Origin of the sequence: Vibrio sp. A8-1, from assembly GCF_013048685.1 — a bacterium.
Lineage (GTDB): Bacteria > Pseudomonadota > Gammaproteobacteria > Enterobacterales > Vibrionaceae > Vibrio > Vibrio metschnikovii.
Genome location: NZ_VHTC01000003.1, coordinates 1 through 57671, shown reverse-complemented (window position 1 = coordinate 57671; position 57671 = coordinate 1). Strand labels below are relative to the sequence as shown.

Here is a 57671-nt window from a genome sequence, read left to right as displayed (position 1 = left end):
GCGATTTGTGAAGCAACGGAAGCGGCGGCCATCGGACGCTCGGGACGAATACCATTTTTTAATGCGACATCGCCAATGATCGGCATAATCGAGTAAACCGCATGACCCGTTCCAAGCAGAAAAGTCATGGTGTAGGTCACTAAAGGAGCAATCATAGTGACTTGTTTTGGGTTACGGCGTAACAATTTCTCAGCAACTTGCAGCATGTATTTTAAGCCACCCGCCGCTTCTAAGATCGACGCACAAGTGACCACGGCTAAAATGATCAACATGACCGTTACCGGAGGGGAGGTCGGCGGCATTTTAAAAATAAAGACTTCCACCACCAAGCCAATACCTGAGACAACACCAAGGCCTATCCCACCATAACGGGAACCAATGTATAACACTATTAATAGGAATAAGAATTCCAAATACAACATACTAACCTGACCTTATCATTAAAATTGGGTATCCCAATTCACTCGGATAGCGTGTCTAGAAATGCTCGGTATTTCATCTCTATCTTGCTGTTTAAGTGAGTCGGGTGAATATTCTGTGACTGAGACGATTCACTGCTCAATAAGTTGAATATCTTGGCGTAATTAACGGATTAACCAGCGTATTTTCTGATTTCATCCACAAAAAGTATGAAGTGAAGTTCACACATATTTACATTTTAAAAATGGAAGTGACTTATTGTGATCTTTGTCCCATTAAAATCCGAAAGAGTTAATTTTTTAAGGTGTTAATGTAGCCAAAGTGTAGTTTTTAACGCTGAAAGCAAGAAAAAGCCGAGCGGATGCTCGGCTGTTTTTAGGCAACGGAAGGCGAATCCGAATCATGCACCACGCTGGTTACAATGATTCGTCATAAATGGTTGGGATCGGCTGTCGTTTATGTTGAGTGACTTGATAGATATGAATCAAACGTTCAGCCACATAGCTAGGGACTGGTTTACCTTCTAAAAAATCATCAATTTGTTGATAAGTGAGATTAAGCGCGTCTTCATCGGCTTTTTGTGGAGCTAGCTCTTCTAAATCAGCCGTAGGGACTTTGTTAACTAAGACTTCAGGTGCGCCCAGTGTGGCGGCCAGTAAGCGCACTTGGCGCTTATTGAGACCAAATAGCGGCGCTAAATCACAGGCACCATCACCATATTTGGTGTAAAAGCCAGTAATATTTTCCGCAGAATGGTCGGTACCCAGTACCAAGCCACCAACATAGCCAGCGATTTCATATTGAGCAATCATACGTGCCCGCGCTTTGACATTGCCTTTGACAAAATCGACTTTGGCTTGATCATTAGGCAATAAGCCAGTGTTGGCGAGTGCTTGATGCGAAGCTGCATGTAAACCATCGACGCCCGCTTTAATGTTGACCGAGACCGCATGAGTGGGTTGAATAAACGATAAAGCTAACTGAGCTTCTTGCTCATCTTTTTGTTCACCATAAGGTAGGCGAACGGCAATAAATTGGTAAGCTTGCGTTTGTTGTTCTTGATTGAGTTGATCAACGGCGAGCTGTGCAAGGCGGCCACACGTGGTTGAATCGACACCGCCACTGATCCCAAGGACTAACGATTGACAGCCAGACGTTAAAAGTTTGCGTTTAATAAACGTGACGCGTCGTTCAATTTCAAAGTGAGGATCAATGCTAGGTTGTACGCGCATTTCTTGTCGAATGATGTGTTCCATAAGATTTCCTTTCTGGCTTGCTAAACCGAGGTGGCTAAGGCTCGCATAATGAGGTGACTTAGGTATATCATACCGCAAACATGAAATTAGAAAACCGTGAATACGGGCTGAGTCTTGAATTGAGGAAACGATGCAAAAAGTGGCCGTCTTTGGTAGTGCGTTTAATCCACCGTCACTAGGGCATAAACATGTCCTTGAGTCGTTGAGCCATTTTGATCGCGTATTATTAATCCCCAGCATTAGCCATGCTTGGGGTAAAACCATGCTGGATTACACATTACGCTGTCGTTTAGTCGACGCTTTTATTAAAGACTTGGCTACCAGCCATATCGAGTTGTTGGCGATAGAGCAAGCGTTGTGGCAACCAGATCAGAGTGTGACAACTTATGCTCTGTTGACGCATTTACAGAGCCAATTGCCTGATGCTGAACTGACATTTGTGATTGGTCCAGATAACTTCTTTCGTTTCCACGAGTTTTATCGAGCAGAAGAGATTGTGCGGCATTGGTCGGTGATGGTCTGCCCAGAAAAAGTGAACATTCGTAGTACCGATATTCGTCAGGCTATCGCCGCGAAGGAAAATATCCAAGGCCTAACCACTCCGAGTGTTGCCGCTCTTCTTGAACAACTTCAGGTTTATCGCTAATCCTATGCAAAATGCCCAAAGAGTCATCGCCAAATGATGCAGCCAGTAGTGTGGGGATGGTTGATGTTATCCAGCTCGGTAATGGACTGTTCGCCTTACGATGGCGTTGAGCAATCTTTGTCAATCCGTTCGGTTATTTTTAGCCATCAAACGGTGTGTGATGAATGGCGAGAAGCTAATTATACTGGGCTGACTTTGTCGGTGAATCGATTAGAGAAACCGGATGACTACTGGACGGGATGGCTTGCAAGTAGTGTTATCAAGGCCGATCCGATGGTCAGTTCTAATTATCAGCAAGGTTATTTTGGCGTCAGTGTCTGGATGCCTGACGAGCTTGCTGAGCAAGAAGCGGAAATGACTTTAGAGGAGTGGCTAAAAAATCACGGTGTCGCGCTTAGCTTGGCTTATGGCGATAAGAGAAACGGTTTACCTCGTTTACGCCTCGACTATCGTTGGCATGAAATGTCGCAAACCGATTGGTTTTTACAGCTTGAAATCCCTTTTTAATCCTGAAAAATTAATCACAAAGCAGCAGGGGCGTATTGATTACGCCCCTGGTTTGTTTGAGGTTATACTCAAACAACCTCAAATCGAAAGAACATGGTCATATCAAATTGGTAGTGGCATTGACTGTGATGGGTCTTGCGGCTTGTAGACTCGCTTTAAACCCAGTATCGCCAGCATGGACATCAATAACATAATGATCCCCAGAGGAAGCTGGTTAGTCGTAGGAAACAAAGAGGCGGTTAGCGTGGCTAAGCCCGCGCCTAAGTTTTGCATTCCGCCTAATATCGCACCACCAGTACCAGCATGGTAAGGCAGCGGATTGAGCGCTCCGGTTGTCGCCGCTGGGAACAAAATGCCCGCACCGAGAAAATACACCGTTGCGCCACCAATGAGTGTTAATGCGGTCGTTTGGTCAAATAGACCAGGGATAAGGACAATCATTGAGCCACAAAAAATCGCCATTAGACCGACACGCAACGCTTGTTTTTCACTGTATTTTTGCGCGACGACGCTAGATAACCAAGCACCAGCTAAGTAACCCGGAATGGGCGTGACAAACAATAAGCTAACGGTCGTCGCTGGCAGAGCTAAGACGCCACCCAATAATACGCCTGCAGCCGCTTCAAAGACCGCTAAACCAGCGAAGGTCGCGACTAAGCAGATTAAGTAACCTTGAAAGCGGTGATCCGACATCACAAACTGATAACTGCGCATCACAGGTTCTTTTCTGCGGTTCGCTTTCGGTAAGGTCTCGACTAGGCTAGTCAGCATTGTAATCAGCACTGCAATTGCAAATAGCGATAAAAACAGATAGCTAGATCGCCAGCCAAACGCTTCGGTTAAGTAGCCACCCAATACTGGCGCAATCAGTGGTGAGAAAATCAAACACATACTGATCAAGCTGTTGGCTTGATGAAGTTTACTGCCGGTAAAACAGTCACGGGTGAGTGTACGGCACATCGCGCCACCACAGCCAATACCAAGACCTTGAATAAAGCTACCAGCTAAAAACCAGTGGTACTGATGAGCGAATAATGCCATCAAAGTCCCGAAAATATAAATAATCAATCCGACAATGATGATCGGTTTTCGGCCTAAGCGGTCAGACAGTGGCCCATAAGCAAACTGTGATAGACCATAGGGAATCAAATAACACGCCATCACGGCTTGTAGCGCTGATGGAGAAACTAAAAACTCTCCAGCCATATGACCAATAGATGGGACATACATGGTTTGTGTCATTTGACCTACTGCTGCTAAAATTGCGATCAAGAAAGTCAATTTGACTAATGGAAATGTTGCCGACATTACGTTCTCCACCTAACAACATTAAAGCGTGAGGATTGATATCAAGGATGAATAAAAACAACCAGCAAACCAGTGTTTACGGCGCGTGATATTAGTCATCAGTATACGGTTAATCAATCAAAAAGTGATGAAGCTAGCACGATATAATTCTATACTTATGATTAGATAAACTAATCCGAATTGATGGTGCTAACTTAACCTATTATTGGATGATATGAATTAATGCCACGTTAATGATAAGGTTTTTTTAGGCTGGCTATTGCTTTCGGTCTTTGGAGTCTCTACATTGTTTAAATGAGAATCAATATCATATGTGGTGTTTATGTTAGCGTGGTTAGCAACGGTGGTTTTTTTAGTTGGGATGGGGATGAAAGTGGCGGTTTCGTCACGTTGGCTCATTAGTGTGATTGGCGTGGTCACCTTATTATCGTGGTCTGCATGGTTCGATATACGTTTGGTTTGTCTCGGGCTATTTATTTCAGCCCCTTTTATTGTTCGTTTCACCCGCCAGCATACGGCGAAGTTATGTTTTTTACTGTGTGTATTGGGATCGACGCTTGCTAGCCTACTCATCACCTTATTGACTCTTCGTCCAGTATAACTGCGGTTGATTTTCTCAATCGATTGATAGAGCGTTTTAATTGTCTTTTATCATCAATAATATGAATGGCAGACGATAGTCAATATTGTGGTTAAAGGATTTTAGCGTTCAATCTTAACCAAATCGGACGATGGCTATTGCGAGGGAAAACAGAACTGGTTATAGTTCTCGACACTAATGCGAATGCTTATCAAAATATATCGCAGTCATTTTCGCCAGTAAGGAATCGTATGAAATCAATAATCAGTTGGGCAGCGTTGGGCTTGCTCACTTCAATGTCAGTCCATGCCGCCAATGTGACCATTGAGCATCAAATGGGTAAAACCACCTTACCGCAAAATCCTCAACGTGTGGTGGTCATTGGTGTTGGCCCATTAGACGCTGTTGATTATTTTGGAATTAATCCTGTCGCCGTCTCAAAAGTCGCCGAATTGCCGGATTATTTAGCCAAATACCGAGGAGACGATTACGCTCCTGCAGGTTCGTTATTTGAGCCTGATTTTGAGCGTATTTTTATGCAAAAACCGGATCTGATCATTACTGGTCCGCGCGCTGCACGAACGGCTTATGATGAATTGAATAAAATTGCGCCAACCGTAGTATTTGCGGTGGATGATAACCAACCGTATTGGCAGAGCACTCAAGCTCAGTGGCGCAATTTAGGTAAAATTTTTGCTATTGAAGATAAAGTTGAAGAAAAAATTGCCCAGTTAGATCAAAAATTCGCTGAAGTTAACGCTTACAATCAACAGTATCACGCACAAGCGATGACGGTGATGAGTTCTGGTGGCAATATTACCACCTTTGGCGCTAATTCCCGCTTTGCTGCGATTTATAAAGATTTTGGATTCAGTGAGGCAGCACAGGTTAAGCAAACGGCTAACCATGGTAACTTGGTCTCTTACGAATATATCCGTCAAAATAATCCTCAAACGTTGTTTATTATCGACCGCGATAAGTTGGTCAATAAAGGACAAAGCCATACGCGTGATGAATTTGAAAATCCATTGATTAAAGCGACCGATGCCTATAAGCAAGATCGGATGGTATTTTTAGATTTGAATGCTTGGTATTTATCGATTGCCGGTGTGACGGCGACCGAGCAGATGTTAAGTGATATGCAAGTTAGCCTCCATTAATCCTATCGGTTTTCTGTGTGAGACTGCTGTCTTGTTAATGCTCAATAATCGTCATTAGCCAGCGGTTTCACATGGTTTACATTAGGTCACTAACAGACTTGGTTGATGCTCTGAGTCTGTTAGCGCTCTTAGATAACTATCATCAACCAATCGTTATTGAAGCTTGTGGATTAACGAAACTGGTTTTCTCTAATCATCATAAGATTGATGCTCTAGGCTTTGCTTACCTTCTTGCTAGATTTGATTTCATTTTTGTCGTTATTTGAGGTTAACTTTGAAAAAGTTATTACTCGTGCTCCTAATACTGAGTTTAGTTTCCTTGTTCGTTGGTGTGGGACAACTGTCTTTTTCTGCGTTGATGCAAGGGGATGAAGTGGCTTGGCAATTGTTGTTGACGAGCCGTATACCGCGTTTATTGGCAGTACTTTTAGCCGGTGGTGGATTGAGCATTGCTGGTCTTATCATGCAGCAAATTAGTCAAAACCGTTTTGCTGCGCCTTCAACGTCCGGCACGATCGAATGTGCGATGCTTGGCTACGTGCTGAGCTTGGTGATTTTTGGTCATGGCGAGAGCTTATTGCTGATTTTCTCGACGGCGATGATCGGTACCTTGATGTTTGTGCAACTGATCCAACGTATTCAATTTAAGAATGTGGTGTTTGTTCCGCTGATTGGGATTATTTTTGGCAGTGTTGTTCAATCTGCCGCGACCTTCATCGCTTATCGTTATGACGCTTTACAAAACTTATCGGGTTGGGCGGTGGCTAATTTTGCCAACTTACTGAGTGGTGATTTCGAACTGCTGTATATTGCGATTCCGGTCGCTATGTTGAGCTATTTATACGCTGCAAGAATATCCGCTGTCGGGATGGGTAAAGATTTTGCGATTAATCTCGGTCTTAATTATCAACAGGTGCTCACTCTCGGTGTTTGTTTGGTTTCCATTATGGCGGCATCGGTGGTGATGATCGTTGGACAATTGCCCTTTTTAGGACTGATCGTCCCTAATGTAGTCAGTTATTTTTATGGCGATAACCTGCGTAAAAATATTCCACGTACTGCGCTGTTTGGCGCTTCCCTCGTTCTACTCTGCGACATTATCAGTCGTGTGCTGATTTTTCCTTATGAAATACCGATTTCGATGATCATCAGTATTATTGGCGGCATTGCGTTTATCGTGTTGATTTTGAGAGGTCCTCAGCATGCAAGATAAACATAAAACGATATTGATGATGGTACTGGCGTTATTATTTGCCGTTCTGTTTATTAGCGTTGGCCTTAACGCCGATAACTATCAGTATTTTTTGTCTCGTCGGATCCCCAAAGTGTTAGCGATTGTGGTAGCTGCTATTGCTATTGCTCAATCCTCTTTAGCTTTTCAAACCATTACTCACAATAGAATTTTGACGCCGAGTATCATGGGGTTTGACGCCTTGTACCTTTTGGTGCAAGTGTTAGTGGTGGTTTTATTTGGCAGCTTCAGCGTGATTATGCTCAATAGCTATTTAAATTTTGCGTTATCGGTTGCTGCTATGCTGGTTTTTTCGAGCTTGCTTTTCACTTTCTATTTTCGCCGTCAGCGCAATAACATTATTGTTCTTTTGTTGTTGGGGGTTATTTTAGGTCAGCTATTTTCGAACTTTTCCTCATTTTTCATTATGTTGATGGATCCAAATGACTTTGCGGCGATACAAGCCAAAATGTTTGCCAGCTTCAATAATGTTAACGTGAAATTGGTTTATGCCGTATCACCGCTATTACTTGTGGTGAGTTATTTACTGTTCCGTATGCATCGTACGCTCGATGTTTTTTGGCTCGATAATGATAATGCGATCAGCCTCGGCGTTGATGTCAAGCGCACCACGCGTGATGTGATGTTGCTGAGTGCCGTGTTGGTTTCTATTTCGACGGCTTTAGTGGGGCCGGTAATGTTTTTCGGTTTGCTGGTGACCAATTTAACTCGTGAATGGTTACGCTCTTATCAGCATCGTGTGCTGCTGATCGCCTGCTCTGCTATGTCGGTCGTCGCCCTTCTAGGCGGTCAATGGATAGTAGAAAACGTATTCTCATTCGGGACTACCTTGAGCGTGATCATTAACTTCATTGGTGGGATTTATTTCCTCTCTCTTCTCTTGCGTAATAAAGTGGTGTAGCCCGTTATGATTCAATTAGACAAACTGACCAAGTATTTCGGCTCTCAAGCTGTGGTTCATCAAGCGAGCGCGCAATTTTCGAAAGGCCAGGTGACCTCAATTATTGGTCCGAATGGGGCAGGCAAGAGCACTTTGTTATCAATGGCAAGCCGCTTAATGTCACGTGATGAAGGTAAAGTTTGGATTGAAAGCCGTGAATTGGTGGATTGGGATACCAAAAGCCTCGCCAAAAAATTGTCCGTTTTACGTCAAGCCAACAACCTGACCATGCGCTTTACTGTGCGTGAGTTGGTTGCTTTTGGACGTTTTCCACATTCTCAAGGTAAGCTCACGGTAGAGGATAACGCGATCATTGATCAAGCGATTGCCTATCTTGATATTAAAAGCATGGAGCATAAATACCTTGATGAATTGAGCGGTGGTCAACGCCAGCTGGCGTTTATCGCGATGGTCATGGCTCAAGATACCGATTGTGTCTTTTTGGATGAACCGCTGAATAACTTAGATATCAAACACTCACTGCAGATTATGGAAACGATCCGCCGTCTGGCGCATGATTTAAACAAAGCGGTCGTAGTGGTCATTCACGATATCAATTTTGCTTCCTGTTATTCCGACCGGATTATTGCCCTAAAAAAGGGAATGGTAGTAGCCAGTGGGTCGGTGGAAGAGGTGATCCAAGCTTCGGTACTAGAAGACATTTACGAAACGCCTTTTCGAGTCTTAGAGCTGGAAGGGAAAAGAATGTGTCTTTATCACACCGCTTAAGATGAGGCTTTTATCGAGGCGGATAAGGGCAGAGAAATATTTCTCGCTAGAAAAGAATAGATTATTTGTTACAGATCAATAAAAGAAGCGGCTTAACTGAGCAAAACAACAAAACAAAAGTTGAAAGATTCAAAAATTATTGAATAATGGGTGGCACGAAAAAAGAGAAGCGCAGGCTTCAAACTCATAGTCGAATACAGGATACTCCCCATGTCGAACTCGTATGTGTTGGTTATTAACTCTGGTAGCTCATCACTGAAATTTGCGGTTATTGATTCTAATACGGGTGATGCCGTATTGAGTGGTCTCGGTGAATGCTTTGGGCTGGATGATGCTCGAATGAGCTGGAAATGTAACGGAGAAAAAGCCAGTTGCACCATTCAAGGTGAAAATAACCACCATCAGTTAGCGGTAGAAAAACTGGTTGAGTTAGTCAAAACTTACGGTCTTATCGATGAGGTGGTGGCGATAGGACACCGCGTCGTTCATGGCGGTGAAAAGTTCACAAAAACCGTTAAGTTAGATGAAAAAATTGTACAAGAAGTCGAAGCGTTGAGTGATTTAGCTCCGCTGCATAACAAAGCTCATGCGATTGGTATGCGTGCAGCGATGCATGCTTTTCCTGAGCTGCCACAGTTTGCGGTTTTTGATACCGCCTTCCACCAAACGATGCCACCGAAGGCTTACACCGGTGGTATTGCTAAATCGCTCTATACCGAATTTGGCATTCGCCGATATGGTTTTCATGGTACCAGTCATTACTTCGTCAGCCGTGAAGCGGCCAAAATGCTCAATAAGCCCATTGAACAAAGCAGTTTTATCTCGGTGCATTTAGGTAATGGTGCATCCGTTTGTGCGATTAAAGATGGTCAAAGTGTCGATACCAGTATGGGCTTTACCCCCTTATCTGGTTTGATGATGGGCACTCGATGCGGTGACCTTGACCCTGGGATCATCGAATTCTTGTTGAAAAAAGGGTGGACGCAAGAGCAGGTATTTAACTCATTAAATAAAGCGTCTGGTTTCCTTGGTGTGTCCGGTTTAACCAGTGATGCGCGTGGTATCCTTGAAGCCATGGATCAAGGCCACGAAGGTGCGACGTTAGCCTTCCAAGTGTTTACTTACCGCGTGGCTAAATACATCGCTTCTTATCTTGCTGCCCTAGATTCTTTAGATGGGATTATTTTTACCGGTGGTATTGGTGAAAATGCCCTGCCTATCCGCCGTGAAATCTTACGTAATTTAAAAATTCTTGGTTTTGTGGAAGATGAGCAAGGTAATGAGCAGGCTCGTTTTGGTAATGCAGGGATCATCGCCAGATCAGAACCATTAGGTGCAGTAGCCCTTGTTGTACCTACTAATGAAGAATTTGTAATTGCTCAGCAGTCGATTGAATTACTGTAATTAATAGTAAAAAGCGAGCTTCGTGCTCGCTTTTTTTGATTCTGCTGTTGGATAGACCATCGCTAAGCACGCGAAGATAATCGATTGGTTTGTGTTAAGACTACTATCAGCAAAGCAATTACGATCACCGCCACAGATAGATGAGTGCTACCGCTGTTAACCAAATCAGTTTCTCTAACAGTCACATTGCTTTCATGTACTCGTTGTAGTTTACTTTTTATCACTCAAACTAAAATACATCAGCCAGTAGGTTGAATTTCCTCAGTCTTGACTATTTTGATTCCGCCTTTTTCATTAGCTTGAATGCCATAGTTAGGAGGCGACTAACGTAGTTTTTACTTGTTCTCACTGACATTATGGCGAACATGATTCAATTGTGTTTGTCGTTCGAATATGCATTCAATACTCGCCAGAAAATCATAGAATAACAGTAACTTTCTTTGTCTTCCGTCAATTTGAAGTGAAGATAAGTGTTCGAGCAAGGCTTGTCGTTCATTCTCAATCACTTGAGCCAACAATCATTGAGATCTCATTTTTAAAAGTCCACTCAACGTGTTTTCTGGTTTGTGCGGTTCTATAGCGCTATTATGGTTTTTTATGCACTGCAATTAGTTGATTTTTATGGCGTCACAATCAACTGGTTTGGCAATATTTTTTCCGATGTATACCTAAACCACCTGGAGTTGCAGCTAGATGGCAAGTGAGCGAAAAATTTGTCTGGAATAAATTTGAACAGCCCTAGGCTTACCTGTGGTGAGAGCCAAGGATGGCTCTCATAATACCTATGAGCATAGGCAAGCGATGTGATTAGAGTGAACGAACGTAGTCAACACCCCAGCAGCTTCAAGTAAAATGGTATAAGCCCAATTGAGTTTTATATGGCCCATCCCGATAGTGATAAATGAATTAATTTTAGCGCAAAGGATATGTTAATGAGTAACTACTTTGGACATTCAGGTAATAAAGAAGATAAGTCTGACTGGCAACCATTACAAGATCATTTGTGTCGAGTGGCTTTGTGCGCAGAACTAAACTCAAAATATTTTAAAGCAGCTAAACTATCTTATCTTGCAGGTCTTTTACATGATCTGGGAAAATATACTCCAGAATTTCAAGCAAGGCTTGAAGGTGCCTCAAGCAAGGTAGATCATGCTACGGCTGGCGCTAAAATCGCGGCTGAAATTTTGCCAGACGAAAAATTTAACAATTTTCCATTTTATAAATTTGTTGCTTATGCCATAGCAGGTCACCATGCAGGATTATCTAATGGAACTGGTGAAGGAGATGGACGTCGAGCGCTTAAAGACAGACTGGAGCTACAATTTGGCAAAGACTTACCTGTGCTAGATAGTGAGACTTGGCAGTCTGAACTTGTCTTGCCATCAATCGAATCTCTTATTCCAGAGATATCACCAAACCCTGATGCCGATTTGCAAGGTTTCCAATACGCGTTTTTGATTCGGATGATTTTTTCGTGTTTGGTTGATGCGGATTTTATTGATACTGATGAGTTCTATAAACGGCTTGAAGGTAAGCCCTTATTGCGTGGAGATTATCCTCAATTATCAGAGTTAAAAATACAGTTTGATCAAAAATTAGCTGACAAGATCAAAAGTACTGACCAAACGAAAACCGTTAATCAACTTCGTAAAGAGATTCTTGATACAGCCCGTCTCAAAGCAAAACTTACTCCAGGATTATTCACTTTAACTGTGCCGACCGGAGGAGGAAAAACCCTTAGCTCTATGGCTTTTGCATTAGAGCACGCTCTGGCGCATAACATGCGTAGAGTAATTTATGTCATTCCGTTTACCAGTATTATTGAGCAGAATGCTCAAGTATTTCGTGACGCATTTGGCGAGCTGGGGGAGGCCTCTGTTTTAGAGCATCACAGTAATTTTGATGATCGCAAAATAAAAGATAAAGAAGGTGCTGAAGAAACCCGTGACAAATTAAAACTAGCAATGGAAAACTGGGATATGCCAGTGGTTGTCACGACGGCAGTACAGTTTTTTGAGTCTTTGTTTGCTGACCGTCCCTCCCGTTGCCGCAAACTGCATAATATTTCTGGCAGTGTGATTATTCTGGACGAAGCACAAACTCTGCCGCTTAAATTTCTCCGCCCTGTGATGGCGGTAATCGATGAGTTGGCGCGCAACTATGGCTGTTCTATCGTACTCTGCACCGCGACTCAACCAGCATTGTGTGAACCTGATTTTACTAACGGATTCACAAATGTGCGCGAGATTGCCCCTGAACCTAAGAGACTTTTTGACGAACTCAGTTTGGTGAGTGTCTCTCATTTGGGCGAACTTAGTGATGATGAGTTAGTCTCGCGTATTCAAGCGAATAATCAAATTCTTACGATAGTTAATAATCGCCGCCATGCCCAATCGCTGTTCCGAACACTAAATACGCAGCAAACAGTAGGGGTGTTTCATTTAACAACCTTGATGTGTCCAGCGCACCGAACAGCAACTTTGGATGAGATTCGTAAGCGGTTAGACCCAAAAAAACCTCAGCCATGCCGAGTCATCTCGACATCGCTGATTGAAGCTGGGGTTGATGTTAGCTTTCCTTGTGTGATGCGTGCCGAAGCTGGCTTAGATTCAATTGCGCAAGCGGCAGGGCGCTGTAATCGTGAACGATTGTGGGGAAAAGAAGATAGCCACGTTTGGATTTTTCGATCTCCGGATTGGCCCATCCCACCTGAATTAAAAGGGCTCTCGGCAGATATGCGAGCGGTGCTGCGAAAAGGCCATGACAATTTATTAGACCAACTGGCTATCAAAGAGTATTTCTCGAATGTTTATTGGCGCAAAGGAGAAGAACTCGATCAGAAACAGCTTTTAAAAGCCTGTCGAATTGGTGCTTCGAAGTTAGATTTCCCATTTCAGAGCATTGCCAGTGTTTTCAGAATGATTGACAGCTTTATGTGCCCGGTTTTAATCCCTTATAACGATGAAGCACGCAAGCTATTGAACGAACTTGAAAGCACGGATGATGTGAGTTGTGTTTTAAGAAAGCTACAGCCTTATATAGTACAAATCCCACAAAATGGTTTTGACAGCTTGCGATTGGCAAAAGTGATTCAAACAGTTGCACCGTATCGGTTTGAAGAACAGTTTTGGGAGTTAGTGAACATGGACATATATCATCCAAAATCTGGACTCAGTTGGTCTGATCCTAATTTTATCAAGGCTGAAAACTTAGTTTTTTGTTAATACTAAAAATACAAAGAAGTCATTTTTTGACAGGTGCTTGTCTGCGTACTATTTTCTTTAAGGTACGTTGAGGAGAGTTAAAGTGAATAGTCGATGGTCGATCTATGTTAAGAAAGATGAAAACAACAAACTAGTTTTCAAGTTTGGGGGACAGTTTTCTTTTTCGGTCAAAGTCATTGTCTGGAGCCTAAGCATCGTATTGATGGCCTTGACTGGTCATTTTCTCTTCTAAAAGACTGGTGTCGCGCCTGTTGTTGGTGCGTGGATTGAAACTTTGTCTGTTTTGTATTGGAGATGTCGCCTCTCCCGCAGAGGCGTGGATTAATTTATGAATTAAGAGAAGCCAAAAGGAGAGCATTATGGCTTACGGCATCAAGCTGCATGTTTGGGGTGAATATGCGTGCTTTACTCGACCGGAAATGAAGGTGGAACGCGTTTCTTACGACGTTATCACCCCATCGGCTGCAAGGGGGATTTTGGAAGCTATTCACTGGAAACCGGCCATTATTTGGGTAATCGACCGTATTCATGTATTAAAACCCGTGCGTTTTGAGTCTATTCGGCGCAATGAATTAGGTAATTGCAAAGTGTCCAGTGCCAAAGTCAGTGGTGCAATGAAACGCAAAAGTACCCAAGATTTAAGTTTCCTGATTGATGATGGTGATAATCGTCAACAGAGGGCAACAACCTTGCTTCGTGATGTGAGTTACGTTATTGAAGCGCATTTTGAGTTGAGTGACAAAGCAGGCACAGAGGATTCCATCGGAAAGCATCTCGACATTTTTAACCGTCGTGCTCGCAGGGGACAGTATTTTCATCAGCCTTGTTTAGGAAACCGTGAATTCCCTGCGTATTTTTCTCTAATTGAGCATGAATGGGATTTCCCTAAATCAGAATTGGCAACCGCCAGTAAAGATCTCGGCTGGATGCTGCATGATATTGATTTTGCGAACGGCGCTGAGCCTAGATTTTTTCGAGCAGAATTAAAGGATGGGATGATAGATGTGCCTCCTTTTCGATCTTCGAAGGTGGTGCAATGATTTTATCAGCCTTAAATCAATACTACGATCGCCTTAATAGCGGTAACCAAAGCAAGGTTCCTACATTTGGCTTTAGCGAAGAAAAAATAAGCTATGTTCTAGTACTTTCAGAACAAGGGGAGTTGGTCGATATAGTTTCTAACTTAACGGATGAAAAAAAACCAAAACCGAAATTAATGAATGTCCCTCGTCCTGAGAAAAGAACGTCAGGAATAAAACCAAACTTTCTATGGGACAAAACAGCTTATGTCTTAGGCATTTCTTTGCCTAAGGGCAAAAAAAACGAGGCAATTTTTGACTTTAGCCTACCCACATTCGAAGCCTTTCGAGAATGGCATTTATCTCTGCTAGAGCACTCTGAAGATAAGGGATTAAAAGCATTAGCGATATTCTTACAAAATTGGCAGCCGGAGAACTTTGGAAACTCTATTCTTACTCAAGATGTTTTGGACGCTAATATCGTTTTCCAATTGGATGGAATGCGTCAATACATCCACGAATCAGATGAAGCAAAAACTATTTGGGGTAGTTTGCTGCAATCGGATGATGTCAAGCAAGCCACATGCTTAATTACAGGTAAGAAAGCGCCTATCTCCAGATTACACCCTGCTATTAAAGGCGTTGCAGGTGGGCAAAGCTCTGGTGTTTCCATTGTCTCTTTTAATAAAGAATCGTTTGAATCTTTTGGTAAAGGGCAAGGGGACAATGCTCCTGTATCTGAACAAGCAGCCTTTGCTTACACAACGGCATTAAATTACTTGCTACGTCGAGAGAATGATCAGGTCGTCAATTTAGGCGACACCATTGTGGTGTTTTGGGCATTGGCAGAGAGTGAGCACAAGGCCAAGAGTGCTGAAGCATTTTTTTTAAGGGGCTTTAACCCACCAATGCCAAGCGATGACAGCGAAGTGGCGGCGCTTGGAGCTGAATTAGAAAAGCTGGTAAAAGGGCGACCATTGCCAGAAATATCACCGGATCTAGATCCCAATACGCAATTCTTCATCTTAGGTTTGGCACCTAATGCTGCCCGTCTTTCTATCCGCTTTTGGCTACAAACCGACCTTGGGCATATTCAGCAGAGATTTGCGGAACACTTTCAAGATTTGGCTTTAAATCGACAGCCTTGGAAAACAGCGCCGTCAGTGTGGCGTTTATTGCTGCAATTGGCACCTCATCGAGATGGGCAAAAGCCAAAGATTGATGATGCTCCAGCTCATTTAGCTGGTGAATTGATGCGCGCTATTTTAACCGGACAGCGTTACCCAAGAGCGATATTGGCTCAATTGCTAGCACGGTTCAGGGCTGATGGCGATATTAGTGAGTTGCGGGTTGCGATGGTGAAAGCGGTATTGCAAAGAGAACTCAGATTACTTGGAAAAGAGGAGATTTCTATGAGCTTAGATGAGTCAAATACTAACCCAGCGTATTTGTTGGGAAGGCTATTTGCAGTGTTGGAAAGCATTCAACGAAACGCTTTGGGTGACAAAGTCAATGCGACAATTACAGACAAGTATTATGCCTCAGCATCGACTGTGCCTTACTCAATTTACCCAAGGCTATTATCCGGTAGCAAACACCACCTGTCGAAATTACGCAAGGAAAAACCTGGTCTAGCCGTTACGTTAGAAAAAGAGCTTGGCAACATTATGGGGATGCTATCAACAGAATTTCCACGGCATTTTTCAATTGAGCACCAAGGCCGCTTTTCGATTGGCTATTACCATCAAAAAAATGCACGCTTTTCTCAATCCGAACAAATAAAAACCGATGAATCAATGACAGAAGGGAATGACTAATGACCATCCAAAACCGCTGTGAATTTGTTTACTTTTTTGATGTAACAAATGGTAACCCGAATGGAGATCCTGATGCGGGGAATATGCCGCGTCTTGATCCTGAATCGAGTAAAGGTTTAGTGACCGATGTAAGCCTTAAACGCAAGATAAGAAACTATATTCATCTCACTGAAGAAAACTCACCAGGTTATGACATTTACGTGCAGGAAAAGAGTGTTTTAAATCAACAAAATCAAAAAGCGTATGATGCGCTGGAAATTAAACCTGAGTCAAAAAAATTGCCCAAAGATCAAGCTAAGGCAAAAGAACTAACGGCTTGGATGTGTGCTAACTTCTTTGATGTCCGTGCCTTTGGCGCGGTAATGACCACGGAAGTGAACTCTGGTCAAGTTCGCGGGCCATTACAGTTGGCGTTTGCTAAGTCCATCGATCCGATTATTCCACTGGAAATCTCAATTACACGTATGGCTGTCACCAACGAGAAGGATTTGGAAAAAGAACGTACTATGGGTCGAAAGCACATCGTTCCATATGGACTTTATCGTGTACATGGCTTTGTTTCCGCTAAATTAGCTGAGAAAACGGGCTTCTCTGAAGGAGATTTAGAGAAAGTGTGGAAAGCTTTGGAAATGATGTTTGAGCATGATCACTCCGCAGCCAGAGGAGAAATGGTCGGACGTAGTTTAATTGTGTTTAAGCATGAAAACGCTTTAGGTAATGCCCCTGCACATAAATTGTTTGAACGCGTTACAGTTGAAAGACTCAATGGCGAAGAAGGCACGCCTGCCGCTGCATTTTCTGATTACAAAATCAATTTTAATGCAGAGGGATTGGATGCTTTGGGCGTTGAAGCCAAACAATATTTCTAGGTGGTTAATCAGAGAGTAAGGTCTATGAATCATGGATTTTACTCTTATCTGGAGTGTTCATTTCATGGAAGAGCAGCAGCTAATCAACATCTCCGCTCTACAACACTTTGCTTTTTGTCAGCGCCAATGTGCGCTGATCCACTTAGAGCAAGTGTGGCAAGAAAACTACCTAACGGCACACGGGCGGCAGTTACATGAGCGCGTTGATAACGGCGAGCCAGAAACCCGTAAAGGGGTGCGTTTTGAACGTGGCGTAGTGGTGACTGCGCCACAATTAGGCGTAACAGGCAAATTAGACTTATTAGAGCACCATAAACTCAGCAACCAATTTGTTCCCGTTGAATATAAACGAGGGAAGCCAAAAGCCAGCGATATCGACAAAGTACAGCTGTGCGCGCAAGCTTTATGTATCGAAGAAATGCTATCCGTTGAAGTCACAAATGGTGCACTTTGGTATTGGCAAACACGCAAACGCATTGAAGTTGAGTTCGATAACCCACTGCGAACGAAAACTAACGCCTTGATTACCCAAGTGCAACAGCTGTTTGCAAACGGAAAAACACCTCCGCCAACCAAAGGTAAACACTGTAAGGCATGTTCTTTAATTGAGATCTGTCAGCCAGATTTAACCAATAAAGATGGTTCAAGCGGTTACGTAGCCGGATTGTTTAACACGGAGGCGAAATGAAAAAACTGCAAAACTCACTTTATATCACTAAAGATGGCGTCTATTTACATAAGCAACGCGAAACCTTACTAATTGAACAGAAAGTCGATGGAGAAAAGCAAAAACTGATGCAGCTTCCTATTCATTCTATTGGTAGCATATTTTGTTTTGGTAATATTATGGTTTCGCCGCAGTTACTTGGCTTTTGTGGTGAAAATGGTACACATCTCGCTTTTTTTGATATGCATGGTCGTTTTCTCGCCAATGTGGTTGGCAAACAAACGGGCAACGTATTATTGCGTAGGCAGCAGTTTAGCGTTCAGGAGCAGGCTGCAAACGAACTTGCCAAGCACATTGTCGCCGCAAAAATACGTTCATCTCGTATGTTGCTTTTACGCTTTAGGCGCAATCACAATAGTACGCCACAGTTAGAAAAAGCCATTGATCGTTTAAAACAAATTATTGAGCAACTCAAAGGAGTGACTGTCTACGATACCATTTTAGGGCTAGAGGGAGAGGCCGCATCACATTACTTTTCTGCTTTCGCTGACATGTTTAAAGGCAACGAAAGTAAACAATTATTTGCTAAGCGCACTCGAAGGCCGCCTAAAGATCCCGTTAATGCGGTTATTTCACTGCTTTATTCTGTATTAGGGCAAGAGATCAGTGGGGCATTACAAGGAGTTGGATTAGATCCTCAGGTCGGTTTTTTACACAAGGAGCGTCCGGGCAGAAATAGCCTCGCCCTCGATCTTTTAGAAGAGTTTAGAGCTTATGTTGTCGATAGTATTGCCTTAAAACTCTTTAATAATAAAAGCCTCACCACGAAAGACTTTGAGACAGATTGTCTTGGTGGAGTCAGCATAAAAGACGACGCGCGTAAACTGGTTTTTCAGGCGTACCAAGCTAAAAAACAAGAAGAAGTCATACACCCTTTTTTGCAAGAAAAGGTGCAAATTGGTTTATTACCGCATGTCCAAGCTATGTTATTAGCCCGGCATTTACGTGGTGACTTAGCCTATTATCCGCCATTTGTGATCAAAAAATAAGGAGAGTACGCCATGATGGTATTGGTCACCTACGATGTATCTTTTGTCAGTGATGATGGGCAAAAACGCCTCAGGCAATTAGCAAAAGTCTGCTTAGACTATGGTATGAGAGTGCAATATTCAGTGTTTGAATGTGAAATAGACTCAACACAATGGTTAGAATTTAAAGATAAACTTTTATCTATTTATGATCCTGAAGTCGACAGTTTGCGTTTTTATAAGCTCGGTAAAAACTGGCAAAACAAAGTAGAGCACCATGGTGCGAAAGAAGCGATAGATATATTCAGAGATACCCTGATTTTATAATCGCTAGCCTTGAGTTCTCAGTAAAACACTGGGGATCTAGCGATTACATAAGTTCTTTAAAAATAGAGCAAATATTTGTTTTTATAGATTCACACAAAACAGTTTTCTTCTACCGCGTAAAGTTAGCGGCAAACCATAATATATGCTAGTTTACACGTGCCTTTCACAATAGGCAGTCGCGTCTCCCGCAGGCGCGTGGATTGAAACCGTCTTGCCAATGTCCAGCCATTTTTGGTCAATTGGTCGCGTCTCCCGCAGGCGCGTGGATTGAAACTTTATATCTGGTGCATCTCGTGCCGATTCAGCAGGTCGCGTCTCCCGCAGGCGCGTGGATTGAAACATCATGACGGAAACCCCGTGCTTACGTGGATGAGTCGCGTCTCCCGCAGGCGCGTGGATTGAAACGCGCCCGCAAGAATTCGGTTTGAAAGCCGGCACGTCGCGTCTCCCGCAGGCGCGTGGATTGAAACAAACATGCCGCAAAAGCGGCAGAAACTATCTATTGGTCGCGTCTCCCGCAGGCGCGTGGATTGAAACCCCGCATCCTTGCACCCTAATTCGATTTTTAGCGGTCGCGTCTCCCGCAGGCGCGTGGATTGAAACTGGGCCGAAAAGCTTAACGAACCAATTAATATTTGTCGCGTCTCCCGCAGGCGCGTGGATTGAAACGCTAGCAAAGCGATTCTCTTTCCTAGCATGTACGTCGCGTCTCCCGCAGGCGCGTGGATTGAAACCAATGATTGTTACGCCAGCGCCACCAACAAAAGCAAGTCGCGTCTCCCGCAGGCGCGTGGATTGAAACTCGTCACTGCGACCGCAAGGTTTACTTAAAATAGTCGCGTCTCCCGCAGGCGCGTGGATTGAAACACGTTTATACGCGCTGCATTTATGTTCACTACTAGTCGCGTCTCCCGCAGGCGCGTGGATTGAAACTGCGCCTCTGGATGCTTAGCTAAACCTGTCGCCCGTCGCGTCTCCCGCAGGCGCGTGGATTGAAACGTCATCGATGAAGCTCACATGGTATTACCAACTGTCGCGTCTCCCGCAGGCGCGTGGATTGAAACACATGGACTCTCCAACACCTTCCGATGAGCGTCGGTCGCGTCTCCCGCAGGCGCGTGGATTGAAACAGGAGCGACCTCCGGCAACTGACGTTTGGTGTCCCGTCGCGTCTCCCGCAGGCGCGTGGATTGAAACTGAATCCGCTCATCGTTATCCAGCTTTTTTAGCTCGTCGCGTCTCCCGCAGGCGCGTGGATTGAAACATGATGCCCATTAGTGAGTAAATCGCCCGCTTTTGGTCGCGTCTCCCGCAGGCGCGTGGATTGAAACCAAGTTGAGCCGTCAGAATACCGCACTTCTCAGCGTGTCGCGTCTCCCGCAGGCGCGTGGATTGAAACTACTTGTCGCTCTTGAGCTAGAGTGGTAAAGCGCGTCGCGTCTCCCGCAGGCGCGTGGATTGAAACTCGCAAGCTCTGGATAGCCCAATAAATTGACGGGGTCGCGTCTCCCGCAGGCGCGTGGATTGAAACATCTTCGCCAATCAGGCTTTCGCAATAAAGCTCATGTCGCGTCTCCCGCAGGCGCGTGGATTGAAACAGTTAAAGGCGCTTAGGATTGATTCTAGGCGCTTTGGTCGCGTCTCCCGCAGGCGCGTGGATTGAAACGCTTGCAAAGTCAGACGCTTTAGGATTTAGCGCGTCGCGTCTCCCGCAGGCGCGTGGATTGAAACCGGCTCGTGATGATTCGGCAAGTAGGTTTACAAGTCGCGTCTCCCGCAGGCGCGTGGATTGAAACAGAGAGCGATTACAACCATGCTGCAGTAATGGCGTCGCGTCTCCCGCAGGCGCGTGGATTGAAACATAAACCGCCAGCTCTCGCAAGTGCTCATGCTTAGTCGCGTCTCCCGCAGGCGCGTGGATTGAAACAAGGACAAAAAGAGACCTGTAGAGACTGAAATCTGTCGCGTCTCCCGCAGGCGCGTGGATTGAAACGCGCCATTGATTGGCTCAAATATGCGAAACTCTGTCGCGTCTCCCGCAGGCGCGTGGATTGAAACATTTCCGTCGGCGGCAAGATTCAGACTCATTAAGCGTCGCGTCTCCCGCAGGCGCGTGGATTGAAACTGGCGTGTTGAAGGGAAGCGAGACGACCCCCAAGTCGCGTCTCCCGCAGGCGCGTGGATTGAAACCGTCAGCACTGTCATTAATTTGTCTAGCGCACTGAAGGTCGCGTCTCCCGCAGGCGCGTGGATTGAAACCTTTTATGAACATCAGTGTAGTCATATCTATTTTGTCGCGTCTCCCGCAGGCGCGTGGATTGAAACAAGCATACCAGCGTTTGGGTTTGATGAATAAGCGTCGCGTCTCCCGCAGGCGCGTGGATTGAAACACTGTAGTTACAGCAGCAGGCAAAGTGGCCGTGGTCGCGTCTCCCGCAGGCGCGTGGATTGAAACCGCTACCCGCTAAGCTGTTTGTACACGGACATGCGTCGCGTCTCCCGCAGGCGCGTGGATTGAAACCAGACGGCTTTTACAGCGTGTTTGGCGAAGTTAAGTCGCGTCTCCCGCAGGCGCGTGGATTGAAACCGGGCTGGGTTCCCCAGTGTTCGATGGCAGTAAGGTCGCGTCTCCCGCAGGCGCGTGGATTGAAACCGGCGTATCCAGCGGCTTTCGGCATATTTCCCCGTCGCGTCTCCCGCAGGCGCGTGGATTGAAACCGAGTTTCGCGTTTCTTCGTCACCTTTTAGCCAGGTCGCGTCTCCCGCAGGCGCGTGGATTGAAACATCAAGAAATCAACAAGTCAATCGTTCCGAAAAGTCGCGTCTCCCGCAGGCGCGTGGATTGAAACAGTGGGTAACGAGCAAAGATGAACGCGTCCGTAGTCGCGTCTCCCGCAGGCGCGTGGATTGAAACAGGTGATAGCAGCGTGCGTTATTACTCTGCTTTGTCGCGTCTCCCGCAGGCGCGTGGATTGAAACATGCCAGCCTGACGCAGACGAAAAATAACAATGTGTCGCGTCTCCCGCAGGCGCGTGGATTGAAACCCTAAAAATCTCTTGAAGTTGTCCAGCGTTCATTGTCGCGTCTCCCGCAGGCGCGTGGATTGAAACTGGGTTCAATTCGTAAGTCACAATACGACCTGTGTCGCGTCTCCCGCAGGCGCGTGGATTGAAACCTATTTGATTGCAATCAAAATTGTGATCAAGGTGTCGCGTCTCCCGCAGGCGCGTGGATTGAAACGAGATTGCCGAAACATTGAAAATGTCATCTGGATAGTCGCGTCTCCCGCAGGCGCGTGGATTGAAACAGATATGACGTAAACAAAGCAATCATCTAATCGGTCGCGTCTCCCGCAGGCGCGTGGATTGAAACTTTTTTCTGCAGTTCAATGTGAGTGTGAATATAAGGTCGCGTCTCCCGCAGGCGCGTGGATTGAAACACAGAGCGATATACAATATTATCGATCCGCTTTGTCGCGTCTCCCGCAGGCGCGTGGATTGAAACATGATGACAAAGCGCAGCTTCACAAGTGGCGGCGTCGCGTCTCCCGCAGGCGCGTGGATTGAAACTGATTATTATAACGAACATAAACACATGGCCAAGTCGCGTCTCCCGCAGGCGCGTGGATTGAAACAACATCGAATGGGGTTTTATTTTATTTTGATAATGTCGCGTCTCCCGCAGGCGCGTGGATTGAAACAGATAAAGATGTGATTATGGTCGGCGCTAATAAAGGTCGCGTCTCCCGCAGGCGCGTGGATTGAAACCAGAGTGGTGCAAAATCACGGTGTACAAAATGGGTCGCGTCTCCCGCAGGCGCGTGGATTGAAACCGGTAGTTGTATCGTAAACCACTCGGTTTTTCAGTCGCGTCTCCCGCAGGCGCGTGGATTGAAACTCTATCCGACTTCAATTCAGTTATACGCTCTTGAGTCGCGTCTCCCGCAGGCGCGTGGATTGAAACTTGGTCATGGCCGATACGATCGGATTCTTAAACAGTCGCGTCTCCCGCAGGCGCGTGGATTGAAACCGGTAGCAACAAGCACTGGCAGGGCTTTGGATTTGTCGCGTCTCCCGCAGGCGCGTGGATTGAAACAAGGATAAGGTCAAATCTATTCGCCCTGATTTGGTCGCGTCTCCCGCAGGCGCGTGGATTGAAACAAGCAATGCTTTGGTTAAAACTTTGTTCTGCTTGTCGCGTCTCCCGCAGGCGCGTGGATTGAAACTCACTGATAAAGCCAAGATCTTTCACGAAGCTATGTCGCGTCTCCCGCAGGCGCGTGGATTGAAACGTAAGGCTTGGCCTGAAATTGGTCAGCAAGCTACGTCGCGTCTCCCGCAGGCGCGTGGATTGAAACAAACCTTGCAGTAATGCTGACCAACTCACCCCGGTCGCGTCTCCCGCAGGCGCGTGGATTGAAACAATCAAAGTTGACCCAGTTTTACCATGCAACAGGTCGCGTCTCCCGCAGGCGCGTGGATTGAAACTATGTCGCTCATAATAGTCGTTTGTTGATCGTGGTCGCGTCTCCCGCAGGCGCGTGGATTGAAACTTTGAATAGCTTAGCTGTAAGCCACTTATAAGCCGTCGCGTCTCCCGCAGGCGCGTGGATTGAAACATGGTATTGATTAGTGTGTGCTTTAATCAATACGTCGCGTCTCCCGCAGGCGCGTGGATTGAAACTTGCTGAGGAAATTTAGCCCTTAGCGCAGCAACGTCGCGTCTCCCGCAGGCGCGTGGATTGAAACTAGTATTGCGAATGAGGCGTCGAAACCTCTTGCGTCGCGTCTCCCGCAGGCGCGTGGATTGAAACTGACCAGCCTCAGCAGCCATGTAAGCACGAACCGGTCGCGTCTCCCGCAGGCGCGTGGATTGAAACCGCTATAGACAGCGCAGCGGCGGCGAACGAAGAGGTCGCGTCTCCCGCAGGCGCGTGGATTGAAACTTAGCAGCTTATGGGTTGCGTAAATCCGATAACCGTCGCGTCTCCCGCAGGCGCGTGGATTGAAACTTTCGCAATTTAAATGCGAACGAATGATGCGCTGTCGCGTCTCCCGCAGGCGCGTGGATTGAAACGGCTCAGCTTTCATCAATGTCTTTTGGTTATTTGTCGCGTCTCCCGCAGGCGCGTGGATTGAAACAAATTAACTTCAACTTAGCGTCAATTACAACGCCGTCGCGTCTCCCGCAGGCGCGTGGATTGAAACTGCTTTGTCGATGATGAGATCGAGCAATGCAATTGTCGCGTCTCCCGCAGGCGCGTGGATTGAAACCAGCAAGAACTCGCCGCCATTATGCGCGATGAAGGTCGCGTCTCCCGCAGGCGCGTGGATTGAAACAATCCTACTAGTGCAACAAGCTACGCATATCACGGTCGCGTCTCCCGCAGGCGCGTGGATTGAAACGTTTTATGAACATCAGTGTAGTCATATCTATTTTCGTCGCGTCTCCCGCAGGCGCGTGGATTGAAACTTTTTACTTTATTGCTAATGCCAATCTTGAAAAAGTCGCGTCTCCCGCAGGCGCGTGGATTGAAACAACCGCGAGATGGGGAAACTTTGGAAAAACCAGGTCGCGTCTCCCGCAGGCGCGTGGATTGAAACTGAGTTCGGCTTGATTGTTGAAGATACGCCAGACGTCGCGTCTCCCGCAGGCGCGTGGATTGAAACAAAGATTACGACATGGCAAAAGCAATGCGTGAGCAGTCGCGTCTCCCGCAGGCGCGTGGATTGAAACACGAGGATGCAGGTTCAACAGGTGATGGCGATCGTCGCGTCTCCCGCAGGCGCGTGGATTGAAACACATTTTGAGGTTAACATGACGGATATCGAGACGTCGCGTCTCCCGCAGGCGCGTGGATTGAAACTAACTCCACAAAATAATGTATCATTAAACCGTGGTCGCGTCTCCCGCAGGCGCGTGGATTGAAACTCTAAAAACTGGTTTGATATGTGGGACAACATAAGTCGCGTCTCCCGCAGGCGCGTGGATTGAAACCGCAAAGCAGATGGCACGTTTTTGTCTGAAAAGCGTCGCGTCTCCCGCAGGCGCGTGGATTGAAACACCCAAGCAATAACAAGTTGATTCGCTTTGGCCGGTCGCGTCTCCCGCAGGCGCGTGGATTGAAACTGTGTTCGCTTGCAGTTGTTCAACTTTCTCAGAAGTCGCGTCTCCCGCAGGCGCGTGGATTGAAACATTGTCAATTCTAACTGAGACGCCATTAACAGATGTCGCGTCTCCCGCAGGCGCGTGGATTGAAACAAAAATAGCAAAAGGCAAGACGACGACTAATGAAGTCGCGTCTCCCGCAGGCGCGTGGATTGAAACACATTGACCTAGGACTATCCGCCCTTTTTTTTGGTCGCGTCTCCCGCAGGCGCGTGGATTGAAACCTTACTATCTAGTCCTGATAGCGCCAATGCCTGAGTCGCGTCTCCCGCAGGCGCGTGGATTGAAACGATTAATAATCCAACCAAGTTACCATATGCCACGTCGCGTCTCCCGCAGGCGCGTGGATTGAAACGAAGTAACGTAATCAGCATATCCGGTCAAGTTTGTCGCGTCTCCCGCAGGCGCGTGGATTGAAACCGTTCCCAGCTCTGCTGCCAAACCATCCGCTTTAGTCGCGTCTCCCGCAGGCGCGTGGATTGAAACGTTCAAACGGTGTTGATGCTCAGCCTCAGCAATTGTCGCGTCTCCCGCAGGCGCGTGGATTGAAACTTCCATTAAATCATAAGGGGTAGCTAAGAATGCGTCGCGTCTCCCGCAGGCGCGTGGATTGAAACGATTAAGTATCCACGACAAGTTTGAAGCAGGTCGTCGCGTCTCCCGCAGGCGCGTGGATTGAAACACCATTACTGATAACTCGTATCTTTCTGACAAAAGTCCCACCTCACAAGAACATAGTGAAACTCGACTCGCTTAGGTCGACAGTTTGCTGTTACGGCAGCAAATTACCGGGCTTCACTTAACGCTCAACCATACTTTCTTTAAGCTGTTGCCTTGTATCCGGTTTTAGATAACTCATCATAATAAAACTGAGTAATCCACACAGTAGGGTCGGGACGATGGGATGGATGCCCGCTAAATCAGGTTTTAACCACATTAAACTCGTGTAGGTGGAAAGCCCAACGATCATTGAACTCAATGCGCCTGTCGATGAAGACTTTTTCCAATATAAACCGAGCACCAAAGGCCAGAGAAATACCGCTTGTAAGCCTCCGAGTGCCATTAAGTTAAGCCAGACAATCATCTCCGGTGGATTGGTTGCAGCAAAAAAAACTAACAAAGCAAAAATCATCGTCACCCACAAAGATAAGCGAGTCATCTTACTTTCTGCCTGCGGCTCATCGATGAGTCTGGGATTAATATAGTTAAGATAGAGATCTTTTAATAATGTCGCCGAGGCTTGGATTAGCTGTGAATCAATACTCGACATAATCGCCGCCATGGGGCCGGCGAGGAAAATCCCTGCCAATAAAGGCGGAAGAACGGTGATCATTAAGGTCGGCATGATTTGATCTGGGCTAGTAAGATCCGGCACGATAGCGCGCCCTAATGCTCCCGATAAATGGGTGCCAAACATCAACAAAGCCATCATGATGGTGCTTAAGATTATACCTTTGTGTAACGATTGACTGTCTTTATAAGACATACAACGAACGGCGGCATGGGGTAACCCAATCACACCAAAGCAAACCAGTATCCAAAAGCTCAACATAAATGGCTGACTGAGGAATTGATCGGGGCCGTAGGGGGTAATTAACGCAGGATCAATACGATGCAGTTCCGTGACTAGTGTACCAAGGCTACCGCCAGCGTGGATAACCCCTGCTAACAACACAAAAGTTCCGATTAACATCATGATCCCTTGCACGGTATCGGTCATTACTACCGCACGAAACCCGCCGATTGTTGTATAAAGACCAACAGTAAAAGCAAACAGCATTAAACCATGTTGATAAGAGAGCCCAGTAACCGTTTGTAATAGGCGTGCTCCACCGACAAATTGTACGACCATCGTACCAAAAAATGCCAGTAATAAAGACGTCGATGCTAATATGACCACACTGCGACTTTTGAAGCGAGCGTATAACATATCATTGAGAGTTAAAGCATTATGACGACGAGCTTCAATTGCAAACTTTTTGCCTAATATACCAAGAGTTAACCAGGTTGCTGGTAACTGGATCATCGCTAGCAATACCCAACCTAAGCCAAGCTTGTAAGCGGCACCTGGCCCGCCAATGAAGCTACTAGCGCTGGCATAAGTGGCAGCAAGCGTCATTGCGAGCACAAAGCCCCCCATGCTGCGCCCACCAAGAAAGTATTCATTGAGAAAGCCGCCATCTGTTGTTCTACGCCGGCTAAAAAAAGCAATCGCAAATACGGCTGCTAAATAAATGATGAGAGGCAAGAGAAGTTGATTATTCATCACGGGCCGTCATATCTGGTTCAAGACTAATATCGCGATAAATGAATGCCACCATTAACGCGCAGAGCAGAGTAAATACTATTGGGCCTACCACACAAGACAGCAAAAACCACAACGGCATACCAAAGTAGAGCGCTGGCAATTCAAGATTATCAAAAGGCGCAGAGAAGCCATAAGCCGTGACATACCACCAGATAAAGTAACCTAAGGCGAGGATCAGAGCGGCTAATGCTTCGCGATGAGTTTGTTGAATAATACGCTGTCGGTTATTCATCCGTTTCCTCAGTGATTAGGTATCCCTAGCTACTTGAAGTTAACGTCGGATTATTGGTATCCGTTTGTTCAATAGCAATAATGAACAAGGCTGATGATGACAAGATCGAGTAGCTTGGGAATAGCGAGTTTCTAAGGGGAGGTATGGTATTACAAATATGGCGTTGGAGACAAAAAATATCGTACAGAATGAATGAAACAGCTGGATACAGATGGTTATTGATGAATCAATAATGCTTAACTCGATGATTACATAAAGAGAAAAGTGCTTAAGCGTTGGCCTTTTAGCGTATGACAGCTGCTAAAAGGCAGTCGGCCATCGGTAACTTATCCACCATACTGCTTTTCAAAGGCTCTTTGCTCAAGAATATCTTCAATTTTTTTACGCGTTTGGTGCTGAGTTAACGGCATTTTCTCATTGCTGTCCGCTTGAGGAGCGGCTGTCTTGGTTTTTTTTGGTGCTTTTGCCATGTTGGTATCATCCATTTAAAAAATGATTCCTATTAGTACACTAATGAGGATTAAAGGCCAGCCTAAGAACCGAGTTATTAGATTTGTTGCACAAAAGTGAATGTAATCCGTGCATCATCGTTAACACCTCTATTTCAGTGTTATTTCAACGAGAAATATTGGTCGTGCGGTATCGTAAGTGGCAAGCTTTTCTCAAAGCGGAGAAGGAAGTGATGGATAAAACAATGGCGTGATAAAGTATCACGCCATCAACATTCTATTACAGAACCGTTACTTGTTCTGCTTGAGGGCCTTTTTTGCCCTGCTCAACGTTGAAGCTTACTTTTTGGCCTTCAGCGAGAGTTTTGAATCCTTCAGATGCGATTGAGTTGAAGTGAACAAAAACATCACTTCCACCGTTATCTGGAGTAAGAAAACCGAAACCTTTAGTTTCGTTGAACCATTTTACTGAACCTGTCACTTTACCTGACATAATTACCTCTATATTTTATGATACTAAATTAATGTTGGCTGATAGATAAGCAATTGAATGGTAGATGAAGGTAAACTTGTACAGGCACTAAACGAAGGGTATCGATGGTTTTCTGAGCAAAAACTTACACTTTATGTCACATTAACAACTCTGCTTTAAGAGCCAACTTCACTATACACGTTGCCGAGTAAATAGCGAGACTTATTTATTTCAAGATGATCGCTGCATCGCTTGAACGTTTGGAAACTGCCCCAATATCTTAGTTAATTAACAATGAGTATACCCTCCCTACTTGAAGCTGCAGCGGTGTTGGCTACGTTCGTTCACCCCAATCACATCGTTTGCCTATGCTCATGGGGAATTCTCTCACTTGCCGCCTACCTGCAACTTCAAATCGTTTGGGTATAAACGATGTTTCGGCAAGATTTACTGACAAGATAATAAGCAAGGAGAGTGTTATGACACAAGCATATGTACCCCCTAAGGTTTGGACCATGGAGAGTGAAAATGGCGGACAATGGGCAAGTATTAACCGACCTGATTCTGGTTCTCGTTTCGAACAAGTGTTACCGATAGGTCAACACCCGATCCAACTTTACTCTATGGGGACACCTAATGGGCAAAAAGTCACTATCTTGTTAGAAGAGTTATTAGCATTAGGTATTCACCAAGCCGAGTACGATGCCTTTTTGATAAAAATTGGTGATGGTGAGCAATTCGGATCTGGATTTGTTGAGGTTAATCCTAACTCGAAAATCCCTGCATTGATGGATCGTTCGTTAGCATCGCCGATTCGCGTTTTTGAATCGGGCAATATTTTGCTCTATCTTGCGGAAAAATTTGGTCATTTTTTACCACAAGCTTTGCCCGAACGTACAGAAGTGATGAATTGGTTGTTTTGGTTGCAAGGTTCCGCGCCTTATTTGGGTGGGGGATTTGGTCACTTTTATGCTTATGCTCCAGAAAAGTTTGCTTATCCTATCAATCGATTTGCAATGGAAGCGAAACGTCAACTGGATGTGTTAGACAAACAACTGGCCAAACAGACTTATATTGCGGGTAAAGAATATACGATTGCTGATGTGGCGATTTGGCCTTGGTATGGCAATCTAGTGTTAGGTAATGCTTACAATGCGGCTGAGTTTCTGGATGTGCAATCTTATCAACACGTGCAACGTTGGGCGAAAACCATTGCAGAACGTCCGGCAGTGCAACGTGGTCGAATTGTCAACCGAACATGGGGAGAGGCTTGGGAGCAGTTAGCTGAGCGTCATAACGCACAAGACATTGATCGCGTATTGGCACAGCAACCGAAGTAAGTTGAAATCGTCCAGTGAAGTACGACGCCACCTTAATGTTATTGACGGTGATCGCTACGTTGTTCGGAATGTTGTTCGCGATGTGGTACTTCTTCGAACTCACCTTCAATAACATGTTCACTTTCGTTATTGTGAGCTTGATGAAAAGGGCGGCGTCTTAGCTGCCTTTCTAACCGCTTGCCGCTAATGATGGCTATCAAGGTGAGTGGAATCGCGAGCAGTAAGCCAAAGATTAAGGCGAAAAAACCGCAGATTAATGTCAAGGTGGTTACTAATACTCGATACATAAGCTGTCTCCCAAAATCGATATCAATTTATCATACCTCATCTGTGATGAAGAAAACATGAACGATGCTTACTCAAACCGCATTAATGTTGATGAGAGGTTTCACCGAGGGAGTGTGTGCCGCCCTCCCTATGATGAACGTTGGCTAATGGGGTATTGAGTTGAGTCATCGGTTAGCCAAGCGACTTGTTCAGCAATACTCATCTTAAGATTATGAGGATAGAGTAATGATGGCTGCAACAAGGCATAAAGTTGCTGCTGGTAAGCGTCTAACCATGCATATCGCTCACGGTACATTTTGCGTTTCGGACGCTTTATCTCTCCCATTTCGCGACGCTTAGCAGATAAGGGTAAAGAATAAAACCAACGGTTGTGATCAACGCCATCGTGTTCTTGCCATAATTGGTCATAGTCTAAATTGATGGAATCACTTTTTTTACCATATCGCTTGGCATTATAAATATGGGCTGAATTTTTAACCGCATAGATGGTTTTTATATCTAAATATTGAGCGATAAATTGAACCGCTTCAACCATAAAGGATTTAGGCCTTAAACCATGGATAGCTTTAGTGAATGTTCGGCTGAAACCATTATCGTTAACGGCACCTTGCATGCAGCCAATTAATAATAGGTTGTTTTGAATCGTGAAACCTAAAGTATAATAAGCATAGCCTGTATTATCTTCTAGTGATAACGCCAATTCACCTTCTTTACGTATTCTTCCATCGAAGCTTAAAGTAAGTTGATAATTTTCATCGTCAATATTGATACTGCCTAAATATAATTTATCAGTATGTATTTTAAGAATAGCGGCACGAGAAAAAGTAGCTTCTAGCCATGAATGGTGGTCATTGAGCAACTGTATGACATCACTTTTACTTAAACCAATATGTAGAAATGGAATCATACATTTCATGATATAATTTGGCTGGCGAATAAAAATATGTTGCCGACGCTCATGATGGAATAAGTTTACCATCTTTTGGAAATGACGAGGATAAAGATAAGACCTAATAATAAACTTACTGATATCTCTCAATTTATGCTTTTGGCTTTGGGCATGAGCTGCCGAGGCTAATTTTAAACGCACACGAATTACCACTACTATAATACAGATAATATCCAGCAAGTATTATTACCTACAGCCAAGCAGGCCGCTACAGTGTTTGTGTACTTTTTTGTATGGGATTGTCTTAATCGAGGTGATGTATAGTGCTCACTTATTAATAACGCTGCGCTTTGCTTATCTCTTAATCATAATTCCTGATTTATTGTCTTTTTTCTATCAACGAAAGCCTGAATTGTAGTTATATCAATGTATTGATTGGCCTTGATTAATAACTGTAAATTATATGAGTTAGCCATAACCCGAGAGCAGAGTATCGTTAGTGGATCAAAATAAAAAAGCCGCCTATCGGTCGTGATAAGCGGCAATGGGGGGGATTAATCCATCTGTCCTGAGCATCATTGGCTATCCAACAATATAAAAGCGTCGTAACTCGTTCCGCTGCTTTTCGCTCAGCACATTCGGTTTATTGTTATTATGTTGTGGAGCCAGTTAAGATTATTGAGGATACGTTTTGTAACGCACGCCCATCATTTGTTCCATACAGTGGATCACTTGGCAACTGTAACCAAATTCGTTGTCGTACCAGACATATAAAACGCAGCGATTGTCTTGGGCGATAGTCGCAGCACCATCGACGACGCCAGCATGACGTGAACCGACTAAATCGCTCGAAACGATTTCAGTTGAGTCGGTATAGTCAACCTGCGCGGAAAGAGGGGAGTGGGTTGCAATTTGTCTTAAATAGTGGTTCAACGACTCTTTATCGACGGATTTGGCTAGATTTAAGTTAGCAACCACCATGGACACATTGGGTGTCGGTACGCGAATCGAATTCCCGGTTAATTTTCCTGCTAGCTCGGGTAACGCTTTGGCGACGGCTTTCGCTGCACCTGTGGAGGTCAGCACCATATTCAGAGACGCAGATCGGCCACGACGTTCACCTTTGTGGAAGTTATCAATCAAATTTTGATCGTTGGTATAAGAATGAACGGTTTCAATATGCCCAGATAGGACACCATATTGATCGTGCATTGCTTTAAGAATTGGCGTAATCGCATTCGTTGTACAACTTGCCGCCGAGATAATCGTATCGTCAGCGGTAATCACCGATTCATTCACCCCAAAAACCACATTTTTAATATCGCCTTTACCGGGCGCGGTGAGCAAAACCTTACTCGCACCTGGAGAAGCTAAATGACGGCTCAACCCTTCACTATCGCGCCACACACCGGTGTTATCAACGACAAGCGCATCGTGAATACCATAGTGGCTATAATCGACCTCTTGCGGTGAGTCAGCATAGATCATTTGGATATAGTTGCCATTGGCAATCAGTGCCTTGCGTTCACTATCGATAATAATACTACCGTTGAACTGGCCATGGACGGAATCTCGTCTCAATAGATTGGCGCGTTTTTCTAAATCTCCGTCTTTACCGCCACGAACGACAATCGCACGTAAGCGTAATGGGTAACCCGGACCACTTTTTTCTATTAATAAACGAGCCAATAAACGGCCAATACGTCCAAAACCATAAAGCACAACATCTTTAGGTTGATTCATGGGTTCGCCGTTCACGGCTTCAACAAGTGCCGTATGCAAGTAATCTTGCATAGCATCGGCGTCATCATGATGTTGCCAATAACGATGTGCTAATTGGCCAATATCGATTTTACAAGGCGATAGGGTCATCTCTGCCAGTGAAGTGAGCAAAGGTATGGTTTGTTCAAGAGATAAAGATTCTCCGATATAGCGACTCGCAATTTTATGAGCTTTGATGATGTCAATCGTGGTCGCATTGATCAGCGTTTTACCAAACAATAAGATTTCTACACCTGCTTGTCGGTAAAGTTTGCCAATCAGAGGCGACATAGATTCAGCGATGGTTTGGCTGATTTGCCAATCGAGGCGATGTTTTTCTGGGCTCATGTTGACTTAAGACCTTTCACGTAGGGTTAAACGTGATGTCACCGCAAGCGATAAGCATCACGTGCTCAACCATCACAATTTGTATTGTGTTTAGTATTGAGCTAGCTTGTTATTGGATTGTGTCTGGATTGTAAATCTTGAGCGGTTATTCTGCTAGTAAAATTAATGGCCATATATTAGGCTGTAGTTCTACTGCTTTCTGGTGTTTTAGCGGAGTTTTTAAGGGTTAAATCGGTATTGACAATTTTAATTAATGTCACTTATTTCGTGAGGATATGCATTGAAATCATAGTTGTGTTTGAAAAAGAAAAATGAGTTACTTAATTTTTGTGATTTCAATCGAAAATACCTATTTATTCAGCAGGTTAATCCGTATTAATGAGCGTGATTTAATCCATGTGGTTTGAATGTGTTCGCGATCTGAAAATAATCCTTAATTGATTAGGGTTATTGGCAAGCACAAGGTAGGTTAATTTTTACCTACCTGCTTGTGAATGAACGGTGGTTACTAGACAAGGCACTCTTAAGTTGTTACTGGTGGTATTAATTAGAGATTCGCTGGTGGGATCTGGCTGATCGGTTTGAGCTCATTTAAAGGTAACCAGTTTACTTTTACCCCTGCTTGTAAAAACATATCTTGGCTAACTTTTATTTTGTCGCCCCAACGAGAAAGAAAATCGTCAGACTGTTCAGGGCAATGCACAGCAGAAATACCAGTTTGAATGATTTTTGCTGCGCAATTTGGGCACGGAAAATGAGTGACATAAATTTCACAGCCATCCAAATCACGTTTAGCGAACAGAATCGCGTTTTCTTCAGCGTGCAATGTTTTTAAATATTTCATGTCACGGTCGTCGGTATTTGCACTGTCAGAGATCCCGTGTGGATAACCATTAAAGCCGACAGAGACAATACGATTTTGTTTGGTGATCACAGCACCGACTTGAGTAGACGGATCTTTACTCCAAGAGCCAACCAGTTCGGCCATTTGATAGAAGCGTTGCGCCCATTTTGAAATCATAATCTTGGTTTCCTTAACGTAACGTTATTTGTCAGTCATGATCGTGATTTTGTAGAGCTTAGTCTAGATAAATTTTGCGTCCGTCACACGAGAAAAACGTTGATTGGTTAGGCTTGGCTTTACTAGAGTGAGACTGAACTCTCGTTTTTTATCGCACCTCGCTAGACGGCTATGGGTGATTTAGCGATAAGCTTTGTGAGAGATCTCTTACAATCAATGTGAGAGATGTGCGTTTTTTGTTATGGGTAAAGCGGTGGTATTTCCCTTATCTTATTGTTTTTAATGATTTATTACTGTAATGATTTGCTGAGCTGAATAGACATGTTCATTCACCACCTTGCTGAAAAACCGTGTTGCCGTATTCTGAATTTGTCAGCAGGAAGCCGACACGGAACAGGAAAGACCCAAGGATAGGTCATCTTCAGGACGAAGATTCGATGATTCAGGATGAAACATCGGCAAGGAAAGCAAAGGACATTAGCAGGACGCGAATAACTAGGATGGTTATCACGGATGGTTAATGGACATCTTAAAGGAATAAGGCACGTCTATCAGGATGATAGAGTAAGGGACACCGCTAGGATGGCGATGAAACGGAATGTGCTAACGGATATAGCAGACTATCAAGGAATTGATGCAGGGAGCACTTGATTAGTAGCCGGATTGCTGCGAGTAAGAACTGAACCCCACTAGGCGTAAGCTTAGTGGGGTTTTCTTTTGTACAGCGAACTGGCTTTTTTTATCGGCTTAGATATATTGCCGTAGTGGTCATCGGTTCGCCACGATGAAGCCCCGTTTATTTTAAAGATAATATTCACTTTGCAAGGCCAATCTAGGCTAAAGACAGGAGTTATTCGATGCAAGCAGAAGTACAATGGGTTGATGGATTAAGATTTATTGGTCAATCACCGTCAGGACACTCTATCGTAATGGATGGTAATGCAGGCTCCTCTGCGCCCAGCCCGATGGAAATGGTGTTGATGGCCGCTGGGGGGTGTAGCTCAGTAGATGTGGTTAATGGCTTAAAGCAAGCTCAGCAAGCGGTAACGGGGTGTCGTGTATCGTTGATCACTGAGCGTCGAGAAACGGCGCCGCGTCTTTTTACTCATATCAATCTGCATTTTACGATTGAAGGGAATAAGGTATCGTCAGAAATTGTTGAACAAGTGGTGGCAGATTCACTCAATAAATACTGTTCAGTTTGTTTAATGCTTGGTGAAAGTATTGAGCTCACCCACAGCTGGGAAGTCATTAATGCTTAACGAATGAGCATAAAAGGGAACAGGAATGAGCCATTTTAACTATACAGGATGTGGGATTGCTGCCATTTTATTGTGGGGAGCAATGATTGGTTTAATGCGCACTGTGGCTGAAGCTTTCGGACCGATTGGTGGTGCAGCTTTACTCTATACTATTGCCGCTGTCTTTTTAATACTCGTGCTTGGTGTCCCTAAACGACAACATTTTTCTCTTCGCTATTTATTGATAGGAGGAGGGTTATTTGTCAGCTATGAAATCTGCTTGGCATTAGCGATAGGTATGGCCAATAGTCGTCATCAGGCTTTAGAGATGGCGGTGATTAATTACTTATGGCCAGCGATCACGGTAGTACTAGCGGTTATCTTAAGTAAAAAAACAGTCAGCGTTTGGCTTTATCCGAGTGTTGGTCTGGCCTTTACCGGTGTTGTTTGGACTTTAACGGGAGACGCCGGATTCTCTATCACACATGTGGTAAATAATATTTCCAGTAATCCTTTGACCTATGGGCTGGCCTTTATGGGGGCGGTGATTTGGGCAATCTATTGCAACGTGACGAAGTTAATCGCAAAAGGTCAAAATGCTATCGCTCTGTTTTTTATCGCTACAGCGATGGTGTTATGGATAAAGTACGCGCTAAGCCAAGAAGGACCACTGAGCTTTAGCCCAATCGCCACCTTCAATGTGATACTGACGGGTGTGGTGATGGGCAGTGGTTATGCGTTATGGAATATCGCTATTTTGCGTGGCAATATGTTGTTATTGGCAACACTCTCTTATTTTACCCCTGTGACATCGACGCTTTTTTCATCGTTAATTCTTGGTGTGATACTCGATACCAGCTTTTGGCAAGGGGTTGCAATGGTGACGTTGGGTTCATTACTCTGTTGGTGGTTAACGCGTGATAAACCTAAGCTGATTGAAGCGAGCACCTAAAATAAACCCGCCGTAAATGGCGGGTTTATTGGTTAGGATAAGCAGGGATTAACGCGCGATATTGACGTTAATTTGTAGTTTCAGTGGTAACCCAGATAAACGCTTAGCGATGGTTTTTCTGGTTTGTTCGATATCATCGACTAAAATTACATCGCTGTTGTCTTCAGGATAGATATCCACATCTACCCATAATTCTGGACCGACTTTGGTCACTCCGGTTAATTCAATATCTTGCTCTGATTCTTTACAAGCATCGATAATACTTTGATCAACGCGCTTACAAATATCTTTACTCGGTGACATGAGGAATATTTCGCGTAATGCATTTCTCACCATCCCGAAAGGTACTTTTAAAAAATAAAACGACATAGCAAGCATCATCAATGGGTCAGCATAGACCGCATAGTGAGCGAAGGGAGTAAAAGTTACACCCAGTGCCACAATAAAGCCGATGGTTACTGCAAGGCTGAGCAATGTATCCATTTGCCATTGTTTAACCTCTGCACCAATCAGGCCTGAAGCGTGGCGTTTACTCAGTTTTGCCATATACCACCATGCTAAGCCACAGCCGATAACATTGACTGTACCAAAAAGGGTTGCAATCGAAGCATCGACTTCTCTACCGCCAGTGATTAAAGCACCGATCGCAGAATACAGTGAGTAGGCGACGAGTAGTAAGATCACGCTGCCTTTGATAACAATAACCGCTGGTTCAAATAGCGCACGACCAAAAGGGAACTGCGCATCAGACGGCTTACGTATATAACGTGAAGCGACCAGCGACAATAATGTTAACAGTAAACTGATGAGAGAGTAGACTCCATCAAAGACAATAACTAATGACCCTACAAGTAAACCAACCACTAATCCGCCAAGGGCAAATACTGATGCGATAAGGGCGGAGAAGGTTAAGACACGATTTTCATTTAAACTTGTTTGAGCACACATAAAACATCTACCGATTTAAAAACTAAACGTATTTTGGCTTAAAATCGGTCTATTACAATCTCAATTTACTTACACATCTAAATAAAAAAACAAGAATTTAAAATAAATCCATTTAAAACAGTAGGTTGCGCGCTGTTTTTGCTGTCAAAAATATTGACTCTGACTGCCATTGGTTATTTAAAAGTCAAATAGGTAATCACTGAGCTTATCAGCTAGCCAAAGCATGGCTGGATTTTCTGCGTCACCAGGGATGGTATACATGCAATAATCTTCTTGAGTTAAGCCGTAGGTGTGGCGAATAACGGTTAAACGTTGTTCGCGCAGATGATGGCGAATTAATGGCTCAGGTAACACTCCCCAAGCGCTTTCGGTCAATATGGTCGCCAGCATATATTCAAAACTTGAGAAACCAATATAGCGGCGAGAAAAGGGCTCAAGGTTTGAGTTATCTTGATCATTGAGGTAAACCATCACCGCTTGCATCGATTTACGTAAGTCTTCATCGGACACTCGTTTGAGTTTAGTTAAAGGATGACTGACGCTACAGACCGACATCATGCGGATTTTACCAAGTGGCTGGTAACTGATACGAGGATCGTCCAAACGCTCGTAATCGACACCAAACGCGAAGTCAACCTGCTCGGTTGCGACTAAACTGGCTAGATCACCACTCGAGGCAAGGACGATGTTAAAGGACGTATTAGGAAATAAATTATTCAGTGAATGAGCCAAATCTTGCCATAACACATCAGGCAGAGAGTCATCACGCGCAATCCACATTTCAGCGGCAAATTCATCACACACCTGCGAGCAGGTGCGTTTAATTCTGGTCGCTGTAATTAATAAGCTTTGGCAGTCTTTATAGATAGCCTTACCGGCTTCCGATAATGTGACTTGATTACCACTGCGGACTAATAGCTCAACCTTAAGTTCATTTTCCAGCGCTTTTACCGCCATACTCAGTTTGGTTCGGTTACATTCCAGTTGGCGAGCCGCCTCGGAAACTGAGCCTGCATCGGCGATAGCACAAAATGCTTCTATTTGTGATAGGTTCATGAGGGTTCCATTATTAAACGGGAGCGACGTTAATCAGGCTGATAACTTCTACTTTACATTGCCGATTTTCTCAGCATTACGATGAATATTGTATTTTCTTAACCAAGATTGTTCGCTAACGCTATGAAGTTGACTCTATTTTGGTTTAATCTTGGCATATTACCAGAATACAAGACGTAATACGGAGACCATGATGGTACACGACTGGGATAATCTCGCGAAAAATTGGGAAAACAATACAACAAACACGATGTTTGTTCAGCAGGTATTTCAGCAACTGAAGACCTTAACGTCCTTGGATGGCAAGCATATTCTTGATTATGGCTGTGGGACGGGTTTCTTAAGTCAGATGATGTCCCCCCTAGCGAAAACTATCGTCGCATTGGATAGCTCAGAATCGATGATTGAGGAGCTGGATAAAAAAGAGCTACCCAATGTCGAGCCTGTGGTCGATAGTTTAACGCGCGGCTTAGTGGCTCAACATCCAGCTTTTCGAAAGCAGTTTGATCTTGTCGTCGCCGCTTCGGTGTGTGCTTACGTTGATGACTTTCCACAAGTAGTCGAGATTATTTACTCGTTACTAGACCAAGGTGGTTTGTTTATTCAGTGGGATTGGTTAGCAGACAATGCGCTAGCCGATCACCATCTACATGAACTCAACGTCAGACAAGCTTTTACCCAAGCAGGCTTTACGACCATTGAGGTTGCACAAGCGTTTGTCATCGCTACCCCGGATGGACCACAAGCCGCCTTTTTTGCGCTAGGACGTAAATAGCCGTACACGTCTGGTTTGAGTCTCTCTGACGATGTGAGTAGAGTGCGGCGTTGGTTGATTAGGTGGTTGGGTTGACGTAACTCGCCACCTCATCAAGCACTTCAGGATGATCAATCGCATGACGATTGTCGACCGTTTGCCCATTGAGTATTTGCTTAACCGCTAACTCGACCAATTTACCGGAGCGCGTTCTCGGTACTTTAGAAATAGGGTAGATTTTCTTCGGTACATGTCTCGGTGAACATTGGGTGCGCAATTGTTGTTTAATGGTCTCGATCAGTTGATCGTTGAGCGAAGCACCTTGTGACAACTCAACAAAAAGAACAATAATTTCATCGCCTTGCTGCTTTTGGCCGACGGCGACCGCATCCGCTATCTCGGTAATCGATTTAAGCGCTTGGTAAATCTCCGCAGTACCGATGCGTACTCCGCCAGGATTGAGTGTCGTATCACTTCGGCCATAGAAGAGAAATCCGCCTTGTTCTGAGCGCATGACATCGTCACCATGGTGCCAAGTATCCGGATACTTCGCCCAGTAAGCATTATGGTAGCGCTCGCCGTTATCGTTCCAAAAACCAATCGGTTGGTTGGGGAAACTGTTGCGACAGACTAACTCTCCGCGCTGTTGCATGACCGCTTCTCCCCGCGAGTTAAACGCCGCTACGTCCATGCCTAACCCCGCAACTTGGCATTCTCCCCGATAGACGGGTGAGAGTGGGTTGCCCAAGACAAAACAGCCACAAATATCAGTGCCTCCAGAAATCGAAGCGAGATGCACATCTGACTTAATATGTTGATAAACATAATCAAACTGATGAGGATAGAGCACTGAACCAGTAGAACAGATCGTTTTAAGGTCCGCCAGGTGATGATGTTGGTTGGGTGAAAACCCTGATTTTTGCAATGATTCTAGATAAATAGCAGAAGTGCCAAACAGCGTTGTTTGTGATTGCTCAGCCAACTGCCAGAGAACATCGGGATTCGGATAGATTGGGCTACCATCAAAAATCACTAAGGTCGCTCCACTCGCGAGTGTTGATACGTGCCAATTCCACATCATCCAGCCACAGGTCGTGTAGTAAAACACCCGATCGTTAGCTTGGATATCACAATGTAATTGGTGCTCTTTCAGATGATTCAGCAGAGTTCCTCCGACAGAATGAATAATGCACTTAGGCTGTCCAGTCGTGCCTGAAGAGTAAAGAATAAACAAAGGATCATTAAATGCTACGCGTTGGTAGGTTAATCCTTTTGGTGTATAGCTAGCGAGAATGGATGCCCAATGGGAAAAATGCTCATTGATGCTTGGGTTATAGGCGCGCTTTTGCAGATAATCAATTTGGCAGACATTATTGAGCGTCGGTAATCGCGTCACTACTTGGGAGTTTTGCTCATGCATCTGGTACGTTTTACCTGAAAAGGTATACCCATCGCAGCAAAATAGAATTTTAGGCTCCACTTGTGCAAAGCGTTCAACCACGCTGTTAACCCCAAAATCCGGGGAAGTTGATGTCCAGATTGCCCCTAAACTGGTGGTCGCGAGCATGGCCACGACAGCTTCTGGAATATAAGGTAGATACGCCGCGACCACATCCCCTCGACCGATACCATTTTGTATCAACCACTGTTGAATCATGCAGACTTGATCAGAAAGTTGTTGCCACGTTAAGTGGCGACTCTGGCCACGCTCATTGTGAAACCAAAGAGCAATATTTTCCGGTTGTTGATAGGCATAGGCGAGTAAATTTTCTGCATAATTCAGCTCAGCATTCGGAAACCAAACGGTATCTCGACTCGGCATGAATGGCGGCCAGCGTGCCTCGCCTTGAGTTGACAGCAATGTTCCACGTAAGCCAATCACATCACAATATTGCCAGATTTCACTCCAGAACCGTTCGGAAGATTGAACCGACCATTGATGCAGTTCATCATAGTGAGTCATTGCATAGCCTTGTTGATGAAGATGTTGCATGAATTGGTACAGTTCAGAAGCATGAATACGTTGTTGGCTAGGTGTCCAAATCGGGTCAGAGTGAGACATGTCTTCCTCAAGTTAGCAAATTTTAGATAACAAAAGTGTTGTATAGATTGCTGTAAAGTCAAAAAAGAAGATTGATAAACAAGCAAAATTATAGATTAAGGCATACTCAATAGGGGGGAATGCCATCAACGAATGTAAATAAAGTGTTACACCGATAAGTCAATCCAATCCTTGCAGATGAATGGCAGATTGAAGCAACCGTGAATACGCTAAATGTAATAATAATGTTACGGAGATTCCGTCATGAGTTGTTACGTTGCTAAATCACTCAATCAACACGGTGAGATCGATTGGAGCAAAGAAGAGCATTGTGTGTGGCACGATCTTGTCGCTCGTCAGCAGTCGATTGTTAGCGAGACCGCTTGCCAGCCTTACTTAGATGGATTGGATTTATTGGCACTGTCAGCGGACAGAGTCCCACGACTGTCTGAGCTTAATCATACCTTAGATCGAGAAACCGGCTGGCAAATTGCCCCCGTTCCCGCCTTAATCAGCTTTGATCATTTTTTTGCGTTATTGGCCGATAAAAAATTTCCCGCGGCAACGTTTTTACGATCTCGACAAGAGTTTGATTATTTACAAGAGCCCGATTTTTTCCATGAAATTTATGGTCACTGTGCCATGTTAACGCACCCTGATTTTGCGGCATTTACTCATCGATATGGTCAATTAGGTAAGAGTGCTTCTCCTAAAGCACGGGCTTATTTAGCTCGTTTGTATTGGTTCACGGTTGAGTTTGGCTTAGTCAAAGAGCAGGGGAACGTCAAAATTTATGGCGGCGGTATTCTCTCTTCTCCTGCAGAAACACGCTGCGCGCTAGATCAACCAGACTCGCAACATCGACGATTTGATTTGTTGCAAGTACTGCGCACCCCGTATCGAATCGATCATATTCAGCCAGTTTATTATGTATTGGAAGAGATAGGTGAGCTTTACTCACTCAGTCAATTAGATTTAATGCATTATGTTGAACAAGCCATGGCACTAGGCTTACTACCAGCGCCATTTACTGTAAAGGAAGAAAACTATGTTGGATGAATTACGTTGTGAAGCCTGTGATAGCAACGCAACTGCTTTAACTCAAGATCAGCAGCAGACATTACTGAGTGAACTTGATGGATGGGCACTGGTGCATCGAGACGGTGTTCCTCAGTTAGAAAAAGTCTATCGGTTTAATAACTTCAAGCAGGCTTGGGCGTTTTCTGAGCAGGTAGCCAACCTTGCTGAAGCGATGCATCATCATCCTAAAATCACGGTCGAGTGGGGTAAAACGACATTAACTTGGTGGACTCATGCGATTAATGGACTGCACAATAACGATTTTATTTGTGCTGCACGCTGCGACAAACTTCCCTGTTAAGTGAATGATCACTCAGGCGATATTGAGTGTTCGCCTGAGTGATCTTGCCCCAGTTCTATCCTCATATTCCCCTTCATTCTATCTTCATAAAACTGTCATTATTGTTACACATCTAATCTTTTTGTTGTGATGGGTTTGTTTTTATTATTATTTTTTATGTATATTTATCATTGGCTTAAGTGGTGATTTTGCTTTTTTGGTAAAATTCAAGCTTGAAAAAGTCGCTGAGACTGTTAGTTTATAAAAGAAACTTGTTTAGAGTTCTAATGGATAATATGTATCAAACTATGATGACAGCATCGCCTTGGGTTGCATACCCAGAAATTATGCAAAACACTCAGGATGAGTGGACTTTTCGGGTTCCACACCGAACGGATGGTAAGCGAGTCCATGATCTGATAGCACAGTGTGCTCCGCTGGATGAAAATTCCGCTTACTGTAACTTCTTACAATCTACCCACTTTCAAAACACTTGTGTGATAGCCGAGCGTAATCAGGAATTGGTCGGTTTTATTTCAGCCTATAGCAAGCCGGATAAGCCGAATGAGTTATTCATTTGGCAAGTCGCAGTGAGTCCCACTGCGCGAGGTATGGGTCTGGCTTTCCATATGCTGAATGAGCTGCTGACTCGTGATGAATTGAGCGATATCAGAGTGTTAGAAACGACCATTACTCGTGATAACCAAGGCTCTTGGAAATTATTTAAAAAGCTGGATCGAGCACATGGCGAACGCGGTGAAGTGTCTACTTTTCTCGATGAGACTCGCCACTTTGATGGCGAGCATGACACGGAATACTTGTACCGTATCCCGCTCTCTCTTCCCACCAACCAAAAAGGATAAATCCCATCGTTATGGATATCTTCAAAAAGAAAGAATCAAACGTTCAATCTTATGCCAATAATTTTCCTGTTGTGTTCTCTACAGCAAAAGGAAGCTGGTTGTATACCCAAGATGGTGATGCCTACTTAGATTTCTTAGCGGGCGCAGGCTCGTTAAATTACGGCCATAATAACGCCATTTTTAAACAGGCATTGCTTGAGTACATTGATAAAGACGGTATTACCCACGGTTTGGATATGCACTCAGAAGCGAAAGCTGATTTTTTACATGCGCTACAAACCTACATTTTTGAGCCGCGCCAGCTTGATTATAAAGTGCAGTTTACTGGACCAACGGGGACGAATGCGGTTGAAGCGGCGATGAAACTGGCGCGTAAAGTGACAGGGCGAACCAATATTGTGGCTTTCACAAATGGCTTTCATGGCTGTACTTATGGCGCTTTAGCCGCCACAGGGAATCAACATCATCGTGGTGGTGCTGGTATGGGGCTATCAGGGGTGACTCGTATCCCTTACGACGGTTATGCCGATATCGATGGCCTAGCGCTGTTTGAGACCATGCTTGGCGATCCTTCCTCTGGTTTGGATAAACCCGCAGCTGTGCTATTGGAAACCGTACAAGGTGAAGGGGGGTTGAATGCGGCCTCTTACCCTTGGTTGCAAAAGCTGAGTAAAATTTGTCGAACGCACGGTGTACTGATGATTGTCGATGACATTCAAGCCGGTTGTGGACGTACGGGAACCTTCTTTAGTTTTGAACCTGCCGGTATTAAGCCAGATATAGTGACGCTATCAAAATCGATCGGTGGTTATGGTTTACCGCTCGCAATCGTCTTGTTTAAACCAGAGTTAGATGTTTGGAAGCCTGGAGAGCATAACGGCACCTTCCGTGGTAATAATCACGCCTTTGTGACGGCGGCGAAAGCATTACAAACCTATTGGGCTAATGATGATTTTCAACAGCACATTAAAGCCCGAGCTGAACAAGTCGCCCATACGATTCAGCAGACCATCCGCCGTTTTCCAAGCCTATTTACGCGTTTAAAAGGGCGTGGATTGATGCAAGGTATTGAATGTCAAGATGGCGATATCGCCAATAAGATTGCTCGCGAATGTTTCCGCTTAGGCATGGTGATTGAAACCGCAGGGCCACAAGACGAAGTGGTGAAGTTTTTCTGCCCCTTGACGATCAGTGAAAATGAACTGGAGCAAGGCTTAACGATTTTCCAGCAAGCGGTGGAAAACGTCGCTCCGCAGTTTATTCAAAAAGCATCCTAAGGAAAAATTATGATTGTTAGAACATTACAAGAATGTCAACAAAGTGAACGTCGCGTCGTCGCTGAAACGTGGGAAAGTGTTCGCATGTTGCTCAAAGACGATAATATGGGTTTCTCGTTTCACATCACGACGATTTATCAAAATACCGAGACCCATATACACTATAAAAATCATCTGGAATCGGTCTATTGCATGTCGGGTGAAGGGGAGATAGAAGTCGTCGGCGGTGAAACCTACGTCATCAAACCAGGCACACTGTATATTTTGGATAAGCATGATGAGCATTATCTACGAGCCAATAAAGAGGCCGATATGGTGATGGCGTGCGTGTTTAATCCTCCGATTACGGGAGCGGAAGTCCACGATAAAGATGGCGTTTACCCCCTCGTTGAGTAAATCCGCTGACCATAAGCAGCGTCAATGGATGTTGAACGAATCAAAGTCTATTACGCTGCTTATCACCTAACCGATATTCAATACAAGGAGACCTTATGTCTTACACCGTAGAAAAAATCGGTGGTACTTCCATGTCGGCGTTTGATGCTGTACTGGACAATATTTTTTTAAAGCCGACTAACCCGTATGGACGAATATTTGTGGTATCGGCTTATTCAGGCATGACCGATGCACTCTTAGAGTGCAAACGCACCGGAAAACCGGGTATTTATCAAATGATTGCTAAGCGTGATGAACACTGGCAAGACGCGATACACGAGCTTGAACAACGGATGTTGATGATCAACGAAAATCTGTTTGCCGATCCCATGAGTCGAATTCGCGCCGATAAGTTTATTCGCTCTCGTCTCTCTGAAGCGGTCAATTGCGTCAACAACATTTTAGAAACCTGCCAATATGGTCAGTTTTCACTGCGTCATTATTTACCACAAATTAGAGAGTTCCTCTCTTCTATTGGCGAAGCGCACAGTGCTTATAACACCACGCTTAAATTGAAAACGTTGGGCATTAATGCTCGGTTTGTCGATTTATCGGGGTGGAGTGAACAAACGCGTGGCCAGTTGGATGAGGTGATTGAACGTGCCTTTGCTGATATTGATGTGACGCGAGAGTTACCCATTGTTACCGGTTACGCTTATTGCGACCAAGGCTTAATGAAGAGTTATGATCGCGGCTACAGCGAAATGACCTTTAGCCGGATAGCCGTATTAACCGACGCCTCACAAGCGATTATTCATAAAGAATATCACCTTAGCTCCGCAGACCCTAGAGTCGTTGGGCCGGAGAAAGTTCGCCCGCTGGGACTGACGAATTTTGATGTGGCCGATCAGTTGGCTAATTTGGGTATGGAAGCGATTCATCCTAACGCCGCGGCTGGATTACGTAAAAAAGGCATTGAACTTCGAGTCAAAAATACCTTTGAACCGGATCATCCTGGTACGCTGATTTCAAATCATCATCAACCGGAAGCCAATAAAGTCGAGATCATTGCTGGGCGCAACAAAGTGTTCGCCTTACATATGTTTGATCAAAGCATGGTGGGTAATGTTGATAATGCAAGCTATGAACTGATGGAAATCATTGCTGAAGCGAAAGTCCATTTAGTTGGTAAAGAAATGAACGCAAATTCAATGACTTACTTCTTGAGTGGCACGAGCGATAACTTGAATCATGTCTTGTATAAAGCAGAGAAGCGTTATCCGAATGCGTCGATTTCAGGGAAAATGGTCGCGTTAATCTCGGCGATTGGAGCCTCGATTAATACCAACCTCGCACTTGGCAAAGGCATGCAGTCTTTAATGGAAGCAGGGGTCAACCCGATGGCGGCTCACTCATCCATGCGCAATGTTAATGTGCAATTTGTGGTGGAAGACGGTGATTATAACAGTGCAATTTGTGCGTTACATCAAGCCTTAATTAACCAAAATACCAGCGTGAAAACGGACGATAAAGTCAAAGCGGCTTAGTCCTTTTACCCGCGAATCATAGCAATCCAACCGCTACAGAGCTGATGACTTTGTAGCGGTTTCGTATTTTATTGCGGTGTTGTTCAATCAATCTCTTCGCTCCTTAACCCGTTGGGTTGGATCAACAAGGCTTGATTGTTAATCGTTCATAGAGGTAGCGGTTCGTCGATCTGGGCGATTAATGAATTGTCGGTTTCCAAAGATTGGCAAGTTTCATGACGTCTAGCCATAACCAAAGACCAGGTATCAAAGCGACTACCCGTTTTGGCGGCGGTAAAAAAAGGGTATCTTGGCTACGTTGAGGAAAAGCCATCACGGCTGGCCAATTTGGACTTGCTGCTCCTGAGGCAGTTTCCGAGACTTGTAAATGGATATTGGGCAAGGTATTCATCGTTACCCCCGTTAATACGTTTAAGAGTCAATGTAGGTTGCTTACCCATATAGATAAGGCAAAAAATACGGACTTCAAGCGGGATAAAGAAAAATAGTGTGCTTGTTTTTTCTCACCCTCACTGGTTTTGCATTAAGCCGTCTTAAGAATAAAAGTGATTGAAAAAAAGCCGCCCTCGAATACAGGGGCGGCGCAGATGATCTTGATAAAGGATGAGCGTTTAAGCTTTAGGATCTAACGCATCTTGTAGCGCATCGCCCAGAAAGTTAAACGCCATAACGGTGAATAAGATAGCCACTCCCGGATAAATCGCCAGCCCTGGGGATTGCCAAATCATTTCTTGGGCATTTTGCAGCATATTACCCCATGAAGGCAGGGGCGGCTGAATACCTAAGCCAAGGAAAGATAAAGCACTCTCAAGCAAGATGACGCCACCTAAGGCCATGGTGGTCGAAATGATCACCGGTGATAGCACATTCGGCAATACGTGTTTACGGATGATGCGAGCGGAAGAAGCGCCATAACCGACAGCGGCTTTGACATATTCACGCTCACGGACCGATAAGGTGCCAGAACGCACCAAGCGTGCAGTAGTCGGCCAACCGAAGAGAGCGACAATCACAATGATCCGTAACAGACTAATGGTATCGCCTTGCACCCATTCATCCGGTAGACCTAACTTACGTAAGTCTACGGCGGCCAGAACAATCATCAATGGTAAGGTAGGCAGTGAGAGGGTGAAATCGGCAATGCGCATTAAAATCGCATCGACTTTTCCGCCAAAATATCCGGCACAAACACCAATCAAGCTACCGATAATCGCTGTGGCAAATGCCGCTACCGCGCCAACCATTAATGAGATTTGCCCACCATATAAGAGACGTAAAAAAACATCACGGCCCAGTTCATCGGTTCCTAACCAATGGGTACTGCTCGCTGGTTCTAAGCGAGCAAAGAAATTGACGTCAAACGGGTCATGACCCATCCAACGCGCAATTAAAGAGGCAGAGAAACACAGGATCACCAGCAGTACAACAAAAATGGCACTGACTACACCGGCTTTATGGCGCTTAAATCGGCTCCAGACTAAACGCCAAGGTGAAACACTTGGCTGAGCTTTTGGCTGCTCAGGAAGCACAACATTCGAACTCATCGTCGTTGTTCCTTGACTCATGATGTCGCTCCTCGGCTTAGAGAAATACGCGGATCCAATTTTGCGTACAGTAAATCGGCCACTAAGTTACCCAACAATGCGGTAAAGGTAATCACCATTAAACCGAGCAACGCCAGATTGTAATCATTCCCCATAATGGCATCAAAAATCAGTTTGCCCATCCCCGGCCAAGCAAAAATCGTTTCGGTAATTAACGCTCCAGAGAGCATAAAGCCAATATCAAGGGCAACGATAGTGACGAGTGGGATCATCGCATTACGTAGGGCATGATGAATCACCACCCGTTTATTATCCGCCCCTTTAGCTTTAGCGGTACGAATATAATCTTGGCGCATCACTTCCAGCATGGTGCCACGCACGTAACGTGAGTGGCTCGCAACGTTTAACACGGTTAACGTGATCGTCGGTAGTACCATATGTTTAGCGGTTAACCAAAACCCGCCCCCTTCAGCTTGTCCCGTTCCGCCAGCCGGAAACCAGCCCAAGGTGACAGAAAAGAGTAAAATGAGCATTAAGGCTAGCCAAAATGCAGGGGTAGAAAAGCCGACAAACGCAGCAAAGCTAATTAAATAATCGGCCCAGCTACGGTGTTTTAACGCGGCAATAATACCGACGGGGATAGCAATCGCCAAAGAGAAGAAAGTCGCGAAGCCGACTAATTTTAAGGTATTGATCACCGCTGGGATCAAGACATCGATCGCTGGTTGCGAATAGAGCCTTGAATAACCGAAATCTCCTTGCAAAGCAGAAGTTAGCCAGTGCCAGTAACGAGTAATGAGCGGTTGATCCAATCCGTATAACGCTTTCATCCTTGCCACATCGGCAGGTGTCATGGTCGGATCGGATTCAAACATCAAATCAATCGGGTCGCCCGGCATCAGGCCAATAAGACTGTAAGAAACAAAGGAGACAAACAGCAAAACCAATAGGCTTTGAATAAAACGATGAGCTAAATAGGTTTTCATGAAACCTCCATAACAGCAATATGAGCATCATTTTTTACCGCATCAGAATGGGTCACTAATTGCGGATAGTGACAAGCGACTTGATGTTTGGCGTGGGCGAGCGTTTGCATCGCGGGTTTTTTCTGACGGCATAGCTCATCAGCAAAAGCGCAACGCGGATGAAAGGTGCACCCAGATGGCGGATTAATTGGACTCGGTACATCCCCCTGTAGCGCTAAGCCTTTACGTCTGCGTCCCAGAGCGACCTCGGGTACGGCAGCAAGTAGGGCTTGGCTGTAAGGATGAGCAGGGGCAGAAAAGAAAGCTTCGCGCGGCGCTTGTTCGACAATACGCCCTAAATACATCACCACAACGGTATCCGCCAGATGATCGACGACCGCCATATCGTGACTAATAAAAAAGAACGACAGTTGGCGAGCTTCTTTTAACTCAACAAATAAGTTGAGGACTTGGCTTTGTACCGAGACATCCAGCGCGGATAAAGGCTCATCAGCAATGATCAGCTCCGGATCCAAGACTAATGCGCGTGCGATACAGATCCGTTGACGTTGTCCGCCCGAAAATTCATGAGGATAACGGTTGAGTGCATCTTCACTTAAGCCAACCGAGTATAATGCCTCTAATACTTTAGCGCGTTGCTGCTCACGATTACCCATACCATAGACTTCTAATGGCTCAGAGACCAGTTGTGAGACGGTCATACGAGGGTTAAGCGCCGAATAAGGGTCTTGAAAGACCAGCCCAAGTTGCTTACGCAGCGCTTTCATGGCTTTTTTGCTTAAGTTAGCGGTCGGTTGCCCTGTGATGTATACCTCGCCTTTACTTGGTTTTTCCAGCAATGAGACCATTCGGCCTAAGGTGGATTTACCACAGCCAGACTCGCCGACAATCGCTAAGGTTTCGCCTCTGCTAATCTGCAGTGAAATATCATCCACCGCGTGAAGATATTGCTGATGGCGTCCAAAAAAATCACTGTCGCCAATTGGATACGCTTGGCTGACATTATCGAGTTTAACTAGCATGGGCAAACTCCACTTGATGGCACGCAACGCTGTGCGAGTTTGAAAGGGGGAGTGTGGCTGGCATCTGCTGGTGGCAGAGCGGTTTCGCTTGCTGACAACGATCGACAAATGGGCAGCCGAGACTGCGTTGCCCAAGTGGAGGCACACTCCCAGCAATTGCGGGTAAACGAGCTTGGCGGTGGCCAATTCGCGGTAGGGTAGCGAGTAACCCTTGGGTGTAAGGATGCTGTGGATCGCTAAACAATTGATCAGAGGTTCCTTCTTCTACCACCCGACCGGCGTACATCACGACGACGCGATCGGCAAGTTGTGAGACGACACCTAAATTGTGACTAATAAATTGAATGGCGGTGCCGGTGGTTTCTCTCAGCTCTTCAAGCAGGTCTAAAACCTGCGCTTGTACGGTAACATCGAGGGCGGTAGTTGGCTCATCGGCAATGATCAGTTTAGGCCGACACGCCAGCGCCATGGCTATCATCACCCGCTGGCGCATGCCACCAGACAGCTCATGTGGATAAGCTTTGGCGCGACGCAGTGGATCGGGGATATGCACTTGTTCCAGCATTTCAATCGCTTTTTGTCGCGCTTGTGCTTTGTTGTCTCCTTGATGAAGAAGAAACATTTCTGCAATTTGATCGCCAACCGTGACCACCGGATTTAAGGCGGTCATTGGCTCTTGAAAGATCATCGCGATGCCTTCACCGCGTAGTTTTTGCCACTGCTCGGCGGTATTGGTCAGGATATTTTGTCCGGCAAACGTGACCGAACCAGAGGCTTGCATAATCGATGGTTGCAGCCCCATTAGGGTTAAAGACGCTAGGCTTTTGCCACAGCCAGATTCACCGACAATTCCGACAATCTCACCAGCATGGATACGATAACTAATATCATGTACGGCCGGGTGACCATGGAAGGTCACCCGTAATTGGTTTACATCTAATAATACTTCGCTCATTGGTTTATGCCCCATCTTTACGCCATTCTTCTACCCACAAGGTAGAGGGGTATTTATGACCCGTTGGGCGCACGCCTTTTAGCCACTTTGGCATCACATAACTATCAGAGCGGAAGTAAAGAGGTAACGCGGGTAAGTCTTCAGCGTAAAGTGACTGCATTTTGTGGAACAGTTGATGTCGAGCCTCATCATCGAGCTCCACTTCAATTTTTTCGAGTAACGCATCCATATCAGGGTTGCTATAACCGATGTAGTTTTGTCCAGCCCAACTATTTTGTGCCGATGGGATCTGCGCTGAATGAAGCGTAGTTAATGGCGGGCTTTCTGGTGCTGACGCCCAAGCAAACATCGCGAGTGCTTGATGTTTACGTTGATTAAGCGTTTCACCAAAAAAGACGCGAGCGGGTTGGTTATTAATTTGTACGCGTACGCCAATTTGTCGCCATTGTGATTGCAAAACTTGCTGGACCAATTCACGAGAGCGGTTACCGGCGGTGGTCATTAATTCTAACTGGAGTGGACGACCTTCTTTATCAACCATGACATTGTTACGCAGTGTGTAGCCCGCTTTTTCAAGCAATTGACGAGCTTTAACCGGATCGTATTGGTATTGATGTACTCCATCAAAAAAAGTGACATCGAGTGGATGAACGTTACTGTGAGCAACGGGTTGACGTCCTTCAAATAGACGATTGACCAGCTCTTCTCGGTTCATGCCGTACATCAGCGCTTGACGTACTTCACGAATGGCGAGATGCGGATTATCCATTTGAGTATCAAGATGTTCGTAGAGTAGTCCTGGCGCGTATTCGACCGTAAAGCGATTCGCGTGACGCTTCTCAAATTGTAAGGCTTGTTCAATCGAAAAGCCCAGCTCACCCGGAACGTAGTCGACAGAACCTGATAACAAATGCGCCTCAAGCGCTGCCGTGTTTTCGACGACTTTAAAGATCAGGCGATTAAAATCCGGCGCTTGACCTTTCCAATGCGAGTTACGCTCTAAGGTGATAAAGCTACCTTGTGAAATTTGCGTGATGCGAAAAGGGCCATTGTATAAACCAGGATGCGTGGGCTGGGTAACGTACAGCGTTCGACGATCATACGTTGTAGGATCTTCGCGATAGATCGCTTCTTCTAGGTGAGCAGGAAGCACAGACGGAACATAATCACGGTACTTAAAGTGCGCTTTATTAAGATAGACCTCGAAGGTCTTGTCATCCAAAGCCACCACTTTCTCCATGATTCGGTTGCTTTCTAAACCGGGAATGCCTTTGACATTAGGATCGGTCAGAACGGCATGAGACAGGAGCACATCTTTGGTGGTGATGGGGGTACCATCTCCCCAATATAAATCATCTTTGAGCTCAACAGTGAGTTTGATACCGAGTGTGCCATCTTCTCTGGTGTATTTTTCCGCACGTCCATTATCCAAAGAAGGGGTTTCTGTACATAACATACAGAAACTTTGCCAATCATGGTTATAAGCGACCATATCACGAAAGGCGGTCCCCATAATCAGCGAATTGGCTGTCATTGAATCAATCACAGGATGTAAGTTACTTGGGAATTGAGTAATGCCCAACGAAAGATCATTGGCAATGCTTGTCGCACTAAGCAAACTGCTGCTTAAAGCGACCGCTAAGAGTGTTTTTTTCATCATCACGGCTCCATGTGTAATTATCAATGGGTAATGTTGCATATTTGTTTCTTTCATTCAATAAAAGGCATTAATGCCAAGAGAATGATTGAATCTGTGTCTAGTTTTTATGTCGCATGAGACTGTACAGCCTTCATCAATAGAATATTGAATTAAATTCGAATTACTTATTGATGGTGCATACAGCGTCCACTTATAAAAAGTGCAATGCAATTTATAATAGAAAAGATACAACGGATGTTATTGCTGAAGATAGCATCACTATCAGTGATAAAGAGTAGATTTGCATGTATTAACTTCCATGTTGCAATGTGTGTTGTGTGGCAGTTCATCATGTGTATTTCACCAGTTGTTACTCATCAATGTGAGCTAAACCATTCCTTAGTGATACCGATTCATGTGACTGTTATATTTGTTTAACATGCTTGTAACTCAACTGACTTAATTCAAGCAATCTATTTTTGGGAGTGATTTGAGGGGTGTTATTTATTGATACCGTAAAGTTTCATCTATTGAGCTATTGAACCGCAGAATATAAATAAGCTATTGTGCTTAACTGCCGACAGGTCGGATCAGCCGATAAGAATAAGCAGGTGCCAATGTCGCACCACATAAGCAAGGATGTTGTATGAGTTTCTGCGCCAATTTATTACTGCAAGCATTACGCCAAAAATTAAAAGAGAAAAATGTCACTTATAGCGAGTTGTCGGAGAGAATTAATGTTCCGGTATCAACACTGAAACGCCATTTTCATAGTCAATCAATCAGTCTCGATAAACTGCTTGAATACGCTTCAATACTGGATACTAACCTTGAAGAGTTGGTTCGCTTAGCGGGTGAAATTCATACTGATACTTTGGATTTAAGTGGCGAAAAGCGAGATGAGCTTTTCTTTGAATATCCGTTTCTTTATGACTTCTTTAACGAAATTCGAGTAAAGGGCAAACCCGTTGAACATGTCAAACAGGAAAACCAGCTTTCCGATCAAAGTGTCTATGTTTATTTGCGGGCATTAGAGATAATGGGGCTGATTGAGATTAAGCCGCACAACTCGGGGATCAATTATCTGACGCCTCCTTACTACTCATTTCATGAAGGTTCAAAACTGGATCAACTGTTTACGAGCAAGTTAAAGCAGGATGTTTTCACTAACTGCCATATTCCTCAGCTTGGCTTATGTCGAGTAACGTTGACGAATGAGCAAACGAAACAGTTAGCGGATCTGTTGTATGAGAAGATACAACAGTTTCATTTTCAAAATAACAAACTGAAAAACAGAGAAGCACTGCGGAAAAACCTTTTATTTGCGGTCACTGAAGGAAACGGTTTTTGGTTATCGGAAGGGATAAAAGAGATAGAGCCTACATTTTTGAAAACATTATCTACGCGAATAGGTTAATGGGGATCAAGATGAAGTATTTACTCTAGGCTAAGGTTGCTAATAAAATAATGTTTTATTGATAAGTGTTTGTTTATTAATAATAAACAGGCTATAGCATACAGGTGTGCGCTCGAAAGTGTTTGCGGATTAGTGTGAAGTGTCTCAAAATTAACGAATTAGCAGTGTTTCTTTGTTAGGAATGAGGTTCTGATGAAAGTGAGCGATCTTTTAAAGCATCGTGCTGAAAATTTAGTCAAGACTACGGAATTTAAGCAATGGATGTCGCCAGTGGTACGTGAGTACTGGGATGGTTTTTTAGATAGAGCGAACAGTCGTCAGCTTTTTTCGTGGGTGAAAGAGTTTCATCAGCCAGCGAATGAAGATACTCAGTTGCCCGCTGAAATCGTTTTAAAACCAGAAGCACAGGCGCTTTATCATGAATTGACGGATAAGTTAGGTGAAGTTATCCACACTGGGCAGTGGTTAGCCGTCGATCAACAGCGCATTAATCAATTTGCTGACGTTACCGAGGATCAGCAGTGGATTCATACCGATCCAGAGCGAGCCGCTGTAGAGTCTCCATTTAAAACCACTATTGCCCATGGTTTTTTAACCTTATCTCTGTTACCAAAACTGACCGATAGCGTTGATGCCAATCAACCGCTTTTTCCGACCGCGAAAATGGTCGTCAATATTGGTTTGAATTCAGTGCGATTCCCTTATCCAGTCAAAGCAGGGAATCGTCTTCGCGCTGTCAGTACTTTACTCAAAGTGACGCCAGTGAAAAAAGGTTTAGAGATTGAACGCGAAATCAAAGTAGAAATAGAAGGCGTACGTCGCCCAGCATGCGTGGTGGTTTCGGTCATTCAACTGCACTTTTAATTCTACCTGTATGACAGTGATAAAAAGGGGAAGCCGATGCTTCCCCTTAGTTTTTATACCGATTTGGTTTTTAGACTGATTCGGCGTCGCTGTTATCGGTCAGCGTTGCTAGCTCAGCAAAGGTTTGGGTTGGTTTCGCAACAATACTCCGATTGTCTTGATTAACCTCGGTTAAGACGACTTCTAATGTATCAGCGAGTCGATAGGTAGGCTGATCATCAATCGCTAAGACGCCTTGCTCACTATGGCAGACGATTCGCTCTTTATTGTCGACAATGAGTGTGGCCGGAATGAAAGCACTTGCGCCATTTTCGAGTAAGCGAACTCGCATACCCGCTCGGTTAATATCAAAAATTTCAGCAGTAAAGCGGGTCTGTTTGCTCGGCTCTTCGGCAAGAGTGCGTGTATAGAGCCAGTCGGCAACATTTCTCTCGGCTATTTTATGATGCTTACGGTGAATGGCTAGCTCTTCACCCAATTGCTCATCAGGCCATTGTTCGGGATCTTTACCGAGAATATGGGCTTTTAACAGACGATGGTTCACCATATCACCATACTTACGGATCGGTGATGTCCATGTCGCATAGATATCCAGCCCCATTGCGAAATGAGGCAAAGGCTGATTGCCAATTTCACTGTAGCTTTGCCATTTACGTAGGCGATTATCCAGATAAGCGGTCGGTTGGCTGGCCAACCAGCGTCGTAAGGCAGAAAATCCTTCTAGACTGGTCAGTGAAGCTTCATCAAACTCAGCGCCGTGTTCTTTGATAAGCGCAATAACATCGGTAATTTTATCGTTTTTAAACCCGGCATGAGTGTTAAATACGCCCGTTGAAAAAGACGATTGTAGTATTTTACCTGCACAAATATTGGCGGTGATCATCGCTTCTTCAACGAGGCGATTCGCGCTACGACGCTTATCGGCGTGAATAGCAATAACATCATTATCTTCGCTGAGTTCAAAGCGATAATCAGGCCTTTCTGGGAATACCACCGCATGAGTTTCACGCCATTGGGCACGAGCTTGAGAAAAGGCATACAGATCCCGGACAACTTGCGCAATTTCAGAACTTGGTTGCCATTGAGATTCACCGGTTTCTAACCAGTCTGATACTTCATCATAGATAAGACGTGCTTGTGATCGGATATAAGCTGCAAAAAAACGAATACTCTCACTATTAATCACGCCGTCTTTATCGACCGTTAAGGTACAGCACAGAGCCGGGCGAGTTTCATTTTCGATCAGTGAGCAAAGATTATCCGCTAATTCCCGCGGTAACATAGGAATATTGCGCCCAGGAAGATAGATAGTAAATCCACGCTCGCGTGCGACGTTATCCATACTGTCATTAGCGGTTATATACGCAGTGGGATCGGCTATCGCTATCGTGACATCAAATCCGCCATCTTGGCGCTGAATCGCGTATAACGCATCGTCCATGTCTTTGGTTGATTTGCCATCGATAGTTACAAACGGTACATGGGTTAAATCGATACGCTGCAAAGCAGAATCATCGTTCAGTGACCAATGCTCCAAACCGGGAGGTTCACAGTTGGGTAAATCATTTTCTGCTAAGGTAACCCACCATGGGGCAATTTTATCCTCAGCATCGGTAATTTTTTGAGTGATTTCAACCAAAAAACCAGTATCGCCTTTGAGTGGATGACCGATTAACTTCGCGACGACCCAATCACCTTCCTGCATTTCTTGTGGATTAATGCCTTTTTGGGTTTTGGCTCGCAGGGGGAGTTTCTTCAGTTGCGGATGATCAGGGACAACGTTTATTTTACCTTTATGAATTTTTATACGGCCAATAAAACGCGTTAATGATGGCTCTAACAATTCTTGTGGTTCAGCAACTTCACGCTCATTTTCGGTGCGAATGATTGCCATGACTTTATCACCGTGTAGGCATTTTTTCATATAGGGTGGTGGGATAAAGACACTGTTTTTGCTATCTATTTCAAGAAAGCCAAAGCCTTTTTCGGTCGATTTAATCTGACCTTCTTTTTTGGGTAGGTTTTCTTGAATTTGTTGTTTGAGTTGAGCAAGAAGTGGATTGTCTTGAAACATGTTTAATTGTAACCCTTTAATTCTTAAAGTGCGATTGGGTTCCCTGTCACTGCCTAAAAGCGATTCTGTGAATGTTAAATAGGTGGTTTATTCGTGGGGAAGTTTTGTCAATCTGCCATGGTCTACATGGTACTTGGCAATAAGATAAAAGTATAGCGTGCTCTTTTGCTTGAGTTGGGTAGCTTACAGTCTAGAAAAGGTAAGTGTTCACCAAGCCCCTATTGACAGAAAAAGTGTGACACTCAGCACTTGATCCACTTTTTACTATTGAGTGATCATTCCAGTGCTTCATCCTGTTTGTTATGAGCAGAAAGAAAGCCCCTAAA

At 44.8% G+C, this 57671-nt stretch carries 48 protein-coding genes and 1 CRISPR repeat array (1 of these 49 running past the window's edge); of the genes, 27 read left to right on the top strand and 21 right to left on the bottom strand.

Features of this window, described 5'->3' with window-relative positions; all coding sequences use genetic code 11:
* Window positions 1-422, bottom strand: partial view of an anaerobic C4-dicarboxylate transporter gene (locus FKN93_RS02350; protein WP_004397015.1) — the start only. Its footprint begins 904 nt before the window's first position; only the first 422 of its 1326 coding nucleotides appear in the window; its start codon is at window positions 420-422; its stop codon lies beyond the left edge, outside the window.
* A 414-nt stretch (window positions 423-836) separates the two neighbouring features.
* Window positions 837-1676 (bottom strand): ammonia-dependent NAD(+) synthetase, encoded by an 840-nt coding sequence (gene nadE, locus FKN93_RS02345; protein ID WP_004397016.1) that lies wholly within the window; start codon window positions 1674-1676, stop codon window positions 837-839.
* 130 nt (window positions 1677-1806) lie between these two features.
* Between nadE and FKN93_RS02340 the strand changes: the two genes are divergently transcribed.
* Window positions 1807-2322, top strand: coding sequence for a nicotinate-nicotinamide nucleotide adenylyltransferase (locus FKN93_RS02340; protein ID WP_170904378.1), 516 nt, complete (start codon window positions 1807-1809; stop codon window positions 2320-2322).
* Between the two features lie 33 nt (window positions 2323-2355).
* Window positions 2356-2829, top strand: a complete 474-nt coding sequence (locus FKN93_RS02335) for a hypothetical protein (protein ID WP_170904377.1) — start codon at window positions 2356-2358, stop codon at window positions 2827-2829.
* A gap of 102 nt (window positions 2830-2931) precedes the next feature.
* Here the strand turns inward: FKN93_RS02335 and emrD are convergent, their stop codons facing one another.
* A complete protein-coding gene (gene emrD, locus FKN93_RS02330) occupies window positions 2932-4137 on the bottom strand; it encodes a multidrug efflux MFS transporter EmrD (protein ID WP_161425163.1) in 1206 nt (401 codons plus the stop codon).
* 322 nt (window positions 4138-4459) lie between these two features.
* Here emrD and FKN93_RS02325 point away from each other — a divergent pair, with 322 nt between their 5' ends.
* The 13 genes from FKN93_RS02325 (at window position 4460) to cas2 (ending at window position 19153) form a co-directional block, all read left to right on the top strand.
* The gene (locus FKN93_RS02325) at window positions 4460-4738 is read left to right on the top strand and encodes a hypothetical protein (RefSeq protein ID WP_170904376.1); all 279 of its coding nucleotides are present in this window, start codon (window positions 4460-4462) and stop codon (window positions 4736-4738) included.
* Between the two features lie 230 nt (window positions 4739-4968).
* Window positions 4969-5877 carry a siderophore ABC transporter substrate-binding protein gene (locus FKN93_RS02320; RefSeq protein ID WP_170904375.1) on the top strand — a complete coding sequence of 303 codons (909 nt, stop codon included), beginning with the start codon at window positions 4969-4971 and terminating at the stop codon, window positions 5875-5877.
* A 274-nt stretch (window positions 5878-6151) separates the two neighbouring features.
* Window positions 6152-7090: an iron chelate uptake ABC transporter permease subunit VctD gene (gene vctD, locus FKN93_RS02315; protein ID WP_170904374.1), complete on the top strand. Its 939-nt coding sequence runs from the start codon at window positions 6152-6154 to the stop codon at window positions 7088-7090.
* Complete coding sequence (vctG, locus tag FKN93_RS02310; protein WP_161426640.1) at window positions 7080-8030, top strand: iron chelate uptake ABC transporter permease subunit VctG; 951 nt, start codon at window positions 7080-7082, stop codon at window positions 8028-8030. The genes vctD and vctG overlap by 11 nt, the downstream gene beginning before the upstream one ends.
* Window positions 8031-8036: 6 nt before the next feature.
* The gene (gene vctC, locus FKN93_RS02305; RefSeq protein ID WP_158145122.1) at window positions 8037-8798 is read left to right on the top strand and encodes an iron chelate ABC transporter ATP-binding protein VctC; all 762 of its coding nucleotides are present in this window, start codon (window positions 8037-8039) and stop codon (window positions 8796-8798) included.
* A gap of 210 nt (window positions 8799-9008) precedes the next feature.
* Window positions 9009-10202, top strand: coding sequence for an acetate/propionate family kinase (locus tag FKN93_RS02300; protein WP_110167169.1), 1194 nt, complete (start codon window positions 9009-9011; stop codon window positions 10200-10202).
* A gap of 932 nt (window positions 10203-11134) precedes the next feature.
* Entirely contained in the window at window positions 11135-13426 is a 2292-nt protein-coding gene (locus tag FKN93_RS02295; RefSeq protein ID WP_004397036.1) for a CRISPR-associated helicase/endonuclease Cas3, read from the top strand.
* A 359-nt stretch (window positions 13427-13785) separates the two neighbouring features.
* Window positions 13786-14466: a type I-C CRISPR-associated protein Cas5c gene (cas5c, locus tag FKN93_RS02290; RefSeq protein ID WP_170904373.1), complete on the top strand. Its 681-nt coding sequence runs from the start codon at window positions 13786-13788 to the stop codon at window positions 14464-14466.
* Window positions 14463-16262, top strand: a complete 1800-nt coding sequence (gene cas8c, locus FKN93_RS02285; RefSeq protein WP_170904372.1) for a type I-C CRISPR-associated protein Cas8c/Csd1 — start codon at window positions 14463-14465, stop codon at window positions 16260-16262. The genes cas5c and cas8c overlap by 4 nt, the downstream gene beginning before the upstream one ends.
* Window positions 16262-17131, top strand: a complete 870-nt coding sequence (cas7c, locus tag FKN93_RS02280; RefSeq protein WP_170904371.1) for a type I-C CRISPR-associated protein Cas7/Csd2 — start codon at window positions 16262-16264, stop codon at window positions 17129-17131. Before cas8c ends, cas7c begins: the two co-directional genes overlap by 1 nt.
* 31 nt (window positions 17132-17162) lie before the next feature.
* Complete coding sequence (cas4, locus tag FKN93_RS02275; protein WP_249374146.1) at window positions 17163-17819, top strand: CRISPR-associated protein Cas4; 657 nt, start codon at window positions 17163-17165, stop codon at window positions 17817-17819.
* Entirely contained in the window at window positions 17816-18847 is a 1032-nt protein-coding gene (cas1c, locus tag FKN93_RS02270; RefSeq protein WP_004397042.1) for a type I-C CRISPR-associated endonuclease Cas1c, read from the top strand. The genes cas4 and cas1c overlap by 4 nt, the downstream gene beginning before the upstream one ends.
* A gap of 12 nt (window positions 18848-18859) precedes the next feature.
* Window positions 18860-19153, top strand: a complete 294-nt coding sequence (gene cas2 / locus FKN93_RS02265) for a CRISPR-associated endonuclease Cas2 (protein ID WP_170904370.1) — start codon at window positions 18860-18862, stop codon at window positions 19151-19153.
* 175 nt (window positions 19154-19328) lie between these two features.
* Window positions 19329-26004: direct repeats of the CRISPR family, unit length 32 nt; unit sequence GTCGCGTCTCCCGCAGGCGCGTGGATTGAAAC.
* Between the two features lie 117 nt (window positions 26005-26121).
* Here the strand turns inward: cas2 and panF are convergent.
* The 4 genes from panF to FKN93_RS02245 all read right to left on the bottom strand — a co-directional run bounded on the left by panF (window position 26122) and on the right by FKN93_RS02245 (window position 28804).
* The gene (panF, locus tag FKN93_RS02260; RefSeq protein WP_170904369.1) at window positions 26122-27588 is read right to left on the bottom strand and encodes a sodium/pantothenate symporter; all 1467 of its coding nucleotides are present in this window, start codon (window positions 27586-27588) and stop codon (window positions 26122-26124) included.
* A complete protein-coding gene (locus FKN93_RS02255; protein WP_170904368.1) occupies window positions 27581-27862 on the bottom strand; it encodes a YhdT family protein in 282 nt (93 codons plus the stop codon). Before FKN93_RS02255 ends, panF begins: the two co-directional genes overlap by 8 nt.
* 326 nt (window positions 27863-28188) lie before the next feature.
* The gene (locus FKN93_RS02250; protein ID WP_004397053.1) at window positions 28189-28347 is read right to left on the bottom strand and encodes a hypothetical protein; all 159 of its coding nucleotides are present in this window, start codon (window positions 28345-28347) and stop codon (window positions 28189-28191) included.
* A 244-nt stretch (window positions 28348-28591) separates the two neighbouring features.
* Complete coding sequence (locus tag FKN93_RS02245) at window positions 28592-28804, bottom strand: cold-shock protein (protein WP_004397054.1); 213 nt, start codon at window positions 28802-28804, stop codon at window positions 28592-28594.
* Window positions 28805-29262: 458 nt separating this feature from the next.
* Here FKN93_RS02245 and yghU point away from each other — a divergent pair, with 458 nt between their 5' ends.
* A complete protein-coding gene (yghU, locus tag FKN93_RS02240; RefSeq protein WP_170904367.1) occupies window positions 29263-30123 on the top strand; it encodes a glutathione-dependent disulfide-bond oxidoreductase in 861 nt (286 codons plus the stop codon).
* A gap of 38 nt (window positions 30124-30161) precedes the next feature.
* Here yghU and FKN93_RS02235 read toward each other — a convergent pair whose 3' ends face one another.
* From FKN93_RS02235 to FKN93_RS02220, 4 genes are all read right to left on the bottom strand, one after another.
* Complete coding sequence (locus FKN93_RS02235; RefSeq protein ID WP_072670654.1) at window positions 30162-30410, bottom strand: hypothetical protein; 249 nt, start codon at window positions 30408-30410, stop codon at window positions 30162-30164.
* Window positions 30411-30538: 128 nt separating this feature from the next.
* Window positions 30539-31540: a VirK/YbjX family protein gene (locus FKN93_RS02230; RefSeq protein ID WP_249374145.1), complete on the bottom strand. Its 1002-nt coding sequence runs from the start codon at window positions 31538-31540 to the stop codon at window positions 30539-30541.
* Between the two features lie 435 nt (window positions 31541-31975).
* Window positions 31976-33409, bottom strand: a complete 1434-nt coding sequence (locus tag FKN93_RS02225; RefSeq protein WP_170904366.1) for a glyceraldehyde-3-phosphate dehydrogenase — start codon at window positions 33407-33409, stop codon at window positions 31976-31978.
* Window positions 33410-33956: 547 nt separating this feature from the next.
* A complete protein-coding gene (locus FKN93_RS02220) occupies window positions 33957-34430 on the bottom strand; it encodes a cytidine/deoxycytidylate deaminase family protein (protein WP_004397071.1) in 474 nt (157 codons plus the stop codon).
* 857 nt (window positions 34431-35287) lie between these two features.
* Here FKN93_RS02220 and FKN93_RS02215 point away from each other — a divergent pair.
* Both FKN93_RS02215 and yddG read left to right on the top strand, forming a co-directional pair.
* Complete coding sequence (locus tag FKN93_RS02215; protein ID WP_110167371.1) at window positions 35288-35692, top strand: OsmC family protein; 405 nt, start codon at window positions 35288-35290, stop codon at window positions 35690-35692.
* A gap of 25 nt (window positions 35693-35717) precedes the next feature.
* Window positions 35718-36623, top strand: coding sequence for an aromatic amino acid DMT transporter YddG (gene yddG / locus FKN93_RS02210; protein ID WP_170904365.1), 906 nt, complete (start codon window positions 35718-35720; stop codon window positions 36621-36623).
* A 48-nt stretch (window positions 36624-36671) separates the two neighbouring features.
* Here the strand turns inward: yddG and FKN93_RS02205 are convergent, their stop codons facing one another.
* Both FKN93_RS02205 and FKN93_RS02200 read right to left on the bottom strand, forming a co-directional pair.
* On the bottom strand, window positions 36672-37571 hold the full coding sequence (locus FKN93_RS02205; RefSeq protein WP_158137047.1) for a cation diffusion facilitator family transporter: 900 nt from the start codon (window positions 37569-37571) through the stop codon (window positions 36672-36674).
* A gap of 177 nt (window positions 37572-37748) precedes the next feature.
* A complete protein-coding gene (locus tag FKN93_RS02200) occupies window positions 37749-38627 on the bottom strand; it encodes a LysR family transcriptional regulator (protein WP_004397076.1) in 879 nt (292 codons plus the stop codon).
* 193 nt (window positions 38628-38820) lie between these two features.
* Between FKN93_RS02200 and FKN93_RS02195 the strand changes: the two genes are divergently transcribed.
* Window positions 38821-39402 (top strand): methyltransferase, encoded by a 582-nt coding sequence (locus FKN93_RS02195; protein ID WP_170904443.1) that lies wholly within the window; start codon window positions 38821-38823, stop codon window positions 39400-39402.
* 58 nt (window positions 39403-39460) lie between these two features.
* Here the strand turns inward: FKN93_RS02195 and FKN93_RS02190 are convergent, their stop codons facing one another.
* The gene (locus tag FKN93_RS02190; RefSeq protein ID WP_170904364.1) at window positions 39461-41443 is read right to left on the bottom strand and encodes an acetoacetate--CoA ligase; all 1983 of its coding nucleotides are present in this window, start codon (window positions 41441-41443) and stop codon (window positions 39461-39463) included.
* Between the two features lie 243 nt (window positions 41444-41686).
* On the opposite strand from FKN93_RS02190, the gene phhA reads away from it, so the two are divergent.
* The 6 genes from phhA to FKN93_RS02160 all read left to right on the top strand — a co-directional run bounded on the left by phhA (window position 41687) and on the right by FKN93_RS02160 (window position 46844).
* On the top strand, window positions 41687-42481 hold the full coding sequence (gene phhA / locus FKN93_RS02185) for a phenylalanine 4-monooxygenase (protein ID WP_170904363.1): 795 nt from the start codon (window positions 41687-41689) through the stop codon (window positions 42479-42481).
* Window positions 42471-42803, top strand: coding sequence for a 4a-hydroxytetrahydrobiopterin dehydratase (locus FKN93_RS02180; protein WP_154170946.1), 333 nt, complete (start codon window positions 42471-42473; stop codon window positions 42801-42803). Before phhA ends, FKN93_RS02180 begins: the two co-directional genes overlap by 11 nt.
* Window positions 42804-43090: 287 nt before the next feature.
* The gene (gene ectA, locus FKN93_RS02175; RefSeq protein WP_170904442.1) at window positions 43091-43645 is read left to right on the top strand and encodes a diaminobutyrate acetyltransferase; all 555 of its coding nucleotides are present in this window, start codon (window positions 43091-43093) and stop codon (window positions 43643-43645) included.
* An 11-nt stretch (window positions 43646-43656) separates the two neighbouring features.
* Window positions 43657-44922 carry a diaminobutyrate--2-oxoglutarate transaminase gene (gene ectB, locus FKN93_RS02170; RefSeq protein ID WP_040905326.1) on the top strand — a complete coding sequence of 422 codons (1266 nt, stop codon included), beginning with the start codon at window positions 43657-43659 and terminating at the stop codon, window positions 44920-44922.
* Between the two features lie 9 nt (window positions 44923-44931).
* The gene (locus tag FKN93_RS02165; RefSeq protein ID WP_040905329.1) at window positions 44932-45318 is read left to right on the top strand and encodes an ectoine synthase; all 387 of its coding nucleotides are present in this window, start codon (window positions 44932-44934) and stop codon (window positions 45316-45318) included.
* A gap of 95 nt (window positions 45319-45413) precedes the next feature.
* Window positions 45414-46844, top strand: a complete 1431-nt coding sequence (locus tag FKN93_RS02160; RefSeq protein WP_170904362.1) for an aspartate kinase — start codon at window positions 45414-45416, stop codon at window positions 46842-46844.
* Between the two features lie 178 nt (window positions 46845-47022).
* Here FKN93_RS02160 and FKN93_RS02155 read toward each other — a convergent pair whose 3' ends face one another.
* The 6 genes from FKN93_RS02155 to FKN93_RS02130 form a co-directional block, all read right to left on the bottom strand.
* Entirely contained in the window at window positions 47023-47235 is a 213-nt protein-coding gene (locus FKN93_RS02155; RefSeq protein ID WP_158137042.1) for a hypothetical protein, read from the bottom strand.
* Window positions 47236-47455: 220 nt separating this feature from the next.
* Window positions 47456-48409, bottom strand: a complete 954-nt coding sequence (locus FKN93_RS02150) for an ABC transporter permease (protein ID WP_170904361.1) — start codon at window positions 48407-48409, stop codon at window positions 47456-47458.
* Window positions 48406-49374: an ABC transporter permease gene (locus FKN93_RS02145; protein WP_072670638.1), complete on the bottom strand. Its 969-nt coding sequence runs from the start codon at window positions 49372-49374 to the stop codon at window positions 48406-48408. The genes FKN93_RS02150 and FKN93_RS02145 overlap by 4 nt, the downstream gene beginning before the upstream one ends.
* A complete protein-coding gene (locus FKN93_RS02140; protein ID WP_170904360.1) occupies window positions 49371-50396 on the bottom strand; it encodes a dipeptide ABC transporter ATP-binding protein in 1026 nt (341 codons plus the stop codon). The genes FKN93_RS02145 and FKN93_RS02140 overlap by 4 nt, the downstream gene beginning before the upstream one ends.
* Window positions 50386-51351, bottom strand: a complete 966-nt coding sequence (locus FKN93_RS02135) for an ABC transporter ATP-binding protein (RefSeq protein WP_161425983.1) — start codon at window positions 51349-51351, stop codon at window positions 50386-50388. The genes FKN93_RS02140 and FKN93_RS02135 overlap by 11 nt, the downstream gene beginning before the upstream one ends.
* Window positions 51352-51355: 4 nt before the next feature.
* The gene (locus FKN93_RS02130) at window positions 51356-53008 is read right to left on the bottom strand and encodes a peptide ABC transporter substrate-binding protein (protein ID WP_158137413.1); all 1653 of its coding nucleotides are present in this window, start codon (window positions 53006-53008) and stop codon (window positions 51356-51358) included.
* 628 nt (window positions 53009-53636) lie between these two features.
* Between FKN93_RS02130 and FKN93_RS02125 the strand changes: the two genes are divergently transcribed.
* Complete coding sequence (locus tag FKN93_RS02125; RefSeq protein WP_170904359.1) at window positions 53637-54407, top strand: helix-turn-helix transcriptional regulator; 771 nt, start codon at window positions 53637-53639, stop codon at window positions 54405-54407.
* A 192-nt stretch (window positions 54408-54599) separates the two neighbouring features.
* Window positions 54600-55271 carry a MaoC family dehydratase gene (locus tag FKN93_RS02120; protein ID WP_154170954.1) on the top strand — a complete coding sequence of 224 codons (672 nt, stop codon included), beginning with the start codon at window positions 54600-54602 and terminating at the stop codon, window positions 55269-55271.
* A gap of 70 nt (window positions 55272-55341) precedes the next feature.
* Here the strand turns inward: FKN93_RS02120 and rnb are convergent, their stop codons facing one another.
* Window positions 55342-57345 (bottom strand): exoribonuclease II, encoded by a 2004-nt coding sequence (rnb, locus tag FKN93_RS02115; protein ID WP_170904358.1) that lies wholly within the window; start codon window positions 57343-57345, stop codon window positions 55342-55344.
* Window positions 57346-57671 lie beyond the last annotated feature (326 nt).

What these genes read in the sequence shown, in the direction of transcription:
- FKN93_RS02125 (WP_170904359.1), top strand. Translation starts at nt 53,637, where the DNA reads ATGAGTTTCTGCGCCAATTTATTACTGCAAGCATTACGCCAAAAATTA.
- FKN93_RS02200 (WP_004397076.1), bottom strand. Translation starts at nt 38,627, where the DNA reads ATGAACCTATCACAAATAGAAGCATTTTGTGCTATCGCCGATGCAGGC.
- cas5c (WP_170904373.1), top strand. Translation starts at nt 13,786, where the DNA reads ATGGCTTACGGCATCAAGCTGCATGTTTGGGGTGAATATGCGTGCTTT.
- FKN93_RS02150 (WP_170904361.1), bottom strand. Translation starts at nt 48,409, where the DNA reads ATGAGTCAAGGAACAACGACGATGAGTTCGAATGTTGTGCTTCCTGAG.
- FKN93_RS02255 (WP_170904368.1), bottom strand. Translation starts at nt 27,862, where the DNA reads ATGAATAACCGACAGCGTATTATTCAACAAACTCATCGCGAAGCATTA.
- FKN93_RS02160 (WP_170904362.1), top strand. Translation starts at nt 45,414, where the DNA reads ATGTCTTACACCGTAGAAAAAATCGGTGGTACTTCCATGTCGGCGTTT.
- cas7c (WP_170904371.1), top strand. Translation starts at nt 16,262, where the DNA reads ATGACCATCCAAAACCGCTGTGAATTTGTTTACTTTTTTGATGTAACA.
- FKN93_RS02180 (WP_154170946.1), top strand. Translation starts at nt 42,471, where the DNA reads ATGTTGGATGAATTACGTTGTGAAGCCTGTGATAGCAACGCAACTGCT.
- FKN93_RS02245 (WP_004397054.1), bottom strand. Translation starts at nt 28,804, where the DNA reads ATGTCAGGTAAAGTGACAGGTTCAGTAAAATGGTTCAACGAAACTAAA.
- FKN93_RS02225 (WP_170904366.1), bottom strand. Translation starts at nt 33,409, where the DNA reads ATGAGCCCAGAAAAACATCGCCTCGATTGGCAAATCAGCCAAACCATC.
- FKN93_RS02165 (WP_040905329.1), top strand. Translation starts at nt 44,932, where the DNA reads ATGATTGTTAGAACATTACAAGAATGTCAACAAAGTGAACGTCGCGTC.
- FKN93_RS02340 (WP_170904378.1), top strand. Translation starts at nt 1,807, where the DNA reads ATGCAAAAAGTGGCCGTCTTTGGTAGTGCGTTTAATCCACCGTCACTA.
- yddG (WP_170904365.1), top strand. Translation starts at nt 35,718, where the DNA reads ATGAGCCATTTTAACTATACAGGATGTGGGATTGCTGCCATTTTATTG.
- ectA (WP_170904442.1), top strand. Translation starts at nt 43,091, where the DNA reads ATGATGACAGCATCGCCTTGGGTTGCATACCCAGAAATTATGCAAAAC.
- FKN93_RS02155 (WP_158137042.1), bottom strand. Translation starts at nt 47,235, where the DNA reads ATGAATACCTTGCCCAATATCCATTTACAAGTCTCGGAAACTGCCTCA.
- cas8c (WP_170904372.1), top strand. Translation starts at nt 14,463, where the DNA reads ATGATTTTATCAGCCTTAAATCAATACTACGATCGCCTTAATAGCGGT.
- FKN93_RS02335 (WP_170904377.1), top strand. Translation starts at nt 2,356, where the DNA reads ATGATGCAGCCAGTAGTGTGGGGATGGTTGATGTTATCCAGCTCGGTA.
- emrD (WP_161425163.1), bottom strand. Translation starts at nt 4,137, where the DNA reads ATGTCGGCAACATTTCCATTAGTCAAATTGACTTTCTTGATCGCAATT.
- cas2 (WP_170904370.1), top strand. Translation starts at nt 18,860, where the DNA reads ATGATGGTATTGGTCACCTACGATGTATCTTTTGTCAGTGATGATGGG.
- FKN93_RS02145 (WP_072670638.1), bottom strand. Translation starts at nt 49,374, where the DNA reads ATGAAAACCTATTTAGCTCATCGTTTTATTCAAAGCCTATTGGTTTTG.
- FKN93_RS02295 (WP_004397036.1), top strand. Translation starts at nt 11,135, where the DNA reads ATGAGTAACTACTTTGGACATTCAGGTAATAAAGAAGATAAGTCTGAC.
- FKN93_RS02140 (WP_170904360.1), bottom strand. Translation starts at nt 50,396, where the DNA reads ATGCTAGTTAAACTCGATAATGTCAGCCAAGCGTATCCAATTGGCGAC.
- FKN93_RS02325 (WP_170904376.1), top strand. Translation starts at nt 4,460, where the DNA reads ATGTTAGCGTGGTTAGCAACGGTGGTTTTTTTAGTTGGGATGGGGATG.
- cas1c (WP_004397042.1), top strand. Translation starts at nt 17,816, where the DNA reads ATGAAAAAACTGCAAAACTCACTTTATATCACTAAAGATGGCGTCTAT.
- FKN93_RS02120 (WP_154170954.1), top strand. Translation starts at nt 54,600, where the DNA reads ATGAAAGTGAGCGATCTTTTAAAGCATCGTGCTGAAAATTTAGTCAAG.
- FKN93_RS02190 (WP_170904364.1), bottom strand. Translation starts at nt 41,443, where the DNA reads ATGTCTCACTCTGACCCGATTTGGACACCTAGCCAACAACGTATTCAT.
- nadE (WP_004397016.1), bottom strand. Translation starts at nt 1,676, where the DNA reads ATGGAACACATCATTCGACAAGAAATGCGCGTACAACCTAGCATTGAT.
- FKN93_RS02130 (WP_158137413.1), bottom strand. Translation starts at nt 53,008, where the DNA reads ATGAAAAAAACACTCTTAGCGGTCGCTTTAAGCAGCAGTTTGCTTAGT.
- FKN93_RS02300 (WP_110167169.1), top strand. Translation starts at nt 9,009, where the DNA reads ATGTCGAACTCGTATGTGTTGGTTATTAACTCTGGTAGCTCATCACTG.
- ectB (WP_040905326.1), top strand. Translation starts at nt 43,657, where the DNA reads ATGGATATCTTCAAAAAGAAAGAATCAAACGTTCAATCTTATGCCAAT.
- vctG (WP_161426640.1), top strand. Translation starts at nt 7,080, where the DNA reads ATGCAAGATAAACATAAAACGATATTGATGATGGTACTGGCGTTATTA.
- FKN93_RS02135 (WP_161425983.1), bottom strand. Translation starts at nt 51,351, where the DNA reads ATGAGCGAAGTATTATTAGATGTAAACCAATTACGGGTGACCTTCCAT.
- rnb (WP_170904358.1), bottom strand. Translation starts at nt 57,345, where the DNA reads ATGTTTCAAGACAATCCACTTCTTGCTCAACTCAAACAACAAATTCAA.
- FKN93_RS02195 (WP_170904443.1), top strand. Translation starts at nt 38,821, where the DNA reads ATGGTACACGACTGGGATAATCTCGCGAAAAATTGGGAAAACAATACA.
- FKN93_RS02205 (WP_158137047.1), bottom strand. Translation starts at nt 37,571, where the DNA reads ATGTGTGCTCAAACAAGTTTAAATGAAAATCGTGTCTTAACCTTCTCC.
- yghU (WP_170904367.1), top strand. Translation starts at nt 29,263, where the DNA reads ATGACACAAGCATATGTACCCCCTAAGGTTTGGACCATGGAGAGTGAA.
- FKN93_RS02250 (WP_004397053.1), bottom strand. Translation starts at nt 28,347, where the DNA reads ATGGATGATACCAACATGGCAAAAGCACCAAAAAAAACCAAGACAGCC.
- FKN93_RS02220 (WP_004397071.1), bottom strand. Translation starts at nt 34,430, where the DNA reads ATGATTTCAAAATGGGCGCAACGCTTCTATCAAATGGCCGAACTGGTT.
- FKN93_RS02235 (WP_072670654.1), bottom strand. Translation starts at nt 30,410, where the DNA reads ATGTATCGAGTATTAGTAACCACCTTGACATTAATCTGCGGTTTTTTC.
- phhA (WP_170904363.1), top strand. Translation starts at nt 41,687, where the DNA reads ATGAGTTGTTACGTTGCTAAATCACTCAATCAACACGGTGAGATCGAT.
- panF (WP_170904369.1), bottom strand. Translation starts at nt 27,588, where the DNA reads ATGAATAATCAACTTCTCTTGCCTCTCATCATTTATTTAGCAGCCGTA.
- FKN93_RS02215 (WP_110167371.1), top strand. Translation starts at nt 35,288, where the DNA reads ATGCAAGCAGAAGTACAATGGGTTGATGGATTAAGATTTATTGGTCAA.
- cas4 (WP_249374146.1), top strand. Translation starts at nt 17,163, where the DNA reads ATGGATTTTACTCTTATCTGGAGTGTTCATTTCATGGAAGAGCAGCAG.
- FKN93_RS02320 (WP_170904375.1), top strand. Translation starts at nt 4,969, where the DNA reads ATGAAATCAATAATCAGTTGGGCAGCGTTGGGCTTGCTCACTTCAATG.
- vctC (WP_158145122.1), top strand. Translation starts at nt 8,037, where the DNA reads ATGATTCAATTAGACAAACTGACCAAGTATTTCGGCTCTCAAGCTGTG.